We start from the raw sequence: 44,705 nt of genomic DNA, 5'->3' as shown, positions 1-44,705 counted from the left end.
TCATTACTCATTATTCATTACTCATTATTCATTACTCATTATTCATTACTCATTACTCACTACTCAGCACTCAGCACTCAGCACTCAGCACTCACTACTCAGCACTCATCGCATTTCCTGCCAGATAAGCTGTCGTCCAAGCACTTTGAAAGTTAAATCCACCAGTTACGCCATCAATATCAATAACTTCTCCAGCGAAGTACAGCCCAGGAACTAACTTACTTTCCATAGTTTTGAAGTTGATTTCTTGAAGATTCACACCGCCACAGGTGACAAATTCTTCTTTAAAGACTCCTTTACCATTAATTGAGTATTTTCCCTGAGTCAGTTCTTGGACTAGCAAATTTAAAGTTTTGTTAGGTAGTTCTGCCCAACGGTCATCTGTGGTAATACCTACACGGTTAATCATGTATTGCCAGAGACGATGAGGTAAATCAACACCACGATGTAATGCGATCGCTTTTTTTCCCCATTCGCTCTTCACGGCTAAGATTTTTTGCCGTACTTCGTCTTGTGTGAGTTCGGGAAACCAGTTGACTAATAAAGTGGCTTGATAGTGGTGTTCGTGCAGGAGTCTCGCACCCCAAGCCGAAAGCTTCAGCACGGCCGGGCCACTTAAACCCCAGTGGGTGATGAGTAATGGCCCTGTTTGTTCTAGTGGTGGCTGATCCTCAACACATAACCGCAACCGTACAGGGTTAACACTAATCCCAGCTAACGCCCGCAGTTTGGCTTCGGGAATATTGAATGTAAATAATGATGGGACTGGTGCTTCGATGTGATGTCCCAATTCTTTGGCGATTTTATAACCGATATGACTACTACCTGTTGCGAGTAGCAGGCGATCGCATCTAATTATCTCACCGGACTTTAAACTCACCTCAAATTCATTGCTGAGTCGTTTGACACCAACCACAACTACCCCAGTCCAAATTTCTATACCCTCGGCTGCGGCGGTATTCATCAGACAGTTCACAATTGTTTCTGAACTATCTGTAATGGGAAACATCCTCCCATCAGCTTCAGTTTTCAGTTGCACTCCGTGGTTAGCAAACCAAGCTACGGTATCTTGAGCTTGAAAGCGGCTAAAAGCACCACGCAAAGCTTTACCGCCTCTAGGATAATTTTGTACTAGGGTTTGTGGTTCAAAGCAAGCATGAGTGACATTACAGCGTCCCCCGCCAGAAATGCGGACTTTAGCCAACGGTTGACGACTGGCTTCGAGTAAAGTAACTTGGGCTTGAAGATTGGATTCGGCACAAGCGATCGCCCCAAAAAATCCTGCGGCCCCACCGCCAATAACTACAATTTTTAAAGCTAGCAATTTCTAAAGCATCTCAATATGATCATCTACTATCTAGGCTAGTACAGAAGAAACATAGGTAACAGGGGACAGGAGACAGGGGACAGGGAAATTTTTAGAGTGAGATGTGTTGCTTTTACTAGTGGTTAGTGCAGTATTATCTGGGTTTTAACCTTCTGCCGACTCAAATAAATCTTTAGTTGCACCGCAAACCGGACACACCCAATCTTCTGGGATGGCTTCAAAAGGTGTACCTGGAGGGATTCCCCCATCGGGATCGCCTACTTCGGGATCATATTCATAGCCACAAACACTACATAGATAAATACCCATATTTTTCTCACTGGTTAATTGTTGATTTTGTTTGGGTCTGTAAATATCTTTAACAGAAGTTCATCATCAACACACCAGGCGGATTGCATAAAAACAATCACCCAAAATCTATCTTGATATCTATTAAAAACGCCACCACGTTCTTTGAGCATAGGAAATCAGACCTATAGCGATCGCCCCTAGCAATAATAGTAAAATTACTCCTCCAGGAATAAAGGTAATCAAACCAAAGCCCCTGAGTAGCCAGACAGCTATGCCAATGCCAAGAAAAACACCAAAAGCCTGAGTTAATAAGCGGTTTAAGGAAGATTGACTCACTCTATTTACCTCTCAATTTACGATTTTCTCTACATTGACAGATTAACAATAATTTTCATACATTTTTCCTGATGCCAAATTTCATTATGTCCATCTCCCAAGCTGTAAAAAGTTTTAGCGATGTTTTGACTTAGTTAGGGAGAGATTGTCTTTTAAGGTTTTCTAGGCTAAATTTTTCGTAAAGCAGTAGTCTGATTTTTTCTACTGCTTAAGTGTAAATTAATATTTGTAGTGAGAAATACGGTTTTTCTCATCAAATTTCAGAATAATTACCACACATGATTAATTCCCAAAAAATGGTGTAGGCAACAGGAATTAAATATTGATGAGGTTGTACTTCACTCCTTCAATGGTTTGTCGTCACAACCTCTGCAAATGGTGAATTTGAGGAGTAACGGAAAGAAATTTATGTCTGTAACCCATATCTCAGACTCGGTGATGACAGGTTCAAGTATGACTTGGAATCAAGAACAGCAACAGCTAATGTTGCAGGGTGAAATTGTAGTCCAGGCGCGATCGCATACTGCCTGCGGTGGTGCAGTTAGTGCTTGTATGTACTTACCACTGGGGCGATCGCAGGTATGGCAACAAATCACCGATTACCCCCGTTGGGTGCAATACTTTCCAGATATTACCAAAAGCGAAGTTTTACAAAGGGGTGAGGTCAAACGCCTGTATCAATCAGCACAAAAAGTATTTTTATTTTTGACCGCTCAAGTGGAAATTTACCTCAACGTTGTAGAAGTGCTAGGACAACAAATTCAATTTCGCATGGAGAAGGGTAGTTTTGTTGACTTTGCTGCCCATATTCAGCTAAAAGATTATGATCATGGGACTTTACTAGCTTATAGTGTCCAAGCTACCCCGAATATCCCCATCCCGGCAATTTTCATTCAACAAGCCATGACCTTTGAGTTGCCTGCAAATATGCGTAAAATGAGACAAGTAATTTGTCAATAATCAACCCTACACTTTAGTTAATTCTAGTAACTTGCTTTGTTTGGATAAACTCAGCGAATCATCAGAAAAACTAGGCTCACCTTCAAACCACACATGAGTTAATTCATATTCAGTAAATTTATAACCAAGAGTAGCTGCAAAATTTACTATTTTGGTCGTGTCCCAATGCCAGCTGCTCAACAACCCTCTGTTACAGCAGTTATTAAAGTATGCTTCATAAACAGATGTTTCCGAAATCAAAACTTCATAAAAAGCATTAACCTGCTGTAACGACATAAAAGTTTATCCCCAAAATTTTGATTTTTGTATTTAATTAAAACCTACATTTAGTTAATGGAGTATTCCGGTTTGAATCTCCCAGCATTAAAAAGTCTTTATTTATTTGAAGAAATAAAATTAATGGAACAAAAAATCATCTAGCCCCAGGAGGAATTTTTTTCAAGAGTTAGTATTATTATTTACATTGACCCTCACCTGGCCTAAAGACGAGGTGAGGGTCAATTATTTCATTTTTGAATTTTTAATTTATATGCCCCATAACCCATGCTCAACATTGTATAATCCAATCTCTACGATAAATTTACCTTATTGTCCTAAGCAAATCATGGTAGAGGAAAGTAGATATCATACTTACAGTTAGAATAAAAATTCATTATCAAGCTAAACACTTTCATCTTTTGCATTGATATGGTTAAACCATTGACAGCAAAATACTGGGTTCAAGTTGGGGAACTGCCACTAGAAGCAACAGGAGGCAGCAATGGATAATAGTCCAATTAGAGTCTTGTTAATTGATGATAGTAAAGATGATTATATTTTAACTTGTAACTGGTTTAGTGAATTTCAAATCAGTGGTTGTGAGTTGGAATGGTTGGACAACTATCAAGTTGCTCAACAAGCGATCGCGCAAGGTTTACATGATATATATCTTGTAGACTACCGTCTAGGAGCAGACAGTGGACTAGAATTAATCCGCAATGCAATAGGCAATGGTTGCAATGCTCCTATGATTTTGCTCACTGGTCAAGGAGACAGAAAAATTGATCTAGAAGCGATGCAAGTGGGTGTAGCAGATTATCTTGAGAAAAGCCAATTGAATCCACCTTTACTAGAACGTTCTATCCGTTATGCGATTGAACGTAAACACACAGAACAAAAAATTCGGCAACAGGTAACTTTACTTGATGTTACGCAAGATGCCATTTTCGTCCAAAATTTAGACGGACAAATTTTATTTTGGAATCAAGCCGCCGAGTTGCTTTATGGCTGGGAAAAAGCAGCAGCCATTGGTAAGCAAACACAAGAACTTTGGCAAGAAAATAACTTAGAACTGTTACAAATAGCACTTAAACATCTTAAAAAAAATAACTTCTGGGAAGGAGAGTTACACCAAAAAACCAGAAACGGTCAAGACATTATTGTCGCCAGCCGTTGGACACTAGTACATGAATTTGGTGAGCAACCCCCATCAATTCTAGTTGTGAATACAGAAATTACCCAAAAAAAGCTCCTAGAAGCACAATTTCTCCGCGCTCAAAGATTGGAAAGTATTGGCACTCTCGCCAGTGGTATTGCTCACGATCTCAACAATGTTTTAGCTCCAATCTTGATGACAGCACAACTTTTAGAGGCTCAAATTAAAGATGAGCGTTCTTTGAGATTACTTCCTATATTAATTAACAATGCGAAACGGGGAGCAAATTTAGTTAAACAGGTACTTTCTTTTACTCGTGGTCTTGAAGGTGAGCGTACCTTGTTGCAACTAAAGCACTTAATTCTCGAAATTAAACAAATAATTAAAGAGACATTTCCCAAATCAATTGAAGTTGTCACCAAAATATCACAAAATCTTTGGACTGTCTTTGGTGATGGGACTCAACTACATCAAGTGCTGATGAATTTGTCTGTTAATGCCCGTGATGCGATGCCAAATGGTGGGTTACTATACATTGAGGCTAAAAATTTATTCATTGACGAAAGTTACACCACAATGAATCTAGATGCCAAAGTCGGACCTTATATAGTCGTAACTGTTACTGATACTGGCACTGGTATTAGTCCAGAAATATTAGATCGCATATTTGAGCCATTTTTTACCACCAAAGAAGTCGGTAAAGGTACAGGTCTTGGCCTGTCCACAGTCCTTGGTATTATTAAAAGTCATGGTGGTTTTATCAACATCAATACAGAAGCCGGGAAAGGTAGTCAATTTACAGTCTACCTACCAGCACAAGAAACTAAAGAAACTCTAGAAGAAGCAGACACAGCATTACCACCAGGAAATGGAGAATTAATTTTAGTTGTAGATGATGAAGATTCAATTAGAGACATTACTAAAACATCTCTAGAAAGCCATAATTACAAAGCTATTACAGCTAGTGATGGGATTGAGGCTATAGCTTTATATGCAGAATATCAAGCAGAAATATTTCTTGTCTTGACAGATATGGTCATGCCGTCAATGGATGGATTAACTACGATTCGTACATTGCAAAGAATGAATCCCCAAGTCAAAATTATTGCTGTCAGTGGACAGAGTATTAATGATAAATTGAGTACAGCCCATAACATAAATATCCAAGCTTTTTTATCCAAGCCTTACACAGCAAACCAATTATTGCAAACAATCAGTATGGTTAAAAATGCAACTTAACTCAAGGAAATCTCAAGCTTTAACAGCAAATGCTGCCTTTGATAGATATTTAAAAAAAGATTTTTTGTGTCTGAATAATATATATTTATGAAATCAATTATTACAACTACATCTGCTATTCTTAAACCAAAAAGTGAAGATAGCTTTGCTATTACCTTTGCGCCCTTATCTATTGATGAAATCTATATAAAAGCCAATGATCCAGCTAATGGTGCAGTGGTGTTAATGAGTGGGATGGTTCGTAATCAAACGGATGGTAAAGCTGTAGTTTCTCTAGAATACCAAGCATACGAGCCAATGGCGTTGCAAGTGTTTTATCAAATTGCGGCTGATATTCGTGCTGACTGGCCTGATGTGAATCGGGTGGTAATTCACCATCGTGTCGGACGCTTGCAAATTGGAGAAATTAGCGTTTTAGTGGCAATAGGCTGTCCCCATCGAAGTGAGGCGTTTGCAGCTTGCCGTTATGCTATTGATACGCTGAAACATAATGCCCCTATTTGGAAAAAGGAACATTGGTTTGATGGTTCTAGCACTTGGGTAAGTATTGGAGCTTGTGAACAGTCAAGCGAAATCAATCATCCACCACAACGTAGTGTGCCAAATTTGGAGCCTCGTCCACACCATAATATTAATGATTCTGTGTAGTTCTTGCTGAAACTTAGAATCGAAATATAAATCAGGGAACACTACAACTAGATAATTCAGTTTCCCTGAAAAATATGACAACTAACGATTATGAAACGGTAAGCCATTTGGACTGGCAAGAATGTCATCAACAGCTACAGCTTTTCCAGCAGCAGCAAAAAATCTTGGCTAGGATTCTGGCTAGGGTTCGTGCATCTGTTAACCTAGAACCTCTGTGTTCTACTTCTTGTCAAGATATTTGTCGGCAATTGAAGATTGAGCGAGTGGCAATCTATCGCTTCAATGCTGACTGGAGTGGTAGTTTCATCAATCGTCTTGGCTTTGCAGAAGCACCTTGGAATACATTAACTGCCTTTGGGCAAGACTTAGTATGGCAAGATTCCCATTTGCAAGAAACTCAGGGAGGGCGATATCGCCACAATGAGCCGTTTGCTGTGGCAGACATTTACAAAGCTGGACACGCTCGTTGTCATATTGAAGTCTTAGAACAATTTCAGATTCAAGCATATGCGATCGCACCAATTTTTATTGGTGCAAAGCTTTGGGGTTTACTGGCTGCCTATCAACACTCTGCACCTCGACACTGGCATCCTAACGAAGTTGAATTTATCGCTCAAGCCGCCACCTATCTCGGCGTAGCTATGCAGCAAGCAGAAAACGTAGAACAAACTAAACAACGTACAGCAGAACTGCAAGATGCTATTGCTAGACAACGAGCTTTAACAGAAGTAGTGGGGAAGATTCGCTCGTCTGTGGACACCCAAATTATTTTAGATACGGCCTGTCAGGAACTTTGCCAACTACTGAAGCTAGAACGGACGGCGATTTATCGTTTTCATGAAGACTGGAGCGGCGAATTTGTGAGCCAGTTCGGCATGGTAGAGCCAATGTGGGATAGAGTTCATCCATTTGGTAAAAATCTGATTTGGGAAGATACTCATCTACAAGAAACCAAAGGTGGACGCTATCGTAATAATGAAAGTTTTGCTGTCAATGACATTTATAAGGTTGGTCACTCACGCTGCCACATTGATATTCTAGAGCAATTTAAGATTCGGGCTTATACCATAGCACCGATTTTCATTGGTTCAAAACTGTGGGGACTGATTGCAGCTTATCAACACTCTGGATCTCGCCAATGGGCAAATTACGAAGTTGAGTTTCTGGGACAGGTGGGGGCGCAACTGGGGGTAGCAATTCAACAAGCAGAGAATTTGTCTCAGTCCAAACAACAGGCGAGCGCCCTCAAAGATGCGATCGCTAGGCAATGCGCACTCACAGAGGTTGTCGGTAAAATTCGCTCCTCTCTAGATATTGATTTAATTCTGAAAACCACCTGTCAGGAAGTGTGCAAATTGCTGCGCGTGGAGCGAGTTGGTGTTTATCGCTTCAATGAAGACTGGAGTGGCGAATTTGTCAGTCATTTCGGTATGGTGGAAGCGCAATGGGACAGTATTAATCCTTTTGGCAAAAATCTCGTTTGGGAAGATACTCATCTACAAGAAACCAAAGGCGGACGCTACCGCAACAATGAAACTTTTGCTGTTAACGACATCTACCAAGCTGGACACTCACGCTGTCACTTAGATATTTTGCAACAGTTTAAGATTCGTGCCTATGTGTTGACCCCCATTTTTGTTGGTCGAAAGCTGTGGGGATTGCTGGCGGCTTATCAACATTCTGCACCCCGCCAATGGGATAGTGTAGAAGTGGAATTTTTGGGACAGGTTGCCAGCCAATTAGGAGTGGCATTGCAAAGTTCCGAAATGATGGCACAAATTCAAACTCGTGCAGATGAACTGCATCAAGCGGCAGAACAACGCCGCATCTTATTTGATTTAGTCGTTAAAATTCGCGAATCTTTGGATTTAGAGACAATTTTCCAGACTACAGTCCAGGAAGTCAGGCGATCGCTACAAGCTGATCGAGTTGGTATATTCCAATTTGATTCTGATGCCGGTTTGTGCAGTGGTGAGTTTATTGCAGAAGATGTCAGACCCAATTTCGATTCTGCTCTCGCTGTCAAGGTGCAAGATTATTGTTTTGGTGAAAATTTCGCACCACAATATCGCCAAGGGCAAGTACAAGTCATCTCTGATATCAACAGCATCGGCTCGAAAGTGCCTCATCTGGAAGTGATTGAGCGATTCCATATCACAGCCCAGATTGTTGTCCCGTTGATGGAAGGTGATAAGATGTGGGGCTTATTGTGCATTCATCAATGCACCCATCCGCGTCATTGGGAAGAAGCAGAATTGGAATTTGTTACTCAAATAGCAGCTCAACTCAGCGTAGCACTACATCAAGCCAACTTATTCCAACAATCTAGTTTACTGGGTCAAACTCGTGAAGAAGCAAATCAACTAGCACAGGCGTTGACAGAACTACGCACTGCCCAAATGCAAATGATCCAAGCTGAAAAAATGGCTAGTTTGGGACAACTGGTAGCGGGAGTTGCTCACGAAATTAATAACCCGATTAATTTTATTCACGGTAACTTGGAACACGCTCACAAATACACACAAGATTTGCTGCGTTGCGTAGAACTTTATAGCCATTATCATCCTAATGCTGTACCTGAAATACAAGAGTTTCTCAAGCAAGCCGAAATCGAGTTTCTCTTTGACGACTTACCGAAATTATTCCAGTCTATGAAAGTTGGTACGGAGCGTGTTTGCGAAATTGTGACATCATTGCGGAACTTTTCGCGCCTAGATGAAGCAGACTTTAAAGTCGCCAACATTCATGAAGGTATTGATAGTACATTGATGATTTTGGAACATCGTTTGAAGTCTTCATCTGATCGTCCCGCTATTCATTTAAAGAAAGATTATGACCAGTTACCTCCAATAGAATGCTATCCTGGTCAACTGAATCAAGTATTTATGAATCTGCTATCTAATGCTATTGATGCTTTAGAAGAGCGTAATGCACAAGATACTCCGGAAGCAATCGCCGCTAACCCCAACGAAATCTGCATTTCTACCTCTATGCTCAATCATGATTGGATTAGCATTCGGATTGCTGATAATGGAATCGGCATGGATGAAAAGTTACTTTCTCGGTTATTTGATCCCTTTTTTACCACCAAAGTTGTCGGTAAAGGTACAGGATTAGGACTTTCTATTAGCTATCGAATCGTTACTGATAAACATAAGGGCAAGATATATTGCCAATCTGAACCAGGCAAAGCTACGGAGTTTGTTGTTGAGTTACCGATTCGTCAGACCATAGCTAAAAAACCTCTGCTTGAAGTGATGTAATACAATTTTAAGAAAATCCTGATACACATAGATTTTGATTTTGCGTAGGGGTTAACATTGCTAACCCCTACGCGTCTATTTGTATCACTATTACCCACCACCAACGATTGTCACTACTTCTAAGCGATCGCCTGATTGTATTGTGGTTTGTTCCCAAAACTGGCGATGTAAAATTTCGCCGTTATACTCCACCGCTACCAACCGGGGATTAAAACCCAACTGCTGGAGTAAATCAGGTAAAAGGGTTTGAGAAACACAATTATGAGTTTCCCCATTTACTTGCAAAGTAATTTGACCGGACATAAGACTAATTCGTAATTCGTAATTCGTAATTCGTAATTTGTAATTCGTTAGGACTTACATAACTGGCATATTTTTTATGTAGGGGAGGCAAAAAGCGGTGTGGATTTTCCTCCCGCTTTATTGCCGTTGTGTGACGCTGCAAATGTATTTTTGTTGTCTTTAATTTTGAACTTTGAATTTTGAATTTTGAATTGGAGGGAAGAGACTTGACTCTTCTGGCTTCACCCGATGGAGTTGGGAGAGTAAATATTGGGTTACTAGAGTAGGTTGTTCGGCTTGCATGAGCGATCGCACTACCGCCACCCGTTCTGCTCCGCTATCAATCACATCATTGATATTATTGGGATCTATCCCGCCAATGGCGAACCAGGGAATGGTGCTATTTTGATTGGCGTAACGAACATACTCTAAACCAGCCGCCGGTTTGCCTACTTTCGTGGGAGTTTCGTAGACTGGCCCCACGCCAATATAATCTGCACCTTCAGTAATTGCCTTTTGCATTTCTTCCGCATTAGTTGTAGAACGACCGATTAAGCGTTGTGGGCCGAGTAATTGACGAGCAACGGCAATTGGCATATCTTGCTGTCCTAAATGTACCCCATCAGCATCGACTGCCAAAGCTAAATCCACTCGGTCATTCATAATAAATAAAGCCCCGTAGCTATGGCATAATTCCCGTAGCTGAGTAGCTTGTTCTAGACGCACTGTGTCATCGGTGTCTTTATCGCGGTATTGAACTAGAGTTAATCCACCTTTGAGGGCAGCTTCTACCGTTTCGAGTAAAGTATCTGAGGGGGATGTTACCAGATATAAATGCGATCGCCACAGCAGTTGATGACGCTCGTAACCCATCAAATTAGTTTCTAGGCTGTAAACCTGATAACGCATCTGCTTAAAAGCCTTACCCATGCTGGGGTGATAAAGCTTCCCATATTCTTCCACTACCCGCAAAGCTTCTTGGACGCGGCAAAAATTCGCCTGTAACAGAGACTTAATCCCAGAGCGTTGCTCCTCCTGGGGATGGCTTAACTCAGTACCAATATCGCCTGCTGTATCTCGCGCCGACCTTAACTCCGCATTATGCCAACTAGCCACCTCTTGGCGTAGCTGCTTACATTCCCCAGCCATTGGGGAATTATTCAAGCCAAACCGACACCACTCTTCAATAATTCGCAAGCCTTCACGAGCGCGGTCTAAATTAGCATCTAAAATGCGGTAGACAACTTGCTGCATATGCCTTTGTTGGCTTTGGGCTGTGGCCATTACAACAACCCCATTATTGATGCTTTCATCGTAATAGCCAGCCTCTTTCATCGTTGCAATCTACCTCACATATTGATTTGCTCTTTGGGCATTGGGCATTGGGCATTCTATTTTTCTCCCCTTGCTTCCCCTGCTTCCTTGTCCTCTGTCACCTGTCACCTGTCACCTGTCACCTGTATTAATTACTTTGTATTAAAAATAGCCAATTGGTCAATATAGCGGATAACATAATCGACATACTGAATATTTGAAAGTATGAAAACTTATAATTACTTCTAAGGAGTGGTGTGAAGGTGATTTCCCTCATTTTGTCGCTAAAATACCCAAAATTAAACAACTTGCTATGTCAACCATCTTTGATGATGTTAGCAAGATATCCCATTTCTGGTCTTTCTTTATTATGCGCTATGGGTGTTATTAGCATAACGTTACTCAGCCTAGACCTTCGTAGCGTTGTTGCTCAAGTACCATCTGGATCAAATCCAATGCCCCTGGATGAAACAACAATTTCTCAGGTTAATGTCCTCTTTGTCAACCCTAGTATCGGAGATGACACAGCAGGCAATGGTAGTGAAAACGCCCCTTGGCGGACAATTACCCAAGCATTGCAAGTTGCCACGACTAACACAGTAATTAAGCTAGCTCCTGGTGTTTATACTACGGATACGGGAGAAGTATTTCCCCTGATGCTTAAGTCTGGCGTTGTCATCCAAGGAGATGCAGCTAATCAGGGACAGGGGATAATAATTCAAGGCGGTGGGCAATTCCTCAGCCGCAGTTTTGGGGGACAGAACGTTACCATTGTTGGTGCTAACCAAGCTGAGTTAACGGGGGTAACTGTCACCAACTCTAACCCCCGTGGTTACGGTTTGTGGATTGAATCAAGTAATCCGGTAATTACGGCAAATACATTTACAGGTAATACCCAGGATGGTGTTGCTGTGGCTGGTAAAGGTGCGCCAACAATTACTAAGAATTACTTTGAGCGGAATGGAGCTAATGGGATAACTATCAGTGGTACATCCCAACCGCAAATCCGAGAAAATATGTTTGTGCAAACAGGTTTCGGGATTAATATTACTCACAACGCCGCACCAGTCTTGGTCGGTAATCAAATTAAAGACAATCGCGCTGGTATCATTGTGCAAGCCCAGGCGCGTCCTATTTTAAGGCAGAATTTAATTCAAAATAGTCAAGAAGATGGTTTAGTAGCGATCGCACAAGCAATGCCAGATTTAGGTAATGCTACGGAAGCAGGCGGTAATGAATTTCGTAATAACAAACGCTATGACATTAACGCTAGTGCCGCTAAACAGGTCATTGTTGCAGTTGGTAATACCATTAATAATAAACGCATCGCTGGTCAGGTAACTTTTCAGGCTCAAGCTGCTACCCCAGCCAATACTGAGCAAGTAGCGGCTAACGGTGAAATTACCTTTGCTGCTCCTGGTGTATCTGACGAGCCGACAGCGCAAAATCAAACTCAAAGTCAGTTATTACCATTAACCTCAGCTAATACACCCCTGACTTTACCCAAATATAATCAACAAATCCCTGCACCCATTCCCAGCAGAATAGCCGCTAGCAACAGCACACGTAAAACATCAATAGCCACCACTAGAAAAGTAACTCCATTACCAGCCGTACCAGCACAGGCTGAACAGTTTAATTATGTGCAGATTGATCGCAACACCATTGAATTTATTGCACCTCAAACAGAGACACCAGCACCAACTTTCACGACTCAAGAACAGTCATGGCCGGCAAACCTCTCACCATCTCAACCAGAAGTTAGACAGCAACAATCAAACCCCACATTAAAAGTTACCCCTGTGCCGGGTACTGGTACTGTAGAATTTGCTGCGGTGAGGAACAATGACCTATTACCCGTTCCTAATGGCGATATTCCCCTAGGTAATACGCGGAATATGCCAAAAGTATCAGCACCACAAACTTATACAACTAGCTATGCAGGAAATTATTCATCTTCTACATCCGCAGGTGTGCGTTACCGAGTGGTAGTAGAGGCGTTAACCGACACAGAACAGGAATTAGTCAGATTTCTTGCACCTGGAGCTTTCCCCACTATTTGGCAAAGTCGCAGAGTCATGCAAGCCGGTGTGTTTAGCGATCGCAATAACGCTGATGAAATGCTGAAAATACTGACTAACAACGGCTTAAGAACCATAGTTGAGCCATTGAATTAACAGTTTATAAGCGATCGCCTACCAAAACTAAGAGCGATCGCTTCTGGGATATTCACAATTTTCTCTACCCTGATCAGCAGTTCATGAGGGTTTTCACTTACCTTTTATCAAAATTTCCACAGTTTCAACTTTCACTTCACACAAATATTTTTAAAGAATTTTGATAATTTGTCCCTCTGTTTGGTATTTCTGAAAAAGTCACAACTTAGGAGTATCGCCTCTATGGCTAAAATTAAAAGTCCCGCAATCGCTGACTCTGGTGCTAAACCTCCCTATACTTTCCGTACAGGTTGGGCATTGTTGCTACTAGCTGTTAACTTTTTGGTAGCAGCCTATTACTTCCACGTTATTGACTAGTTAACGTTGGAGTAGTTAGGACTTACGCATGAAACGGCAAACTTTAAGCTTTGGTCAAGGGTACAAGGGTATAGGGGTATAAATAGGTATTCACAACCCTACAGGAAGCCTAAGAAGGCACGTCTACACTCCATTACCCCCTGATACACCCTCCCAAAACAAATAGTCTTGTTGCGTAGGTGCTGGTGGTGTTGCTCAAATCGTTCCTTTGAATAAACCCTTGGGACGAATGAGCAACACCAAAATCATGATTAATAAGGCTATACCTTGCTTATACTGTGAACCCAGCCAAGCAGTGCTGACTTCTTGAACAATACCAATGATGAAAGCTGCGGCGATCGCACCGTAAGGATTACCAATCCCTCCCAAAATTACCGAGGCGAATAAAGGCAAGATCAAAAACCACCCCATATTGGGACGCACGGCTGTAATTAATCCATACATACTGCCACCCAAAGATGTGAGCGTACCAGCAATTAACCAAGTCCACAAGACTACTTTATCAACATCAATCCCAGAGACTTTAGCTAAATCTAAATCATCAGCCACCGCTCGCATCGCCTTGCCAATTTTCGTATTTTGCAGCAGATAATGCAGTGCCAAAATTGCCACCACTGCCAAAGCTAACACCACGATTTGGTTTTGCGGTACTTTGACACCAAAAATATCTAAAGCTGGGATAATAGGTAAATCATAATTTTGATTCTTGCCACCCCAAATTAAAATAATCCCATTCCGCAGAAACAAAGCCAGCCCAATCGAGATAATAATTAGTGTTGTCGAGTTAGCACGGATTGAGCGCATCTTTGACCAGAGTAATTTTTCTGATAACACCATTGCTAATACTGTTCCGCCTGCTGCCAAGATCATTGACAGCCAAATATTTAACCCTAAAGTATTTACAAATAACGTTAGATAAGCCCCTAAAGTCAAAAAATCACCGTGGGCAAAATTAGACAACCGTAAAATCCCGTAAGTAAGTGTCAGTCCGACTGCGGCTAAAGCAATAATGCTCCCCACAGCAATGCCATTGACGATAAGTTGAATAATTTGTGTATCCATAATTTAATCTAAATAAAGTCAGTTAATATTCATTAGCAATGGTTTATAGCAGATAATATTCTTGGTTGTGCAGTGATGATCGACACTATAATCTATGATTTATCGACAAAAAAGAATTGTGAGCTAATATACATAGAATCCTGTTCGCAATTTTTGCGTAATTAAAATTGTCCAACGGTCTAGTTGACCATGCAGCAGTATTCAAGCTTACCAGAACACAACTCACAGGTAGATGCCACAATCCAACAACTTCGCGCTGAGTTATGGCTAGAACGCAGCTTGAACCAGCTACAACGCCGCCTTAATGATTGCCTGCTTGTTGTTTTGACAGATGCCGCCCAAACCGATAGCCCAGAAGCAGAAATGTGGCAAACTGTGGCACAGGAAATCAGCATGGCTTTAAACAGTAGGGGGGTAGCCATTGCTCTATGCCAACCGCAAGAAACGGTTGGTAAAGTTTACTATATTTCTTGCCCCACATCTGTTGATTCCCCAGCCCCAGTTTTGGAATTGACGCTGAAAAATGGCAAAACACGGCCATTGGAATTGCAAGCAGAAATTCAAGTGCAAGATTTACATGATTTAGAAAGCCAAAAACCGCCTCAAGCTTGGCGATTGCACGATAAATATAGTGGGGTGATGGGATGGTTACTCATAGCTACTAGTAAACCCAACTCTCATCCCACAAAACTGACAGATGCACAAGTGCAACTGACTCCGCAATTCATGAGCAAGGCAGCAGAGCATTGTGTTCAAGCATTAGTTCAATTTAAACATATACAATCTTTACAGCAGCGATCGCAGCATTTTGTAGACTTTAATCAAGAACTGAAGCGGACAAATCAACTCAAGAACCAGTTCTTAGCCAACACCAGCCACGAAATCCGGACACCACTCAGTTCGATTATTGGCTTTACCCACCTGCTTTTAACTCAAGGCTATGATCCCACTAGAGAACGTCAACGTGAGTATTTAAACATCATTCAGTCCAGTGGTAAACACCTCCTAGCTTTGATTAACGACATTTTGGATTTGTCCAAAATTGAAGCTAACCAACTAGAAGTGCAATGGGAAAAAGTCGATATACCAGAATTGTCTCGTAATGTCCTCACACTAATCAAAGAGAAAGCCAATAATAAGGGGTTGAAATTGTCTTTGGAAATAGATCCTCAAGTCACAACCCTAGTCGTAGATCCCTTACGACTCAAGCAAATGCTCTTGAATTTGCTGTTTAACGCTTTAAAGTTTACCAATAAAGGCACAGTGGGTTTAAAGGTGACACGGCAAGATTCACTAGTGCATTTTACGGTGTGGGATACAGGTACTGGCATATCCAAAGAACATCAAACACTACTGTTTCAACCTTATTTCCAAATTCCCAATTCCTCCCCTAGCCAAAATGAAGGTACTGGTTTAGGTTTAGCCGTAACACAAAAACTGGCAGAAATTCATCATGGTTATGTGGAGGTGGAATCAGTAGTTAATTCTGGTTCTCGTTTTACTATTGTTTTGCCCCTAAAGCCTATAGAAGCAGTTTTATCTACAGAAATTGAGGAGGATGAACAAGCCACATCCTCACAGCCTTTCCCAATCACTCCCATCACTTCCAACGAGATTTTACTGGTGGAAAATGATTTACCTAATGGGAAACTGATGCAAATTCATCTCAGTAAGTTAGGTTATCAAGTAACTTGGGTGAAGAACGAAGTAGAAATGTGGGACGCACTCACCCACAAACAACCATTTGTTATCTTAATGGATATACGCTTACCCAATAGCTGTGGTATTGATTTGGTACAGCAGTTACGAGAAAAACCAGAATATCAGCAGATTCCCATCATTGCCCAAACGGCAATGTCCATGAAAGGCGATCGCGAAATTTGTCTCACAGCCGGATTTAATGAATATATTTCTAAACCCCTTGATTTATCTCTTTTGGCTGATTTAGTAGCTAAGTATAGTTTAGGTGACAGGGGACAGGGGACAGGTGACTGGGTAGATTGTACCCCAATGCCTAATGACTATTGACTATTGACAATTAACATGATGCTGACAGAAAAACTAGAGAAATTAAAAGTATTATTTGCAGAGATGGAACAGGCTTTGATTGCCTACTCTGGGGGTGTTGATAGCACTTTGGTAGCTAAGATTGCTTATGACGTTTTAGGCGATCGCGCTTTGGCTGTGACGGCTGTTTCACCTTCTCTGCTACCAGAAGAACTGGAGGATGCTGAAATTCAAGCCGCAACTATTGGGATTGCTCACAAGATTATTCAGACTCATGAGATGGAAAATCCCAATTACACCGCTAACCCCGTTAACCGTTGTTATTTTTGCAAGAGTGAACTGCACGACAACCTCAAACCTTTGGCTTTAGAGTTGGGTTATCCCTATGTAATCGATGGTGTGAATGCTGATGATTTGCATGATTATCGCCCAGGGATTCAAGCCGCTAAAGAACGAGGTGCGCGATCGCCTTTAGCTGAATTTGGTGTGACTAAGTTAGAAGTCCGCCAACTTTCCCAGCAGCTTGGTTTACCTTGGTGGGATAAACCAGCCCAACCTTGTCTCAGTTCCCGTTTTCCTTACGGCGAGGAGATTACTGTAGCCAAGTTACAACGCGTCGGTAGAGCCGAAATTTACCTGCGAAAGCTAGGTTGGCAAAATTTGCGCGTCCGTTCCGAAAGTGACACAGCACGCATTGAATTACCACCAGAAAAAATCAAAGATTTTGTCATGTTGACAGACTTACAATCTGTAGTAACTACATTTCAAAACTTGGGTTTTATCTACGTCACCCTAGATTTAGAAGGTTATCGCAGTGGTAAGCTAAACCAAGTCCTTAAGACAGTGCTGAGTAGTGAGTAGTGAGTGCTGAGTGCTGAGTAGTGAGTAATGAGTAATGAGTAGTGAAGTGAGTGGGTGGGCATTGTATTTTTCTCCCCCTGCTTCCCCTGCTTCCCCTGCTCCCCCTGCTTTCTTTTCCTCTGTCACCTATCACCTGTCACCTAAATAATCTCCGCCTCCACAGAGACTAAAATACAACCATTAATCTTCCAGGTATCATCCGGTTGTTTTTCCATAAAATACAACGCTCGTAGGGGCATACCATCAGGTGCTAGTAGTAAAACTGGCTGAGTAATATTGTCTTGAATAGTAGTAATTTTCTCAAAAAATACCGAGCGAGGACGGTAAACAGCCGGATAACTTAAGCTCACCATCTGCATAAAATGGTCTGGGGTTTGGAATTGCTCTTTGATTCCAGGACTAGCAAGAGCGAAAGCAGCTTGAGCATCATCTTTTTGGAATGCGTCTAGTTGGCTTTCTATAACAGCGCGTATAGCAATAAAATCTTTATCGGTAGCTTCCATAAATCTGCTGGCGATCGCCTAGTAGTAGTATGCTCAATTTCTAGTTTGAGAAAGTTTGAATTCTACTTGCTGGAGAGCAAATCGCCAAATATCATAACCATCGGGTGACAGATGTATTCCATCTGTGGTTAAATCTGAACGCAAATTGCCATCAGCATCTGTAAACCAATTATGAATATTTAAGTAATTAACTCCTTCTTGTTTGGCAATCTGAGCAATTCTGGTGTTGAGATGACGAATACGGCTATTAGAAATTGTGGCTACATGAGCTGGTAGGATGGATTGAACAAAGATTTGCGCTTTGGGGTGATTTTTCCGTAAGCTACGCATCATCCGGCGGTGATTTCGCAAGATGGTTTCGTCACTCGTACCTTTTCTTAAGTCATTAATCCCAGCCATGATGTAGATTGCATCAGGACGGGTTTGTGCAAAGGTGGCTAATCGTGTCGCCATACCACCAGATGTATCTCCAGATATGCCCTGATTCAGCCATAATTTACCCGTAGGCAGGTTTTGTCTAGGAAACCACAGACTTAAGGAATCACCAACTAAGATACTAAGACGGTTTTTACCTTGACCTTGGGCGATCGCTTTTGCTTCTAAAGCTAATAAACTTTTCCAGTCTTCATAAGTCAGTTGCTGTTTTCCCCTTGACTCCCCTAATCCTTGGAAGTTATCAATATCTGCACGGGTGTAAATCTGACCTGTTTTTAGTGCTGCTAATCTTTGATAGTACAGTTGATTGCCAGAAGTTAGTAGCGCATCTGTCGGCTGATTACTAGGATTGAATAATGACTCTATTGATATTGGTACTTCTTGATTGGTAAATTGCGGTGAGGTAACATCCCCAGTAGAAAGTTTTTTTTCACTCGCCCTTGGTTCTGAAGCCTCTGAAGATGCTAAAAGTTGGCTACTTAATTCTGGTAAAAAAAGGTTAAGCTGCTCTAGAAAAAACTTTTTCTCTAATGGTGGGTGTAGATTTTCTCCAGGCTGCGACACTTGGCTACTAAATTCTGGTGTTGATATGTCACGCTTGAGGAGATGTTTTTCATCTGCTATTGTCTGCGAGTCTTGTTTTGCATTCCACTGAGAGCTATGCTTTTCTGGCAATAAAATTGACATCTCTGGAATAGCTGATGCTGGTATTGCCAATCCTGTTAACAAGCCTGCTGCCAACAGATAAGAATCCCTCATCGCGTTTTTCTCCTCTAATTACTGCTTTTCCTGTTGACAGCGTTAGTTGTCCGTATTCAGGAAAATTTACGGTGGTTAAAATATCATTCTTATGTACAACGTATATTTCTGTAAACTGGGTTAACAATATTATCTTTGACAATTTACAAATTCTTTAAAGCATATCTTTTTCTAGTATATGAACGAGATAGGCATAGGGGACAGGGGACAGGGGTCACGTAAGAAGAGATTATGAGGTATGCTGAATTTTCTGAAAAATTAAATAGGAGTCCCATATATTAGATTAAGGAAATGGTATTGATAGCAATCAATAGCAGTATAAATACTTGCCATAATATTTTTTAGAATAATTACTGCTTTCTCAAGTGATAAATGTTACTATGTACTGTTTTTTCTACATTAAAACATTTATTTATGTGTTCTGATACATTTAAATTCAATTCTATTTATGAATAAGCTAGTAAGAAGTGCTAAAATTTAGGCGAAGTAACTGATTTTTCCCTGTAATTTTGTGGCTAGAGCTAGTACAGCAATTGGAGTCAGTCCAATCATTAAAGAAACGGTGCAAAAACAAGCACATTCGACCCGTTTAACGCTAAAAGAGGTAATTCTCATGGGAATGTTAGCGATAGATAAGCTTGATGATCAAAGTCGTCAAGAATTAGCAGATCAAGTTCATCAGATGCAAGTAAATGGTGAAATCTGAATCTGCTTTTTGGAGTTAATAGTCTAAATTTCACAGTCAATCAACTCTATTTCCTAGTGACTATTAACTAATCATCAAATCGATAACGACTTCCCATAACATAATCCTCATTAATTTCACATGAAATCCATCGACGCTGCAAAGTTTCAGCAACAAAACCAGTAGTGTTAGAACCTGCAAAGGGATCTAGGACTATATCACCTTCATCAGTCAAAAACTTGATGAAGAATTCAGCGAATCCTTGCGGGAATCTTGCTGGATGAGGTCTAATCCCGGCTGCTTTGCAGCGTCGTAAATAAGCACTGTTAGATTCAGTGTTCGCAATTTCTAGCAAATTTGGCGGAATTGCGCCTTGGTTATCTTTTTGAAATTTATCAGAAATATCATGTCCACTAGGACGAATTTGAGGTTTATAGCCATTTTTTAGTAAGCGTTTCATACTCTGGCTATATGGCTTTAAAATTTTTCTATTATCTGCTTTGGGGTTGGGTATTTTTGACAACCACCAAACTATATTTACTGCATCTTTGACACGAATTCTTCTGATTGTTACCCATTCGGCTGGGGTAGGTAGTCGTGCTGGATTATAATGATATAGTTCTTGCGCCAGAAAAAAGCCGACTTCTTTGCAGAGTTTGACTAATAGTTCATACTGGTAGATACTCCGTATAGGATTACCAGGAAGATAAGCACCGCCTAAATCTAAAACAAATGAGCCATTTTCCGCTAAGACTCTTTTAAATTCGTAGGCGAAGGGTAAAAACCACTCGATATATTTTTCTGAACTTTCGTTACCGTATTCTTTTTTGCGCGTTAAAGCAAATGGTGGTGAAGTCAGGATTAAGTTAACACTGTTGTCTGGGATGCTGGTAATAATCTCCAGACTGTCACCTAAATATGCTTTCCCGTGCTGTTGCGTGTAATAAGGTGTAAGGTTGATGATTGTTGTGGTTATTGTTGGCTGTAAGGTGAAGCAGAGTTTAAAGAGTCTTTATGGCTGAAAGACTACCATTTTTTGTAAGGTAAAAATTTACCGGACATAGTGATTTTAACGCGATCGCCTTTGGGGTCTACTTCTTTTTCCACATCTAAGGTGAAGTCAATCGCACTCATAATTCCATCGCCAAACTTTTCTTGAATGACTTCCTTAATTGGAAAGCCGTAGACTTGCATAATCTCATAGAAGCGGTAAATCAGTGGATCAGTAGGAACAACAGGCCCCAAACCCTTGACTGGGTATGCAGTCAAATCTTGAATATAGATAGGGGCTAAATCTAATGTGTCTACCAATAACCTAGCCTCTTCCTCAGAAGCACTAGCTTGACGGTAGAATACAGCAGCAATCCATACTTCATCCCGTCCGAGAATTTTTTCTAAATCTGCAAAACTGAGTCCTTTCTCTTTCTTCGCTTCGAGTAAAATTTCCGTAATTTCGGGGAGAGACATCTGATTGAGTGAATTAACTTTGCCAGAAGAAATTTTACCATTTTATCCGGTTGGGAGAAAAGCAGATTCGCAAAAGGGCGCGAGTGTCAATTCTCCCAATGATCCTATTGGTAGTTAAGCATGAGATTTTGGCAGTTGAGCAAACTTTTCTGAATATATTGTGACTGTCAAATCTTGATCTTCACGATTAGCGAGCGATCGCTTCACGTCACCCAGGTAAAGTGGTATAGAAAGACCTGGTTCTGGGTGGATAATGGTACGCGCCCGAACTGTTAGCTGATTATCTCCCTGTCTACCCGAACGACCAAAAGAATAGAGGTTACTCGCAGCTTGAAGTAGTGTAGCTTCTACTTCGTCAGGTGAAAGTTTGGGTGATATGGCGATTACTGCTTGGTTTGAACCATTATCGTAGACTAGGGTGTATTTAGCTGAACCTGGAATCACGGTACGACTCAAAGGCACTATTGACAGCGAAAATAAACCAACAGTCAGCACCAACATAAAGCCAGTTATACCTACTAGCCGAAAGCGGATACCCCATTTAAACAGAAAAGCGAGTATTGCCAAAACAGCAAATACCAGCGTGGCAATACCCGACCATTGAGTATATTGAAAAAATTCAGCTGTTGTAAGCATACAGATTGGCTACTTGGGTGTTTTTCCGTTCATGATTGACACACCTATTTTACCGTTGACGGTTCGTAGTAAGGACTTTAGTCCTGATTTTTCTAAGGACTAAAGTCCTCTCTACGAGACGCTACGCGAATACTACAAACTTGGTTATCCCTCAATTCAAATTTGATGACCCTCTTGATTTTGACTTTTGCGTAGCGGTGTTAGTATCCCTGCTACTTTTTCAATATTGTCGGCAAGTAATTGATTGATGTCCTGCATCAGAGATGGAAACATTTATCCAAAAGTTTGCCGGACATTTTTCCAGGGAATCACCTATTATAATTTGAATATTTTCTGCTAGTTGACAACGCTGGAATTGACCTTTTTTATCAAAATATATATAACTTTCAGCTTTACATGGGAAAGTAGATATTCCTGAAGCTGAAGATAGTTGTAATGTTGTATTTTGGTTAATAATACAGGTGTATAAAGAACCATTGGAATAACGAATAATAGTATCATTTTCACAGCTAATGGCAGCTTTAGCTGGTGGAGAAATAGCAAAATTTAGCCCAAATATGCTTAATATTAGAAAGTTTGAATAGAGGATTTTCATGGAAGTAGATGCCGATTAACTAACAAAAAATAGACATAAAAAATGGCATCTTAAAAAAGATGCCCGTTATGCAGGAAAACCCCCAAAGGGTTGTCCCTACACCTTCCCAACAATCAGCAACAGTGACTAATTTAGGTTAGTCACACTCACAGTCACAAACGTGAATGTAATCATCTTATGAACTACAACCTATAAATAACCGCAGTGTAACCACGGAAAATTATCTGCGGTAATAAATTCATCTAGTGGTTAAACTTACTATTCAGTTAATCTTGATTGCTTGTCAGTTTATGATGAGCTTGATTGGAGTGATATACAGTACCGCAAATTGCTGCCATCAATAACCAAGAGATGGTATTTAATCTAAAGTCGAAAAGAGTAACATCAACAGTGTTAAATAGCAACCATTCCACAAAAATTACAAGATAACTAAAAAAGATTAATTTATTGGGAATGTGAGAGTTTTGTAAAAGTTGGATACCTGTAAACAATATCCAGCCTAGTAAGCCACAAAATAATAAAGTGCTTGGTAATCCAGTTTCCGCAGATAGCATCAAAAACAAATTATGGGGATGACCCAAATCAATGTTCATGTGGGCTTTATAGAGGGCTGTAAAATTACGCAATCCCCATCCTGTCCAGGGATCTTGCTGAGTCAAAGACCATGCAAACTCCCATTGGGTTTTTCGCATTAAGGCGACTGGTCTATCTGGATATAAATTATCGTTTAACCTTGCCCAAAAGAAGGAGGGAACGATGCGGCGGAAGATTTGAGCTATGGGGTTAGGAGCAAAAGCTGCCAACAAAACACTAGCAACGACTCCAGACACAGCAACTACCAACAACCGCCAACCTTGATAAAGTGCAAAAGCTAAACAGGCAATAATTGCGATCGCCCATCCATTGCGCGAGTTAGTCAAAATTAAGGCGGCGAAGTCGGCAATTAGAATGATAGGGAGTAGGGAGTAGAGATTAGGGAGTGAGGATTTATGTTTATTCCTGATACCCAGTCCCCGTTCCAGCCACAAACCTAATCCTAGGGTAAAGACAATTGCTAAATATGCCGCAAAAAGATTGGCGTGCATGAAAATAGCTGACATTCGGCCTGGGGGAATTCCGCCGGGTGCGATCGCTACATCGACTAAAACCCACAAAACCTGTAACTGTAATGTCCAGCCAAAAAACAACTGTCCAAAACCCATAATTACAACTGGTACAGAACCAATCACAAAAATCTCAGCTATGCGTCTTAATTGAGCGATGCTTTGAATTAGTGCGGTCAAACCAGAAAATAGCCATAAAAATGGCAATAAATTAAATAAGCCGACAAAAGCGGCCGTTTTATCTAGGGCAAAACTAGCAGATATAAACAATAAGACACTAAATACACCAAACCCACGATTAATGGGAATGCGAATAATCGTGCGGTATTGCTTAATCCAAGTAAGCAGTGAGGCCACAGCTATAGCCACAAATCCCAAAAAGGGACTTAGTGGGAATATTAGTAGACCGATTTGCAGGCAATTCCAAGGTAACTGCAAATTCGGGTTGGGATGATAAACAGCTGACTTCAAGCTATCTCCCAACATTCGCTACGGGTGAGCCGAATTTGTGCCAAAGCAAACACAGTGGGGATGATCCGACCGTAATTAGTCGTAATCATTCTCCAACCTAAGTCTGCAAAAAACCATGCCCACATCATTGGCCCCACGACGGAGAATATACCGCGAACGGCTGTATATCGAGCTGCACTCAAGGTCATACCTCGCCGTGCCATTTGTAAAGTTACATAACTTTGAAACTGTGTTTTTGCTGCTTGAGAGCCTGCAACTACCGCATTTTTGGCTACTTCATATGTTGCAAAGTGGAGAGCAAATTGACGGGCAATTTGTTGTAAAAGCAATGGTTTAACGATGGATGTGACAGCCAAGGCACTACCACCTTTAAACAACAAACTCAAGGGGTCATGTTGTAATAAAGGTGGTAAGGGTTCTGTCATATCTGACTTCACCATCTGATTCTGCAATTGAAAAGTCAATTTTTGCTTTTCATTTTCTGGTAATTTTTTCCAAACTTGTCCCAGCAGATACAAAAATACTTCGGCTTCTAAATCAATGGTTGTTAAATCTTGAGAATAGGGAATTTTTAAATACTTACAGACTTGAATCAGTGCTTGACGATAAGTCATCTGGTCTGTTTGTCCCCGTAAGACCGTCATCCCATCGGCGGCTAAAAAGCGAAAACGGCTTTCTAATGAGTCTAGCCAAGCTTGGTGGTTCTGGCTTTGGACTTCGATGGGTTCAGGCGTATGAACATAATCTAAAGGATTAAACTTACGGCTAAACAGAATTGCGGTTAAATCTTGCAATTCATCTTCGGTTGCTAACTCTAACGCCGCCCTCAGCTCATCCAATTTCCCTTCCTCCTTTTCATACAGCGTATCTGTAACCTATTCTACTATTAGCTTTTGGTAGTCAATAGTAGTTTTTTGTACAAGTGCTAATGAATTTTGCTGACAAATTAGGCATATTCTAACGGTAAATCTCTTTATACCCGCAAACTAAACCTAGATTTTTCTAACTTCTTGCATAAATTTTTCACCTCAATCTGATAAATCAACAGGGTTCACATTTAATCACCACATCAAACCCTCAAGTGTGATGAAAAACACTTAACTGTTGTTCTAACTTCAATCCAAATCGAGGTAAATTTATGTTAGTTTCTACTTTTGAGCTTCTCGTTAAACCGCAGTTTCCGAAAGCAGCAAACCTGCCAGTACAAGTACCACCAAGTTTAAAGGCTGATATTGAAAAACTCAGCCGCACTGTAATTCAGGGTTATTTTTTAACTTTGAGCAATCTCAATGCCTTTGAGGTAACTGTGTCCCTTGTATTCACAATAGTTTCTAATCCTCCTGTGAATATTAAGGAACTCGTTGCTTTCCTGGATGTAGATGAGACTAATATGCTGGCTGAACTTGAGCCTGATCTTGCTCCTAACAAAATCAGATTCACAAGAACGATTAAACCTGGTGATACTGGGTTATTTCTGCTGCAACCAAACATCCTCAAGGAAGGATTATTGGCAAAGGCAAATTTTGAAGTGCGGGGATATGTAGAGGTATTTATCTCTTCACTTTCCACTGGATATAATTCTGCTAAATTGCTATTGACTCCTGAGCATAGAGGCACATTCTACAAGAGTTTAGACGTAGATGGTGCTAAAGTTCAACTAGATCAAATAGCATATTCTCTGCCTACAGCTCATGGTGGTTCTTTGTTTGAGCTTAGTTTCCACTAGAGCTTGAACAATTATACCAATTCAATAAACCCAAGCGCAAAACCTTTAATGGTTTTGATTTGGTGAATTTTTAAGCAAAATTGGTGTAATTGATCAATCTAATATCCCCGTTTGCTGCAACGCACTATTGATATTGGTGCGTTGCTTTGTGCTGTAGAACAATCTAAAAGTTTAATATTGTCTAGTAGTCTTTCAAATTTTTAATTTTTAATTTTTAATTCGGAGCGAAGCGACGTGACTGATGTTGTAGTGATTGGTGCGGGTATGTCAGGATTAATCTGCGCCCAGCAGTTAAGTCGAGCCGGATATTCGGTGGTGGTTGTGGACAAGTCTCGTGGTTTAGGAGGAAGACTCGCTACTCGTCGGTTATATGAAACTAGAGCAGATCATGGGGCTTGTTATCTCAATCCCAAAGGTGAATTATTTACCAGTCTCGTAGATTTATTATGCGATCGCCATATCTTAGAAGTCTGGACAGATACAGTTTACGAGTTCACTACAGATACTGGTGTATCTGCACCTCAAAATCGTAGTCCTCGTTATGTTGCGCCTGCGGGGATGAGTGCGATCGCTAAATTTCTGGCTCAAGATTTAAATATCTTGCTCAATCAGCGCGTTACAGCTATTAACCCCACCAATGAGAACCATTGGCGGATCACTCTTGAATCCAGCCGCGAGGAATTAACAGCTAAAGCTTTAGTAATTGCTATTCCTGCACCCCAAGCTTTGATGCTGCTAGCACCATTGGGTGAGAGTATTTTGAATCAAAAATTTCTGGAAAATTTAAGTTTGGTAGAGTTTTATCCATCTATTAGTGTGATGACTGGCTATCCTGCTACATCACAACCGCTACCAGATTGGAAAGCCATCAGCTTTATAGATGATGCTGTTTTGGGATGGATTGGTTTAGATAGCAGCAAACGTCATCAATCTCCACAAGCTGTATTTGTGGTGCAAAGTAGTGCCAGTTTTGCTCAACAGCATCTAGAATCATCGGACTTACAACCTATAGGAAAACAGATGTTGGAATATGCAGCCACAATATTAAAACTTCCTTGGCTGCATACCCCTGAATGGATGCAGGTTCATCGTTGGCGTTATGCCTTTCCTAGTATTCCTTGGCCAGAAAAAGTTCTCAACGCTGAGTCTGCTTTGCCTTTAATCTGCTGTGGAGATTGGTGCGGTGGCAATCTTGCAGAAGGTGCGATGCTGTCTGGATTTCGTGCATCTCAAGAAATTAACGATTATTTAGAAAATTTCACCCTACCAGATATGAACTTTTTCAAAGATTTTACTTAATTATTACATCTATCGTTAGACTGGTTGCTCGATATAGTAAGTCTCATCATTGTGACTTACTAATTTTTTTAAAGCCTAATAATGATGTTTGACAAAATCCATAGATGATATTGCCAAGTTTATATGCAAATGTTGATCCTGATTTTACATAAAGAATATTCACAATTATCAGGGGTCTACTTTCACTATTAGTTCACAGTCATTAATGTTTTTACTCCGTTTTTATATTGATCCCCAACTATTTATAATTAGTTTTATGTAGATTTTTATTAAAATCTCATAAATTTGAAAAAATTAAAATATAAATGTGAAATATCAGTACATTACTTAGTTGATTAGAGTGTTTGATCAGTAGTTATGCTGTCAAAATCATCAAATTCCTAAAAAAACAGTAGAGCCAGGTACGTGGTATTCTACTCAAATAAAAAGTTCGTTTACGGTCGGAATCTCAGTAGCTAGCAGTAAAAGTTGGCTATTAAGATAGTTGATTGCCTACACCTATTACGTGAATGAAAAGATAAAAAAGGAGTTAAAAACTTATGAAAACAGTAGTCAATTTAACACAGCAATCAGTCCTAGGAGAGATTGAAAATGTTTTGGATACATATTCATATCATCCTTATCAACAAGCGTTTGCAATTCCTGATTTACGACAAGAGTTAATTGCTTTTGTCCTGAACCGAATTCCTTGCTTTTATAGTGCAGTATCTGAATTACAACTAATCCCGTCAAGTTGCAATCAAGAAAGTCAGGTTAATCAAAAGTTACCTCGCAGTGCTTTAGAACAGCAACTACACGTCCAAAATTTGATTCACCAAGGCATTTACGCTATCTTTCAAGAAAAATCCGCTTGGATTGGCGATCGCCTTTGCAAATCAGTTGAGCCTAGCTGTGAACCATCTCACTGGTTTGGTTAATACTGAGCAAAAAAATGGAACATGGATGCAAAATTTAATTTTTTTGAAGGGTAATGGCATCCATCAGGTTTTTTAGATAAGCTCTTGCCAAGAATAAACTAAGTAGATAATTCGTGGCAAGGGCTTAAGAATAAGTATGAAATAATAGCTGATTTAAGTAGATGCGATTGCCTACGGTACTGGCAAAGCCAATCACCTATAGTGGTGCGGAGCATCGCTGCTCATTTAATTCCTGATGTCAAAAATGATTATTGCCTGACTCTAGATTTCGTGTATCTGAAGCTATAAAATAGGCGATCGTCTACACTCTAAGAAGTGAAAAGATGATAAAACTATTTATCCTAGCTGATGACGTTCTTCTTCTACAAAGAATGTTTCAATGTTTTCAAATAAAGAACGTTCTTGTTCTTCGTATTCTGGTTGCATCATTTCTACAACGTAGATAAGTTCACCACGGGCTTGATCCGGTGTTCTTCCCCAGGTATGACAATTACATATTGACGGTAGATGGGTAGCAGTATATGTGCCATGATCGCCGGGACGGGTTGTAGTGGTGTAGTCTTGCTGCGGCTTCATAGAAATAGTGTGAGGTTTAAATTACATATTCAGTGTATAAGCAAAATCCCCAAATTAGGAAAAATCAGGTGCGACAAGTATAAAACGAAATCGTACTGTGACAATTTATATCAAAGCTGGATCATGAATCAAAATATCAACTATCAAGATTCTGCATTAAAAGGTCTGAAGATTGTTAATAGAGAACTCCTAAATGCTTGGGTAATTGCGCGTTTACTACCTGATATGCGAAGGTTGACTGTTGCTAGCTTCCGCAGTCGTTCTCATGCAGAAGTTTATTTGCGAAATTTGCGTCAACTCATCCCTGATGCTCACTTTGTGGTGGTTTTTGATTGTCAACACGACGAAACTGCGATTTAAGTTATGTAAAGCGATGGCGTAGCCTCTCGTAGAGATGACAGTTACGCCAACGCCCTCATATATAGATATCTCTTTACCCTGCGATAACTCTACAATATAGGCAGTTGCTATTATCGCCTCACTACATTTACGCTGATGAACAATAAGAGCAAGCCAGACTGGGCTGGTGAAAGTTTACTCTCCAATTTCGTTAATTTATTAATTCAGACCAAACCAATTTACGGTGTGATGAAACACCAAGCAAGGCAAGTCCTGATCAAAACGGCTGAAAAAAATGGGATTCCCTGGCGTAAAAATTATGAGGCACTCAAAGCATCGGTAGGACAACAACTGTTAGCAGCAGTGACGAACCCGCGTGTTGTATATCCCGACTATTACAAAGTTCCTTTTCATGCTTACTCTGAGGGGAATCTGTGTTGGGATGCTGCTTTTGAAACGGAATCAGCTACCTATGCAATGGCGTTGCGGGTATGGCCACAAGAAAACCTGACTTGGCAAGATGCCCATGCTAGACTCAGAGGCACTTTTCATGATGCTTTGGGGACATACGCACCTCAGCCAGTCAAAGATATTTTAGATATTGGCTGTTCTGTAGGCGTATCTACTTTAGCTCTACATCGTTATTATCAAAGCCGGGAAAGATATCCAGTTCGCACAGTGGGTTTAGATTTGTCTCCTCATATGTTGGCTGTAGCTAGAACTAGAGATGTTAATAGTGAGATAGCCGAGTGGATTCATGGTAGGGCAGAAAATACGGGTTTACCAGATAACTCCTTTGATTTGGTAACTCTCCAGTTTGTCACCCATGAACTCCCCAGTTACGCCAGCCGGGAAATCTTCGCGGAGGCTAGAAGGTTACTCAGACCTGGTGGTTATATTGCCTTGGTAGATAATAACCCGCGATCGCCTGTCATCCAAAATCTACCCCCTGTCTTGTTCACTCTCATGAAAAGCACTGAGCCTTGGAGTGACCAATATTACGTCTTTGATATTGAGGCAGCACTGCAAGAAGTAGGTTTCCTAGAACCTGTGACAGTTCCCAGTGACCCCCGCCACCGGACAATTATTTCTAGGAAGCCGCAGTTTTAACTCGGCCAGGTGATTATAAATCGCGCGCCACTTGCTATAAGTCGGAAACCCGCCCAAAGCAGTGGCTTGGCTACACAGACGAAATCTGCCGACCCAGGTTTAAAAACCTGAAATTTCTGTTAGTCCGCGCAGGCGGACTTTTCTACAGGACGCTACGCGAATGTCTGTTTAGTAGCGAATTATATTCTGCCCAAAACTTTTAAAACTATCCGACAGGGCATTTGAAAAATCTACCGCACTCTTGAAATAAATCTCCGGCTTCTCTACCAATCCCAAATCAATCACTTCAGCTAACTTTTGTGGCATACTTGCATTACATTGACGAAACAGATATTCAGTTGATTAATTTGATTGCAACCAATTAAGTAAATCCGTCATGTTAGTAAAATCTAACAAAGCTTCACCAAGGTTTTCTAATTGGTTTACAGAAAGAGCTTGGACACGCTCTTGTAGCTCTAGTGAAATTTCACCAACTCGTTTTTTGAGTAGTTTTAAAATAATCGCCTGTTCACCTTCTTGTCTTCCTTCTTCTTTCCCTTCTTCTCTTATCTTCTTTTTGGGCTTGAATCTCAACGTGGATTAATAACCATATTTCTTCACCTTGGATTTGCTAAACTTTGACTAATTGATCAGCATATCGCTTTCCTTGTTCGGCTTCACGGGCGATTTGTTGAAATTCTGTGTTGAGAAATTCGTAGGGACGTTCCCAGTCGATTAATGCAGCCGTTTCCGGGAAGAAGAATTGCATGGCTTGGGGAAAATATGCTTCGAGAATTTCTTTCCACGGACTATCAAAATCTGCGCGTTCATTAGTATTTATCATTTGTTCTTGGTAGATGATATCTGACAAAAAATTAGGTTTAGTGAGCATCAGAAACTAAACCTACTGCTAATATATATATGGTGAAATAGCAAATGCGATCGCTGAAATAACAAACGCGATTACCAAAATAACAATTTTGTGCGTCAGTATGAATATTCTCGTTGTGTAATCAGGTTTTCTCGCACTGACGCACCCTACATTAAAAAGGATAGGATGGGGAAAAGCTAAAGATTTGTGCTATCAATAACAGTTTTGATTAATCATGACTACTCTGCAAGTTGCTTCTTCCCTGACTACGATCGCCCAACAAACTCGCCAAGCTGCTAGTAAACTGGCTATTCTCTCGACTGAGGCGAAAAATCAAGCGATCTCCTCCATTGCCCAAGCTTTAGAATCGGCAAAAGATGAGATTGTGTCTGCAAACATTGCTGATTGTGAAGCGGCGACGGCTGCGGGTATCGCCAAACCCCTGTATAAAAGGTTGCAGTTGGATGAACATAAGTTAAGAGATGCGATCGCTGGGGTGCGAGATGTTGGTAAGCTAGCTGATCCTGTGGGACAGGTGCAGATTCACCGAGAACTCGATACTGGCTTGGTTCTTAAGCGGGTAACTTGTCCTTTGGGTGTGTTGGGGATTATTTTTGAAGCGCGTCCAGAGGCGGCGATTCAAATTGTCTCTTTGGCGATTAAATCAGGTAATGGTGTCATTCTTAAATGTGGTAAAGAAGCTGTACATTCTTGTGAGGCGATAGTCAAGGCGATTAAACAAGGTTTATTGCAAACAGATGTTAGTCCTGATGTGGTGCAATTACTCACAACTAGAGAAGAAACTTTAGAACTTTTAAAATTAGATAAATATGTAGATTTAATTATTCCTAGAGGTTCTAATTCTTTTGTCAGGTTTGTCCAAGAAAATACACGCATTCCTGTACTTGGTCATGCTGATGGGATGTGTCATCTGTATGTAGATAAAGCAGCCGATATGAAGAAAGCTGTGCAGATTGCTGTTGATGCTAAAATCCAATATGCTGCGGCTTGTAATGCTATTGAAACGATATTAGTACATCAAGCGATCGCACCGGAATTTCTGCCGAAAGTCGCCGCAGCATTGCAAGCAGTTGATGTGGAGTTACGCGGTGATGAGGGTACTTTAAAAATATTACCTGATATTGCGCCTGCTATTGATGCCGATTGGGAAACAGAATACAGTGATTTGATTTTGGCGGTAAAGATAGTAGACTCTTTAGAAACTGCGATCGCTCACATTAACGAATATGGTTCTCGTCATACTGATGCGATTGTCACGGAAGATTTAGCGACAGTAGAAACATTCTTTGGCTTAGTCAATTCCGCCGGAGTTTTTCACAATTGTTCTACCCGATTTGCTGATGGTTTTCGTTATGGTTTTGGTGCAGAAGTCGGGATTAGTACCCAACAAATGCCGCCTCGTGGCCCTGTCGGCTTAGAAGGATTAGTCACATATAAATATCAAGTGACTGGTGATGGACATATTGTTGCTACCTACACCGGGGCAAATGCTAAAGCCTTTACCCATAGAGATTTAGTTTAAAACATCTCTGTGTCTCTGTGTCTCTGTGGTTCAAAAATAATTCACCACAGAGGCACAAAGGCACAGAGAATTAAACTAATGCTTTTAGCAATGCTTGAAGTTTGAGTTGAATTTCGGCAAATTCGCGATCAGGATCAGAACCCGCAACAATACCTGCACCTGCATAAAGTCTAGCGCGATCGCCATTAATTAATGCGGAACGAATCCCCACAATAAACTCACAGTTACCTTGGGAGTCTACCCAACCCAGAGGCGCAGCATATAAACCCCTCTCAAAGTTTTCATAACGGCGAATTTCAGTACAAGCAACATCTCTGGCTGCACCTGCTACGGCTGGTGTGGGGTGTAATTGGGCAACAATTTGTAATGGATGGACGTTAGCCGGAACGATCGCACTAATTGGTGTCCATAGATGCTGAATATTAGATAATTGTCGCAGACGAGGGGCTAATATTTGGGGTAATAATCCTAGTTGGGTGAGGCGTTGTGTAATAAAATTCATCACCAGTAAATGTTCATGTCTTTCTTTTTCGCTGTTGAGTAAGCGATTCGCATTAGCTGCATCTTCCGCAGGGGTTTTACCTCTGGGTGCAGAACCTGCTAAAGCATCAGTAATTAATTGCTGATTATGAATACTAATTAACCTTTCCGGACTCGCACCAATAAAGCTTTGTCCTTTATCATTACTGGTAGAGAAAATATAACAATTTGGATGGGTTTTACGCAGATTATTTAATGAATGAAATAAACTAAAATTCTGATTGGAGTTGACATCTAACACATCTGCTAGGACAATTTTACTAAGATGACTAGAATGAATTTGTTCTAAAACTGAAACTACAGAATGCTTGAAATGTTCTGTATTATTGACTGGTCTTTTCGTAAAAATAGCAGGGAAATAATCGGGATTTGGCGTATAACGTTTTAAGGAATGAAGAGATTCTATTTTATTGGTAAGCTTTTGTAAAAATAATTGAATATTAAAACTGGCATTAATAATAGTATTAATTACTAATATACATTGTTCATTTTTGACAGCTACTTGCCAACTTGGTAGAAAAACTGTAGCTGAAGGGAATGGATAATCAACTTGGTGAGTTTGATCAAAAAAGCTGAAATAACAAAAAAAGTGCGCTCCAGTGAAAGCTTCACTAGTATCACCAAAATTAATTATATTTTTTAGATTAGATTTAATAAAATATTCAGCTTGAGTAAAGCGGTCTTTGCCATTAATTTGGATTTTTTTGACTGCGTCGATTGCTGCGATCGCTTCACCTTTGACTTTATTCTCAAAGTAAAAATTTATTTCATTTGCTTGCGCTAATTTATCTAATACTCTTAAGGGATCAACCCAGTCAATTGCTAGGGAAATGCTCACAATTTGCCTACAATTATTTTTGAGGCAGTTTTCTTGAACAGCTAACAAAAATTGGTAGAGGTCTTTTTGTTCTACAACGAAGTTACTACGACATGGTGAAACTGTCATAAATCTAGAAATAGTAAATTTTTTTTAAGTTATCTTCCTAAAGTGTAATTAAACATGGTCGTATTTCTACAGGTAGCATATTCAGTCACCATTTCACCAGAGTATGGTTTGCTTTGTTTATGGTGTTTCCAAACCATGACAAGCTAGGCTTAATCTTTTGCTGCCAACAAAAAAGTGTAAAATTTGTCATAGGAGGTTAAGAATTTGTAACATAGTGCTGTAAAGCCCTGCGGGCATAGCTGCGCTTAGAGCGGTAGCGCGGCGTTTAGCTGGTTCTGAGTGAGTGTAGATGATTGATCCAACTTACTTTCAACTAATACACTGAACTAAATAGAAAGTATATTACGCATCACTCAGCATCAATAAAATATGAGTAAATTTTTGGTAGTTTAACTAATCAGGACTGATGACTACAAAACAAATTTCTCGTCCCAAGACTAAATTATGGATGGCGGCAATTAAACCGCCAATGTACAGTGTGGCAATTATGCCGATTTGGGTTGGCACATCTGTAGCATTTGCGGAAAATAAAAGTTTTAATGTAGGCGTATTTTTTACTTTTGTAGCCGCCGCAATTTTAATTTTGGCGTGGGAAAATATCAGTAATGATGTATTTGATTCAGAAACAGGTATTGATATAAATAAACACCACTCGCTGGTGAATCTAACTGGTAAGAAGACTTTAGTATTTTGGTTAGGAAATTTGTGTTTGATTGGTGGTTTGTTAGGGATATTAGCGATCGCCACCTGGCAAAAAGACCCGACAGTGATCGGCATCATTCTGTTGTGCTGTGCCTTGGGCTATATGTACCAAGGGCCTCCCTTCCGTCTAGGATATCAAGGTTTAGGTGAAATTCTCTGCTTTTTCGCCTTTGGCCCTTTGGGCATCACCGCCGCATACTACAGCCAAACGAGAACTTGGTCAGTCACAAGTTTAGCCGCCTCAGTAATTGTTGGCGTTGTCACCAGTTTAATTTTATTTTGCTCACACTTTCACCAAGTTCAAGATGACATCGCCGCCGGCAAGCGATCGCCTATCGTCCGTTTAGGTACAGCCACAGGTGCAAAAGTCCTCACTTGGTTGACAGCTAGCATTTACCCACTCACTTTGTTCTGTGTAGTATTAGGCATTTTCCCAGTATGGACATTGTTAAGTTGGCTAAGTCTCCCCTACGCCTTCAAATTGTGTCGCCACGTCCAAGAAAATCACAACCAGCCCGAAAAAGTCAGTAATTGTAAATTCATTGCTGTAGCTGTGCATTTTTGGAGTTGCTTGTTATTAGGTGTCGGATTTGCGATCGCCGGCGTGTAAAGGAGGTAGAGGGTAGGGCGCAAAAGGGAGGTTATTTGCAGTTGTCATGAAGCTGTCATGTTGAGCGAAGCGAAACATCTCATTTTCGGACTTTTGCAACAGGACTACTATGTACCAATTTGAGTTTCGTCCTATCGCCCGAAGATTTGCGCGATCGCTTGTTACCAGTCATGGTGTATGGGAAATTCGTGAAGCCATTATTCTCAGGTTGCGTGATTCCAATGGTAAAGTCGGCTGGGGAGAAATCGCCCCCATTAGCTGGTTTGGTTCGGAAACTCTAGCACAAGCTTTAGATTTCTGTCACCGACTCCCCCAAGAAATCACAGCAGCAAATATTTTCTCGATACCCGATGATTTACCTGCGTGTCAATTTGGCTTTGAGTCAGCATTAGAGGGATTGGGGAACTCGGGGCCCCCTCTGGGGATAAGGGGTAATGGGGACTTAATGAAAGAACTTTCTACCTTGACTTCCACCAATGCCCAATACAGTGCCTTACTCCCAGCCGGGGAAGCCGCAGTACATCAATGGCAAACTCTTTGGCAGCAAGGATATCGCACGTTTAAATGGAAAATTGGCGTAAATGATATTAGTCAAGAACTCCAAGTATTTGATTTACTGACGCAAACCTTACCAAATTCCGCCAAACTGCGCTTAGATGCTAACGGTGGATTGAACTATGAACAAGCGCAATTATGGTTACAAACTTGTGATAATCTGCGAGAAAATTCAAAATCGGCTGTGAAAATTGAATTTATCGAACAACCGCTACCTGTGGCAGATTTTTTCGAGATGTTGGCGTTGAGTCAGTGCTATCATACCGCGATCGCATTAGATGAATCTGTCGCCACACTCCAGCCACTTGCAGAGTGTTATCAAAAAGGTTGGCGAGGAATTTTCGTAATTAAACCTGCCATTGCGGGTTCACCCTCGCGTTTAAGAAGATTTTGCCAACAGCATGAAATTGATGTAGTGTTTTCATCAGTATTTGAAACTGCGATCGCCAGAAAAGCTGCACTCAGACTAGCAGCAGAACTATCCCACCACGATAGGGCTGTTGGTTTTGGCATCAATCACTTTTTTACCCAAGCAGAAAATGACACCTGGCCACAAAGTCTATTTTCATCACTTAATACACCATGATTTGCTAATTGGTGATGACAACCAAGAACTTCAGCAACTTGCCACCAAACTATATGCCGAACTCACCCAATTATCAACAGATATTCAACCCCTAAAAATCATCCTCGCCGAACGAGAACCAGTCAGATTTTTAGCCGGATTTATCGCCGCCTGTGCAGCCAATTGCCAAGTATTTTTATGTAATCCCGACTGGGGTGAACAAGAATGGCATCAAGTATTTAACTTAGTGCAACCCGATATTATTTGGGGCATAGGGCTTGAGACTGACTTTCCCCAGTCCCCAGTCCCCAATCCCCAGTCCCCTCTCATCATGATTCCCACTGGTGGTTCATCGGGAAAGATTAAATTTGCTATGCACACTTGGGAAACTCTCACCGCATCAGTGCAGGGATTTACAGAATATTTTCAGCTACAACAAGTAAATTCTGTTTGTGTTTTGCCGTTGTATCATGTTAGTGGTTTAATGCAGTTTATGCGTGCTGTAATCACTGGCGGTAAAATAGTAATTTTGCCATTTAAATCAATAGAATTAGCTCAAAAATACCAGATTAATCCTCAAGATTTTTTCATATCTTTAGTACCAACTCAATTACAAAGACTTTTCCAAAATCAAGAATTAACTTCATGGCTAGCTAAATTCAAAACTGTTCTTTTGGGTGGTGCGCCTGCTGGGGATGAATTATTAGAAAAAGCTAAATTTCATTGTATCCGTCTATCCCCCACCTATGGCATGACAGAAACAGCTTCTCAAATTGTCACCTTAAAACCTGATGATTTCTTAAGTGGTAAAACTGGCAGTGGTCAAATTATTCCCCATGCTAAAGTAAAAATTTGCAATCCTCAAAGAGAAGTTTTATCAGCCAATCAAAGAGGTATTATTACCATTCAAGCTAAATCTTTAGCTCTTGGTTATTACCCCTCTTTCTGGAATAACCAAGATGATTTTTCTGTAGATGATGTAGGTTTTTTAGATGAACAAGGTTATTTAAAAATTGTTGGGCGTAACGGCGATAAAATTATCTCAGGTGGAGAAAATATTTACCCCATAGAGATTGAGTCAGCCATATTTAGCACACAAATGGTTATTGATGTGTGTGTAATTGGTATACCTGATCAATATTGGGGACAAGCATTAACAGCCATTTATATTCCTAAAAATACAAAAATTACTTCTGGGGAAATTAAAGCCGCACTCGATAATCAACTCAGCAGATTTAAAATACCCAAATACTGGATTTCTCTAGATACATTACCTCGTAATGCTCAAGGTAAAGTCAATCGCCAAAACCTACAACAAATAGCTACAGAATTTCTCGGAAAATGAAAATCTTAATTTAATAACTGTTAGAAGCTTGATTAATCCAATCTAAAATGGCTTGGTTTACTTGCTCTGGACATTCATCATGGGGACAATGGCCTACATCTTCTAAATTAAGTAGTTGTAGCCGTTCGTTATACTGAGCAAATCGACTGGCCAGTATAGGCGGGACAAATCGGTCTTTTTGTCCCCAAATTAGCAACATGGGAATTTTTATGTTTGGTAACAGTGCTTTCACACTAGGACTAAAATTAATTGCGATCGCAGCTTTAAATAATGCACTAAAAGCACGGGCTGAACCCCTATCTTGGGGAGGGCCTGCTAGAATATCTATCAGTTCGTCAGTGATGGCTTCGGGATGAGCATAAGCCAAACTAGCCCAGCGACGTAATACACTTGGTTGACGCACAAAGTAAAATACAGGCTTTAAAAAGAGTGGAGAAGCAACAATATTTTTAATTGTCTTCACTAAAGGGCGCAGAATAGGCGGAATAGCTTCTTGCTCTAATGATGGGTCAGGTAAACTCATCATCACAATCCCTTTTACCATATCTGGATGAGCTGCGGCGGCGGCTAACGAAACTAGAGAACCATTGGAATTGCCCACCAAGACAACTGGTTGACGGATAAAAGCTTGCCAAAATTCATATACCTGCTCTACCCATAGTTCTATACTATAGTTGGCAGGAGCTTTTTCTGAACCCCCAAAACCGAGCATATCGAGAGCATAGACTGTGTGATATTCGCTTAAAGCTTCTAAGTTATGTCGCCAATGACCGATAGAAGCACCAAAACCGTGTAATAAAATCAGAGGTGTTGTTTTTTGGTGATTTTGACTGGCGCGAATATAAGTATAACGAATTTGCCAACCACGCCATACCCAATCTCTTTGATTCCCAACTCTTTGTTGCCAGTTTATTGCGATCGTCACGTCGCTACGCTCCGAATTGAAAATTCAAAATTAACCCGTTTCTTAGACATTGCTGTCTGTTAACTTCCATGTTAAAGGCTAGAGCAGAGATTTAGGAGCGACAAGGGAGACAAGCAGAAAAAAATTTTTCTATGCCTAATGACTATTTGCTTGTATAATTTATTACTTATAATTGATAAATAAAATCTGGAGATGGTATGTAATTTCTCTATTTGGGGAATATACACTCAGCGTTTACAGGTAAACAAATTGAAAAATAATTGTTACAATATTTAATGTTTCTCTAGGTTGTGTGATTTAAATTAACTATTGCAGAGAAATTCTCTGAGAGTGAGTAGAATAGCAAATACAGAGACAAGCAAGTTACTCTGTGGACTAGCTAACCCACAACTATAGACTTCTGATGAAGTCCTTGGTTATTTTAGTGTTGTGCTTATGAGCCACAACCAAGCAAAATCCAGCTAATCCAGCCCAAACCACATTCTTCACAAAGGAATCCCGTTAATTATAATGCCTGTGATTGAGAAAAAAAGAACTCGCGATCTGCCCCAAATTAACGAAAGAATTCGCTTCCCCAAAATTCGAGTCATTGACACTGACGGCTCTCAGCTAGGAATTCTGACTCCCCAGGAAGCTCTGCAACTAGCAGAAGACAAGGAGCTGGATCTAGTGCTGCTCAGTGACAAGGCCGACCCGCCAGTATGTCGGATTATGGACTATGGGAAATATAAATTTGAGCAGGAGAAGAAAGCGCGGGAAGCCCGGAAAAAGCAGCATACAGCCGATGTTAAAGAAGTCAAGATGCGCTACAAGATAGAAGAACATGACTATAACGTGCGTGTTAAACAAGCAGAACGCTTCTTGAAAGATGGAGATAAAGTCAAGGCGACTGTGATGTTCCGGGGGCGAGAGATTCAACACAGTGACTTAGCAGAAACCTTACTCAAGCGGATGGCTACGGATTTAGAGCCATTTGGTGAAGTACAACAAGCACCTAAAAAAGAAGGGCGCAACATGATGATGCTGATTTCGCCTAAAAAATAATTAACAGTGCTGAGTAAGTTCAGTCAAGTAATTTACTACTGAAAATATTAAATCTGATAGTCCTGAACTCTGAGTGGGAAACATAATACTCAGTTGTTCAGGACTTTTGCCATTTTTAATGGAATTGAAAAATCATTCGTTGGCTGCAAAGAATAATTTGCTAGCACAACTATTAAAATGGGTGAATCTACGACCAGAAGAAGGCAGACGGACTTGGATGATGTTTGCCTTTTATACAACTGTATCTATAGGGTTACGATGGGCAGAAGATAGTACAGTCGCACTGTTTTTAGATGAATACGGGGTTGGGCCATTACCTTGGATGTATATAGCTAGTGCTTTTATGGGTGTCGCACTAGTTTTTTTATATTCTTGGTTGCAAAAGATTTTTCCGTTACGCTGGGTAGTGGTGGCGATCGCACCTTGTATGGTGACACCGTTAATCTTGCTAGTATTACTACACTGGAAACTACATATTTCCTACCTAGCTGTGATTCTGGTGTTTCTATTGCGGCTATGGGTAGATTCTTTATATGTAGTCAATGACCTCAATACTTCTATTGTCGCCAACCAACTATTTAATATTCGTGAAATTAAACGCACCTACCCCATAGTTAGCAGTGGTGTACTAGTAGCAGATGTAATTAGTGGCTTTAGCTTACCTTGGTTGCTGCAATTTGCCCGACTCAATCGTGTGATTATCATCGCCTGTGGGGTGATGTTCTTAGGATCGGCAATTCTGGCTTATTTAACCTATCAGTACCGAGATGCTTTTCCCGATGCGCCACAGCGCATACTTCCCCAAGAAGAAGCCTCTCGACACCGCCGCCTCGAAGCCCCACTCAAGCGTTACATATTACAGTTATTTGCCTTTGTTGGTCTTTTGCAAGTCATTGGCTTATTAATCGATTTTCAATACCTGCAAGAACTGAAGTTAAACTTGGGTGACAAAGAATTAGCGGGCTTTTTAGGCTTATTTGGTGGTATTGTCGGACTTTGTGAGTTAGCCACTCAGTGGTTTTTCTCTAGTCGCCTCATTGAACGCTTTGGGGTGTTTTTTAGTGCAGCCCTGTTACCTGTGGCTGTAGGCTTTGTTGTCCCAGGACTGATTGCGGTACTGAATATATTACCGGGAATGCAATCCGTCGCTTTTTTCTGGGGACTAGTAGGGCTGAAATTTACAGATGAACTGCTACGTTATACCTTTGTTGTCAGTAGTGGCCCGGTATTATACCAACCCATACCCGAACGTATTCGCAGCCGAATGCAGGCTTTATCTGGAGGTTCAGCCGAAGCGATCGCTACAGGTTTGACTGGATTAGTAATATTTTTGACTTTGGTGATTGGGGGAAATTTTGTCGCCGCACCCGTCCAAAAATGGATATTTATTGCCGAGACAGCCATTGTCGCAGTTGCTTGCTTACGAGTAGTTTGGGTATTGCGATCGCGCTATGTAGATTTGTTGGTATTGAGTGCGGAACGCGGTGAACTGAGTGCTTCTAAGGTGGGATTACGCGCCTTTAAGCAAGCAGTAGTCAAAGCTTTAGAAGAAACAGGTAACGCCGCCGATAAACATTCTTGTATTGACCTGTTAGCCCAAATTGATCCCCACGGAGCAGCTGAAATTTTAGCAGGATTATTATTCAAACTCTCCCCAGACTTACAGTATCGCAGTTTAGAGGTGATGCTAGCAGTAGGTGCAAAACCTGAATATATCTCAGAAGTGCGCTGGTTGCTAGAACGACCCCCTAGTGTTGTCAATCTAGAAGTTTTCGCTTTGGCGTTACGTTATGTCTGGCTAGCGGAAGCTCATCCCAATCTCAGTCTCCTAGAAGAATACCTCCACCCGCAACAGCATTCACTCATCCGTGGAACTGCGGCTGCTTTGCTGCTCCGTCAAGGAACACCGATGCAAACATTAGCAGCTACCAAAACCTTACGTTGGATGCTGACTCATAAGCAAGAACTAGAACGGATGAATGGAGTCAAAGCTTTAAGAGAAGCAGTGTATTTACAAGCCTTGCGGATTCACATACCCAATCTGTTACAGGATGAATCCCTACGGGTACGTTGCGCTGTTTTAGAAATGGTGGCAAAAAACAGAATGGAGGAATATTATCCTGCACTTTTAAAAGCACTTTACTATAAATCCACCCGTGAAACTGCGATGCGTGCCTTAGTCAAAATGGAGAATGAAGCATTGGAGATGCTGTTGCAATTAGCCACCAATGTTTACAAACCAGAAGTATTGCGGATGTATGCTTGGCGGACTATAGCGCACATTTCCACCCTAGAAGCACTAGACACTTTATGGTTACATTTAGAATCTTCCTGGGGTGGGACTAGGTATCATATTCTTCGTAGTTTGTTAAAAATCCAAAAACAATCAGAAATTACTAATTTAGTCGATAGATTCCAGCACAGTCGAGTAGAAACTTTAATTAATCAAGAATTAAAATTTTTAGGTGAAATTTACGCGGCGTACATAGACTTACAACCACAACAAACTTTAGAAAGTTATCAAACACAAGAGCGAGTTGTGATTGTATACGAACTATTACAACGGGCTTTAGAAGAAATGGAATGGGATATTAGAGAGAGATTGCTGCTGTTATTGCGGCTATTATACTCCCCAGAAAAAATGCAGGCGGCGGCTTTTAATTTAAGGTCTGAGTCAGGAGTTAACTTAGCACGGGGGTTAGAGATATTAGAGCATACAGTGAATTTACCCACCAAATCATTGCTGTTGAATATTTTAGATAAGCGATCGCCCCAAGAAAAACTCCCTTATCTAGTAGAAGCAGGATTTATGGAATATCAACCGTTTACAGCCAGTGAAAGACTGCGCCGGATGCTGACTTTAGGGAATTTTTTCTCAGATTGGTGCTTGGCTTGCTGTTTTCATTTTGCTCAAGTCAACCGCATTCGCCTGACAATTAATGAAATTTTACTAGCTTTGCGCCATCCTACTGGCTTTGTCAGAGAAGCTGCGATCGCTTATTTAAGCGTAGTATCCCAGCGCGTCCTCTTAGAACTATTGCCCAAACTACAACAAGATTCACACCCACTTGTAGCCAATCAAGTTCAAGAGTTAATCAAGAAAAACTCTAGTGAACATCCCCAAGAACTTAAAAAAATCAATGTTTAATCACTAACTTTTTTTGCAACAATCTGGTAAAAATGTTCAGATGATAAGAAGTGTAGAATCCTACCAGAAATTTCCCTATGGTAATTGAATCAGCAATTGGAGAGGAAGCGATCGCCTCTAATCTCAAGCAGTTTCTTCTAGTGCTGTCGGTATCTTTAGGGGTGGCAACCCTACCACAGATATTTAACTGGTTTCGCCAGATACCCTACACCTTACTTTTAGTCATTGTAGGCTTAGGTTTGGCGGTGGTTGATGTCCGCCTAGTTATTCTTTCTCCAGCCTTAATTCTGTTCATTTTTTTACCACCCCTCTTATTTGAAGCTGCATGGAATCTGAAATGGTCAGACTTGAAGCAAGAATTTATCCCCATTTGTCTGTATGCGGTGTTGGGGGTGGTAATTTCCATTGCGGGGGTAGCAATTGGACTCAATCAACTAGCTGGATTATCTCTCACCACAGCTTTGCTCATTGCTGCGAGTCTTTCTGCTACTGATCCTGTTTCTGTAACGGCTTTATTTCGAGAATTAGGCGTAAGCAACCGCCTCGTTACCCTCATGGAAGGTGAAAGCTTATTTAATGATGGCATGGCAGTAGTTGCCTTTGGTTTTTTGGTAGCCTTGCCTTTAGGAAATGCCGAATTAGGACTACAGCCTGTTTTGTTGGAGTTATTTCAAGTCGTTGGTATTGGTTTAGCCGTGGGTGGTTTAATTGGTTTTGGTATTTCCTACCTCACCCAACGCTTCGATTTACCAATGGTCGAACAATCTCTAACCTTGGTGTCCGCCTATGGTACTTACCTAATTACTGAAGACTTGGGTGGTTCTGGGGTGATTGGAGTTGTCACCACAGGCTTAATTTTAGGTAACTTTGGTTCACGCATCGGCATGAATCCCCGCACCCGGATTATTGTGTCCGAGTTTTGGGAATTTTTAGCCTTTTTCGTTAATTCCATCGTCTTTTTGCTGATTGGCGACCAAATGCGCTTTGCCAGTCTCGGAGAAAACCTACAAATCATCGGTGTGACAGTTGCTGCCATGATTTTAATGCGAGCTGTAGCAATTTACATTCTCAGCTATGTCAGTCAAACTATCACCAAATCAGTAATTTCTCTATCCGAACAAACTACTCTGTGGTGGGGTGGGTTACGCGGTTCTGTTTCCATAGCGTTGGCATTGAGTGTACCAGCAGTTTTACCAGATCGAGACAAAATTATTGCGATCGTATTTGGAGTAGTTTTATTTACCCTACTCATTCAAGGATTGACCATCAAGCCATTAGTCAAACAGCTAAATTTGCTAGGCGATGCACCCCTACGGGAACAGTATTTAGAAATGGTTGCTCGTAATATCGCCTTAGAACGAGTTCTGAAATATCTCCAAACAGAACAACATCCTGGTATTAACCCGGAGTTTGTCCGCTACCAAGAAAAACTCATCACTGGTGAGATTGAGCAGATGCAAACCAAGATTGACAAATTACAAGATGAGTACCCCAATATCCAGAACTTTATCACTGAACAGTTTCAAGAAAAACTATTGGCCGTTGAGGCAGATACCTATGCAGAATTTGTCAAATCCGGTAGGTTAAATAAAGAATTAGCACCCATGCTGGAAAATGTTTTGCCGCATGATAGGTGACAGGTGACAGGTGATAGCTAGAGGAATTAAACATTTAGCACAGGCTAACGTCCCACTTACTACTCACTACTCACTACTCACTACTCACTACTCAGCACTCATCATTCACTACTCATTACTCACTACTCAGCACTCA

The 44,705-nt window shown here is 40.8% G+C and carries 40 protein-coding genes and 1 pseudogene; 21 read left to right on the top strand and 20 right to left on the bottom strand.

Going from position 1 to position 44,705, the window contains the following annotated elements:
- Positions 1-94 precede the first annotated feature (94 nt).
- From ACM0OR_RS19570 to ACM0OR_RS19560, 3 genes are all read right to left on the bottom strand, one after another.
- Positions 95-1,324 (bottom strand): NAD(P)/FAD-dependent oxidoreductase, encoded by a 1,230-nt coding sequence (locus tag ACM0OR_RS19570; protein WP_414578147.1) that lies wholly within the window; start codon positions 1,322-1,324, stop codon positions 95-97.
- A 147-nt stretch (positions 1,325-1,471) separates the two neighbouring features.
- Positions 1,472-1,636 (bottom strand): rubredoxin, encoded by a 165-nt coding sequence (gene rd, locus ACM0OR_RS19565; protein ID WP_190705644.1) that lies wholly within the window; start codon positions 1,634-1,636, stop codon positions 1,472-1,474.
- A 123-nt stretch (positions 1,637-1,759) separates the two neighbouring features.
- Positions 1,760-1,954 (bottom strand): hypothetical protein, encoded by a 195-nt coding sequence (locus ACM0OR_RS19560; protein ID WP_190705647.1) that lies wholly within the window; start codon positions 1,952-1,954, stop codon positions 1,760-1,762.
- A gap of 408 nt (positions 1,955-2,362) precedes the next feature.
- Here ACM0OR_RS19560 and ACM0OR_RS19555 point away from each other — a divergent pair, with 408 nt between their 5' ends.
- Positions 2,363-2,914: an SRPBCC family protein gene (locus tag ACM0OR_RS19555; RefSeq protein WP_190705652.1), complete on the top strand. Its 552-nt coding sequence runs from the start codon at positions 2,363-2,365 to the stop codon at positions 2,912-2,914.
- 6 nt (positions 2,915-2,920) lie between these two features.
- On the opposite strand, the gene ACM0OR_RS19550 is transcribed toward ACM0OR_RS19555, so the two are convergent.
- The gene (locus ACM0OR_RS19550; protein WP_323265666.1) at positions 2,921-3,190 is read right to left on the bottom strand and encodes a hypothetical protein; all 270 of its coding nucleotides are present in this window, start codon (positions 3,188-3,190) and stop codon (positions 2,921-2,923) included.
- Between the two features lie 484 nt (positions 3,191-3,674).
- Between ACM0OR_RS19550 and ACM0OR_RS19545 the strand changes: the two genes are divergently transcribed.
- From ACM0OR_RS19545 to ACM0OR_RS19535, 3 genes are all read left to right on the top strand, one after another.
- Positions 3,675-5,567, top strand: coding sequence for a response regulator (locus ACM0OR_RS19545; protein ID WP_414578145.1), 1,893 nt, complete (start codon positions 3,675-3,677; stop codon positions 5,565-5,567).
- Positions 5,568-5,654: 87 nt separating this feature from the next.
- Entirely contained in the window at positions 5,655-6,215 is a 561-nt protein-coding gene (locus ACM0OR_RS19540; RefSeq protein WP_414578144.1) for a molybdenum cofactor biosynthesis protein MoaE, read from the top strand.
- A 74-nt stretch (positions 6,216-6,289) separates the two neighbouring features.
- A complete protein-coding gene (locus ACM0OR_RS19535) occupies positions 6,290-9,478 on the top strand; it encodes a GAF domain-containing protein (protein ID WP_414578142.1) in 3,189 nt (1,062 codons plus the stop codon).
- 90 nt (positions 9,479-9,568) lie between these two features.
- On the opposite strand, the gene thiS is transcribed toward ACM0OR_RS19535, so the two are convergent.
- Positions 9,569-9,781, bottom strand: coding sequence for a sulfur carrier protein ThiS (gene thiS / locus ACM0OR_RS19530; protein ID WP_414578141.1), 213 nt, complete (start codon positions 9,779-9,781; stop codon positions 9,569-9,571).
- 159 nt (positions 9,782-9,940) lie between these two features.
- Positions 9,941-11,095 carry a thiamine phosphate synthase gene (locus ACM0OR_RS19525; protein ID WP_414578140.1) on the bottom strand — a complete coding sequence of 385 codons (1,155 nt, stop codon included), beginning with the start codon at positions 11,093-11,095 and terminating at the stop codon, positions 9,941-9,943.
- 308 nt (positions 11,096-11,403) lie between these two features.
- Here ACM0OR_RS19525 and ACM0OR_RS19520 point away from each other — a divergent pair, with 308 nt between their 5' ends.
- Entirely contained in the window at positions 11,404-13,251 is a 1,848-nt protein-coding gene (locus ACM0OR_RS19520) for a DUF1565 domain-containing protein (RefSeq protein ID WP_414578151.1), read from the top strand.
- 222 nt (positions 13,252-13,473) lie between these two features.
- Complete coding sequence (locus ACM0OR_RS19515) at positions 13,474-13,608, top strand: photosystem I protein PsaX (RefSeq protein WP_190705671.1); 135 nt, start codon at positions 13,474-13,476, stop codon at positions 13,606-13,608.
- 195 nt (positions 13,609-13,803) lie between these two features.
- Here the strand turns inward: ACM0OR_RS19515 and ACM0OR_RS19510 are convergent, their stop codons facing one another.
- On the bottom strand, positions 13,804-14,670 hold the full coding sequence (locus ACM0OR_RS19510) for a branched-chain amino acid ABC transporter permease (RefSeq protein WP_323265672.1): 867 nt from the start codon (positions 14,668-14,670) through the stop codon (positions 13,804-13,806).
- Between the two features lie 189 nt (positions 14,671-14,859).
- Between ACM0OR_RS19510 and hrmK the strand changes: the two genes are divergently transcribed.
- Both hrmK and larE read left to right on the top strand, forming a co-directional pair.
- On the top strand, positions 14,860-16,698 hold the full coding sequence (hrmK, locus tag ACM0OR_RS19505; protein ID WP_414578138.1) for a hybrid histidine kinase/response regulator HrmK: 1,839 nt from the start codon (positions 14,860-14,862) through the stop codon (positions 16,696-16,698).
- A 15-nt stretch (positions 16,699-16,713) separates the two neighbouring features.
- The gene (gene larE / locus ACM0OR_RS19500; protein ID WP_414578149.1) at positions 16,714-17,538 is read left to right on the top strand and encodes an ATP-dependent sacrificial sulfur transferase LarE; all 825 of its coding nucleotides are present in this window, start codon (positions 16,714-16,716) and stop codon (positions 17,536-17,538) included.
- A gap of 140 nt (positions 17,539-17,678) precedes the next feature.
- Here larE and ACM0OR_RS19495 read toward each other — a convergent pair whose 3' ends face one another.
- Positions 17,679-18,041 carry a DUF4864 domain-containing protein gene (locus ACM0OR_RS19495; RefSeq protein WP_190705689.1) on the bottom strand — a complete coding sequence of 121 codons (363 nt, stop codon included), beginning with the start codon at positions 18,039-18,041 and terminating at the stop codon, positions 17,679-17,681.
- 33 nt (positions 18,042-18,074) lie between these two features.
- Complete coding sequence (locus tag ACM0OR_RS19490; protein ID WP_414578137.1) at positions 18,075-19,235, bottom strand: SGNH/GDSL hydrolase family protein; 1,161 nt, start codon at positions 19,233-19,235, stop codon at positions 18,075-18,077.
- A gap of 493 nt (positions 19,236-19,728) precedes the next feature.
- Between ACM0OR_RS19490 and ACM0OR_RS19485 the strand changes: the two genes are divergently transcribed.
- Complete coding sequence (locus tag ACM0OR_RS19485) at positions 19,729-19,941, top strand: hypothetical protein (protein ID WP_190705761.1); 213 nt, start codon at positions 19,729-19,731, stop codon at positions 19,939-19,941.
- Between the two features lie 67 nt (positions 19,942-20,008).
- Here ACM0OR_RS19485 and ACM0OR_RS19480 read toward each other — a convergent pair whose 3' ends face one another.
- The 6 genes from ACM0OR_RS19480 to ACM0OR_RS19455 form a co-directional block, all read right to left on the bottom strand.
- Positions 20,009-20,896 carry a DNA methyltransferase gene (locus ACM0OR_RS19480; RefSeq protein WP_190705763.1) on the bottom strand — a complete coding sequence of 296 codons (888 nt, stop codon included), beginning with the start codon at positions 20,894-20,896 and terminating at the stop codon, positions 20,009-20,011.
- Positions 20,897-20,946: 50 nt separating this feature from the next.
- The gene (gene cynS, locus ACM0OR_RS19475; RefSeq protein ID WP_323265676.1) at positions 20,947-21,387 is read right to left on the bottom strand and encodes a cyanase; all 441 of its coding nucleotides are present in this window, start codon (positions 21,385-21,387) and stop codon (positions 20,947-20,949) included.
- 114 nt (positions 21,388-21,501) lie between these two features.
- Positions 21,502-22,023 (bottom strand): Ycf51 family protein, encoded by a 522-nt coding sequence (locus tag ACM0OR_RS19470; RefSeq protein WP_414578136.1) that lies wholly within the window; start codon positions 22,021-22,023, stop codon positions 21,502-21,504.
- Between the two features lie 220 nt (positions 22,024-22,243).
- A complete protein-coding gene (locus ACM0OR_RS19465) occupies positions 22,244-22,618 on the bottom strand; it encodes a hypothetical protein (protein ID WP_414578135.1) in 375 nt (124 codons plus the stop codon).
- 266 nt (positions 22,619-22,884) lie between these two features.
- Complete coding sequence (locus ACM0OR_RS19460; protein WP_414578134.1) at positions 22,885-24,207, bottom strand: O-antigen ligase family protein; 1,323 nt, start codon at positions 24,205-24,207, stop codon at positions 22,885-22,887.
- Positions 24,189-25,031, bottom strand: coding sequence for a YaaW family protein (locus tag ACM0OR_RS19455; protein WP_323265681.1), 843 nt, complete (start codon positions 25,029-25,031; stop codon positions 24,189-24,191). Before ACM0OR_RS19455 ends, ACM0OR_RS19460 begins: the two co-directional genes overlap by 19 nt.
- Positions 25,032-25,330: 299 nt before the next feature.
- Between ACM0OR_RS19455 and ACM0OR_RS19450 the strand changes: the two genes are divergently transcribed.
- The 3 genes from ACM0OR_RS19450 (at position 25,331) to ACM0OR_RS19440 (ending at position 28,134) form a co-directional block, all read left to right on the top strand.
- On the top strand, positions 25,331-25,918 hold the full coding sequence (locus ACM0OR_RS19450; protein WP_323265682.1) for a hypothetical protein: 588 nt from the start codon (positions 25,331-25,333) through the stop codon (positions 25,916-25,918).
- 234 nt (positions 25,919-26,152) lie between these two features.
- Positions 26,153-27,217 carry an NAD(P)/FAD-dependent oxidoreductase gene (locus tag ACM0OR_RS19445; RefSeq protein WP_414578133.1) on the top strand — a complete coding sequence of 355 codons (1,065 nt, stop codon included), beginning with the start codon at positions 26,153-26,155 and terminating at the stop codon, positions 27,215-27,217.
- Positions 27,218-27,756: 539 nt separating this feature from the next.
- Positions 27,757-28,134: a hypothetical protein gene (locus tag ACM0OR_RS19440; protein WP_323265684.1), complete on the top strand. Its 378-nt coding sequence runs from the start codon at positions 27,757-27,759 to the stop codon at positions 28,132-28,134.
- A gap of 336 nt (positions 28,135-28,470) precedes the next feature.
- Here ACM0OR_RS19440 and ACM0OR_RS19435 read toward each other — a convergent pair whose 3' ends face one another.
- Complete coding sequence (locus tag ACM0OR_RS19435; protein WP_190705713.1) at positions 28,471-28,710, bottom strand: hypothetical protein; 240 nt, start codon at positions 28,708-28,710, stop codon at positions 28,471-28,473.
- 123 nt (positions 28,711-28,833) lie between these two features.
- Here ACM0OR_RS19435 and ACM0OR_RS19430 point away from each other — a divergent pair, with 123 nt between their 5' ends.
- Positions 28,834-29,070 carry a hypothetical protein gene (locus tag ACM0OR_RS19430; protein WP_190705717.1) on the top strand — a complete coding sequence of 79 codons (237 nt, stop codon included), beginning with the start codon at positions 28,834-28,836 and terminating at the stop codon, positions 29,068-29,070.
- Between the two features lie 135 nt (positions 29,071-29,205).
- A complete protein-coding gene (locus ACM0OR_RS19425; RefSeq protein ID WP_414578131.1) occupies positions 29,206-30,159 on the top strand; it encodes a class I SAM-dependent methyltransferase in 954 nt (317 codons plus the stop codon).
- A 168-nt stretch (positions 30,160-30,327) separates the two neighbouring features.
- On the opposite strand, the gene ACM0OR_RS19420 is transcribed toward ACM0OR_RS19425, so the two are convergent.
- Together ACM0OR_RS19420 and ACM0OR_RS19415 are read right to left on the bottom strand one after the other, a co-directional pair.
- Positions 30,328-30,465, bottom strand: a complete 138-nt coding sequence (locus tag ACM0OR_RS19420) for a hypothetical protein (RefSeq protein WP_414578129.1) — start codon at positions 30,463-30,465, stop codon at positions 30,328-30,330.
- Between the two features lie 36 nt (positions 30,466-30,501).
- Positions 30,502-30,982 (bottom strand): annotated as a pseudogene (locus ACM0OR_RS19415) (DUF4351 domain-containing protein).
- Between the two features lie 262 nt (positions 30,983-31,244).
- Between ACM0OR_RS19415 and ACM0OR_RS19410 the strand changes: the two are divergent.
- Positions 31,245-32,552, top strand: a complete 1,308-nt coding sequence (locus tag ACM0OR_RS19410) for a glutamate-5-semialdehyde dehydrogenase (protein ID WP_414578127.1) — start codon at positions 31,245-31,247, stop codon at positions 32,550-32,552.
- A 70-nt stretch (positions 32,553-32,622) separates the two neighbouring features.
- Here the strand turns inward: ACM0OR_RS19410 and ACM0OR_RS19405 are convergent, their stop codons facing one another.
- Positions 32,623-34,038, bottom strand: a complete 1,416-nt coding sequence (locus ACM0OR_RS19405) for an isochorismate synthase MenF (RefSeq protein ID WP_190705726.1) — start codon at positions 34,036-34,038, stop codon at positions 32,623-32,625.
- Between the two features lie 406 nt (positions 34,039-34,444).
- Between ACM0OR_RS19405 and menA the strand changes: the two genes are divergently transcribed.
- The 3 genes from menA (at position 34,445) to ACM0OR_RS19390 (ending at position 37,815) form a co-directional block, all read left to right on the top strand.
- Positions 34,445-35,350, top strand: coding sequence for a 2-carboxy-1,4-naphthoquinone phytyltransferase (gene menA, locus ACM0OR_RS19400; RefSeq protein ID WP_414578125.1), 906 nt, complete (start codon positions 34,445-34,447; stop codon positions 35,348-35,350).
- A gap of 109 nt (positions 35,351-35,459) precedes the next feature.
- Entirely contained in the window at positions 35,460-36,491 is a 1,032-nt protein-coding gene (locus ACM0OR_RS19395; protein WP_414578123.1) for an o-succinylbenzoate synthase, read from the top strand.
- On the top strand, positions 36,445-37,815 hold the full coding sequence (locus tag ACM0OR_RS19390) for a 2-succinylbenzoate--CoA ligase (RefSeq protein WP_414578122.1): 1,371 nt from the start codon (positions 36,445-36,447) through the stop codon (positions 37,813-37,815). Before ACM0OR_RS19395 ends, ACM0OR_RS19390 begins: the two co-directional genes overlap by 47 nt.
- A 10-nt stretch (positions 37,816-37,825) precedes the next feature.
- Here ACM0OR_RS19390 and ACM0OR_RS19385 read toward each other — a convergent pair whose 3' ends face one another.
- A complete protein-coding gene (locus ACM0OR_RS19385; RefSeq protein ID WP_414578121.1) occupies positions 37,826-38,740 on the bottom strand; it encodes an alpha/beta fold hydrolase in 915 nt (304 codons plus the stop codon).
- 510 nt (positions 38,741-39,250) lie between these two features.
- On the opposite strand from ACM0OR_RS19385, the gene infC reads away from it, so the two are divergent.
- The 3 genes from infC (at position 39,251) to ACM0OR_RS19370 (ending at position 44,569) form a co-directional block, all read left to right on the top strand.
- Positions 39,251-39,784: a translation initiation factor IF-3 gene (infC, locus tag ACM0OR_RS19380; RefSeq protein ID WP_190705740.1), complete on the top strand. Its 534-nt coding sequence runs from the start codon at positions 39,251-39,253 to the stop codon at positions 39,782-39,784.
- Positions 39,785-39,902: 118 nt separating this feature from the next.
- Positions 39,903-42,932, top strand: a complete 3,030-nt coding sequence (locus tag ACM0OR_RS19375) for an MFS transporter (RefSeq protein WP_414578120.1) — start codon at positions 39,903-39,905, stop codon at positions 42,930-42,932.
- A gap of 77 nt (positions 42,933-43,009) precedes the next feature.
- Positions 43,010-44,569, top strand: a complete 1,560-nt coding sequence (locus tag ACM0OR_RS19370; RefSeq protein WP_414578119.1) for a cation:proton antiporter — start codon at positions 43,010-43,012, stop codon at positions 44,567-44,569.
- Positions 44,570-44,705: the final 136 nt, after the last annotated feature.

This window comes from Anabaena sp. CCY 9402-a, assembly GCF_963920945.1.
In the GTDB taxonomy this organism is placed as follows: domain Bacteria; phylum Cyanobacteriota; class Cyanobacteriia; order Cyanobacteriales; family Nostocaceae; genus Trichormus; species Trichormus minutissimus.
Note: the sequence above shows the minus strand (reverse complement) of the source record. Positions and strands in the feature narration are given on the sequence as shown.

What these genes read in the sequence shown, in the direction of transcription:
- rd (WP_190705644.1), bottom strand. Translation starts at nt 1,636, where the DNA reads ATGGGTATTTATCTATGTAGTGTTTGTGGCTATGAATATGATCCCGAA.
- ACM0OR_RS19555 (WP_190705652.1), top strand. Translation starts at nt 2,363, where the DNA reads ATGTCTGTAACCCATATCTCAGACTCGGTGATGACAGGTTCAAGTATG.
- ACM0OR_RS19550 (WP_323265666.1), bottom strand. Translation starts at nt 3,190, where the DNA reads ATGTCGTTACAGCAGGTTAATGCTTTTTATGAAGTTTTGATTTCGGAA.
- ACM0OR_RS19545 (WP_414578145.1), top strand. Translation starts at nt 3,675, where the DNA reads ATGGATAATAGTCCAATTAGAGTCTTGTTAATTGATGATAGTAAAGAT.
- ACM0OR_RS19540 (WP_414578144.1), top strand. Translation starts at nt 5,655, where the DNA reads ATGAAATCAATTATTACAACTACATCTGCTATTCTTAAACCAAAAAGT.
- ACM0OR_RS19535 (WP_414578142.1), top strand. Translation starts at nt 6,290, where the DNA reads ATGACAACTAACGATTATGAAACGGTAAGCCATTTGGACTGGCAAGAA.
- thiS (WP_414578141.1), bottom strand. Translation starts at nt 9,781, where the DNA reads ATGTCCGGTCAAATTACTTTGCAAGTAAATGGGGAAACTCATAATTGT.
- ACM0OR_RS19525 (WP_414578140.1), bottom strand. Translation starts at nt 11,095, where the DNA reads ATGAAAGAGGCTGGCTATTACGATGAAAGCATCAATAATGGGGTTGTT.
- ACM0OR_RS19520 (WP_414578151.1), top strand. Translation starts at nt 11,404, where the DNA reads ATGATGTTAGCAAGATATCCCATTTCTGGTCTTTCTTTATTATGCGCT.
- ACM0OR_RS19515 (WP_190705671.1), top strand. Translation starts at nt 13,474, where the DNA reads ATGGCTAAAATTAAAAGTCCCGCAATCGCTGACTCTGGTGCTAAACCT.
- ACM0OR_RS19510 (WP_323265672.1), bottom strand. Translation starts at nt 14,670, where the DNA reads ATGGATACACAAATTATTCAACTTATCGTCAATGGCATTGCTGTGGGG.
- hrmK (WP_414578138.1), top strand. Translation starts at nt 14,860, where the DNA reads ATGCAGCAGTATTCAAGCTTACCAGAACACAACTCACAGGTAGATGCC.
- larE (WP_414578149.1), top strand. Translation starts at nt 16,714, where the DNA reads ATGATGCTGACAGAAAAACTAGAGAAATTAAAAGTATTATTTGCAGAG.
- ACM0OR_RS19495 (WP_190705689.1), bottom strand. Translation starts at nt 18,041, where the DNA reads ATGGAAGCTACCGATAAAGATTTTATTGCTATACGCGCTGTTATAGAA.
- ACM0OR_RS19490 (WP_414578137.1), bottom strand. Translation starts at nt 19,235, where the DNA reads ATGAGGGATTCTTATCTGTTGGCAGCAGGCTTGTTAACAGGATTGGCA.
- cynS (WP_323265676.1), bottom strand. Translation starts at nt 21,387, where the DNA reads ATGTCTCTCCCCGAAATTACGGAAATTTTACTCGAAGCGAAGAAAGAG.
- ACM0OR_RS19470 (WP_414578136.1), bottom strand. Translation starts at nt 22,023, where the DNA reads ATGCTTACAACAGCTGAATTTTTTCAATATACTCAATGGTCGGGTATT.
- ACM0OR_RS19465 (WP_414578135.1), bottom strand. Translation starts at nt 22,618, where the DNA reads ATGAAAATCCTCTATTCAAACTTTCTAATATTAAGCATATTTGGGCTA.
- ACM0OR_RS19460 (WP_414578134.1), bottom strand. Translation starts at nt 24,207, where the DNA reads ATGTTGGGAGATAGCTTGAAGTCAGCTGTTTATCATCCCAACCCGAAT.
- ACM0OR_RS19450 (WP_323265682.1), top strand. Translation starts at nt 25,331, where the DNA reads ATGTTAGTTTCTACTTTTGAGCTTCTCGTTAAACCGCAGTTTCCGAAA.
- ACM0OR_RS19440 (WP_323265684.1), top strand. Translation starts at nt 27,757, where the DNA reads ATGAAAACAGTAGTCAATTTAACACAGCAATCAGTCCTAGGAGAGATT.
- ACM0OR_RS19435 (WP_190705713.1), bottom strand. Translation starts at nt 28,710, where the DNA reads ATGAAGCCGCAGCAAGACTACACCACTACAACCCGTCCCGGCGATCAT.
- ACM0OR_RS19430 (WP_190705717.1), top strand. Translation starts at nt 28,834, where the DNA reads ATGAATCAAAATATCAACTATCAAGATTCTGCATTAAAAGGTCTGAAG.
- ACM0OR_RS19425 (WP_414578131.1), top strand. Translation starts at nt 29,206, where the DNA reads ATGAACAATAAGAGCAAGCCAGACTGGGCTGGTGAAAGTTTACTCTCC.
- ACM0OR_RS19420 (WP_414578129.1), bottom strand. Translation starts at nt 30,465, where the DNA reads ATGCCACAAAAGTTAGCTGAAGTGATTGATTTGGGATTGGTAGAGAAG.
- ACM0OR_RS19410 (WP_414578127.1), top strand. Translation starts at nt 31,245, where the DNA reads ATGACTACTCTGCAAGTTGCTTCTTCCCTGACTACGATCGCCCAACAA.
- ACM0OR_RS19405 (WP_190705726.1), bottom strand. Translation starts at nt 34,038, where the DNA reads ATGACAGTTTCACCATGTCGTAGTAACTTCGTTGTAGAACAAAAAGAC.
- menA (WP_414578125.1), top strand. Translation starts at nt 34,445, where the DNA reads ATGACTACAAAACAAATTTCTCGTCCCAAGACTAAATTATGGATGGCG.
- ACM0OR_RS19395 (WP_414578123.1), top strand. Translation starts at nt 35,460, where the DNA reads ATGTACCAATTTGAGTTTCGTCCTATCGCCCGAAGATTTGCGCGATCG.
- ACM0OR_RS19390 (WP_414578122.1), top strand. Translation starts at nt 36,445, where the DNA reads ATGACACCTGGCCACAAAGTCTATTTTCATCACTTAATACACCATGAT.
- infC (WP_190705740.1), top strand. Translation starts at nt 39,251, where the DNA reads ATGCCTGTGATTGAGAAAAAAAGAACTCGCGATCTGCCCCAAATTAAC.
- ACM0OR_RS19375 (WP_414578120.1), top strand. Translation starts at nt 39,903, where the DNA reads ATGGAATTGAAAAATCATTCGTTGGCTGCAAAGAATAATTTGCTAGCA.
- ACM0OR_RS19370 (WP_414578119.1), top strand. Translation starts at nt 43,010, where the DNA reads ATGGTAATTGAATCAGCAATTGGAGAGGAAGCGATCGCCTCTAATCTC.